General features: G+C 69.7%; 55 protein-coding genes and 3 pseudogenes (1 of these 58 cut by a window edge). 35 read left to right on the top strand and 23 right to left on the bottom strand.

All coding sequences use genetic code 11. From position 1 onward, the window contains the following. Positions 1-495: the 5' portion of an aminotransferase class I/II-fold pyridoxal phosphate-dependent enzyme gene (locus ACIOGZ_RS38975; protein WP_400845224.1), read on the bottom strand. 279 nt of this gene lie to the left of the window's left edge; only the first 495 of its 774 coding nucleotides appear in the window; the start codon lies at positions 493-495; the stop codon falls past the left edge of the window. A gap of 217 nt (positions 496-712) precedes the next feature. After that, positions 713-964 (bottom strand): annotated as a pseudogene (locus ACIOGZ_RS38970) (HAD family hydrolase); the annotation flags it as partial. Positions 965-996: 32 nt separating this feature from the next. Between ACIOGZ_RS38970 and ACIOGZ_RS38965 the strand changes: the two are divergent. The 4 genes from ACIOGZ_RS38965 to ACIOGZ_RS38950 all read left to right on the top strand — a co-directional run bounded on the left by ACIOGZ_RS38965 (position 997) and on the right by ACIOGZ_RS38950 (position 4,436). After that, positions 997-1,659, top strand: a complete 663-nt coding sequence (locus ACIOGZ_RS38965; RefSeq protein WP_400989443.1) for a response regulator — start codon at positions 997-999, stop codon at positions 1,657-1,659. 120 nt (positions 1,660-1,779) lie between these two features. Further along, positions 1,780-2,757 carry an acyltransferase family protein gene (locus ACIOGZ_RS38960; protein ID WP_400989416.1) on the top strand — a complete coding sequence of 326 codons (978 nt, stop codon included), beginning with the start codon at positions 1,780-1,782 and terminating at the stop codon, positions 2,755-2,757. Next, entirely contained in the window at positions 2,750-3,931 is a 1,182-nt protein-coding gene (locus tag ACIOGZ_RS38955; protein WP_400989415.1) for a sensor histidine kinase, read from the top strand. The genes ACIOGZ_RS38960 and ACIOGZ_RS38955 overlap by 8 nt, the downstream gene beginning before the upstream one ends. Before the next feature lie 124 nt (positions 3,932-4,055). Next, on the top strand, positions 4,056-4,436 hold the full coding sequence (locus ACIOGZ_RS38950; protein ID WP_363586142.1) for a hypothetical protein: 381 nt from the start codon (positions 4,056-4,058) through the stop codon (positions 4,434-4,436). A 342-nt stretch (positions 4,437-4,778) separates the two neighbouring features. Here ACIOGZ_RS38950 and ACIOGZ_RS38945 read toward each other — a convergent pair whose 3' ends face one another. Together ACIOGZ_RS38945 and ACIOGZ_RS38940 are read right to left on the bottom strand one after the other, a co-directional pair. Further along, complete coding sequence (locus tag ACIOGZ_RS38945; protein ID WP_400989413.1) at positions 4,779-5,192, bottom strand: hypothetical protein; 414 nt, start codon at positions 5,190-5,192, stop codon at positions 4,779-4,781. Positions 5,193-5,231: 39 nt separating this feature from the next. Beyond that, complete coding sequence (locus ACIOGZ_RS38940) at positions 5,232-5,534, bottom strand: hypothetical protein (RefSeq protein ID WP_400812458.1); 303 nt, start codon at positions 5,532-5,534, stop codon at positions 5,232-5,234. A gap of 101 nt (positions 5,535-5,635) precedes the next feature. Between ACIOGZ_RS38940 and ACIOGZ_RS38935 the strand changes: the two genes are divergently transcribed. Continuing rightward, positions 5,636-6,016: a hypothetical protein gene (locus ACIOGZ_RS38935; RefSeq protein ID WP_400812440.1), complete on the top strand. Its 381-nt coding sequence runs from the start codon at positions 5,636-5,638 to the stop codon at positions 6,014-6,016. 19 nt (positions 6,017-6,035) lie between these two features. Here the strand turns inward: ACIOGZ_RS38935 and ACIOGZ_RS38930 are convergent, their stop codons facing one another. Next, complete coding sequence (locus ACIOGZ_RS38930) at positions 6,036-6,941, bottom strand: hypothetical protein (protein ID WP_400989411.1); 906 nt, start codon at positions 6,939-6,941, stop codon at positions 6,036-6,038. Here ACIOGZ_RS38930 and ACIOGZ_RS38925 point away from each other — a divergent pair. Beyond that, a pseudogene (locus ACIOGZ_RS38925) lies at positions 6,928-7,101 on the top strand (IS630 family transposase); the annotation flags it as partial. The gene ACIOGZ_RS38930 and the pseudogene ACIOGZ_RS38925 sit on opposite strands and share 14 nt — an antisense overlap. 34 nt (positions 7,102-7,135) lie before the next feature. On the opposite strand, the gene ACIOGZ_RS38920 reads toward ACIOGZ_RS38925, so the two are convergent. From ACIOGZ_RS38920 to ACIOGZ_RS38905, 4 genes are all read right to left on the bottom strand, one after another. Then, the gene (locus tag ACIOGZ_RS38920) at positions 7,136-7,549 is read right to left on the bottom strand and encodes a hypothetical protein (RefSeq protein WP_363633622.1); all 414 of its coding nucleotides are present in this window, start codon (positions 7,547-7,549) and stop codon (positions 7,136-7,138) included. Positions 7,550-7,621: 72 nt separating this feature from the next. Then, on the bottom strand, positions 7,622-8,140 hold the full coding sequence (locus ACIOGZ_RS38915; protein WP_363633620.1) for a DUF4240 domain-containing protein: 519 nt from the start codon (positions 8,138-8,140) through the stop codon (positions 7,622-7,624). 153 nt (positions 8,141-8,293) lie between these two features. Then, positions 8,294-8,659 (bottom strand): hypothetical protein, encoded by a 366-nt coding sequence (locus ACIOGZ_RS38910; RefSeq protein WP_363633618.1) that lies wholly within the window; start codon positions 8,657-8,659, stop codon positions 8,294-8,296. A 311-nt stretch (positions 8,660-8,970) separates the two neighbouring features. Next, positions 8,971-9,237, bottom strand: coding sequence for a hypothetical protein (locus ACIOGZ_RS38905; protein WP_363633616.1), 267 nt, complete (start codon positions 9,235-9,237; stop codon positions 8,971-8,973). 934 nt (positions 9,238-10,171) lie between these two features. Here ACIOGZ_RS38905 and ACIOGZ_RS38900 point away from each other — a divergent pair. From ACIOGZ_RS38900 to ACIOGZ_RS38870, 7 genes are all read left to right on the top strand, one after another. Beyond that, entirely contained in the window at positions 10,172-10,624 is a 453-nt protein-coding gene (locus ACIOGZ_RS38900) for a hypothetical protein (RefSeq protein ID WP_363633615.1), read from the top strand. Positions 10,625-10,674: 50 nt separating this feature from the next. Next, positions 10,675-11,271: a hypothetical protein gene (locus ACIOGZ_RS38895; RefSeq protein WP_363633613.1), complete on the top strand. Its 597-nt coding sequence runs from the start codon at positions 10,675-10,677 to the stop codon at positions 11,269-11,271. Positions 11,272-11,523: 252 nt separating this feature from the next. Beyond that, positions 11,524-12,900 carry a transcription termination factor Rho gene (rho, locus tag ACIOGZ_RS38890; protein ID WP_400989409.1) on the top strand — a complete coding sequence of 459 codons (1,377 nt, stop codon included), beginning with the start codon at positions 11,524-11,526 and terminating at the stop codon, positions 12,898-12,900. Between the two features lie 102 nt (positions 12,901-13,002). Then, complete coding sequence (locus ACIOGZ_RS38885; RefSeq protein ID WP_400989444.1) at positions 13,003-13,440, top strand: hypothetical protein; 438 nt, start codon at positions 13,003-13,005, stop codon at positions 13,438-13,440. A gap of 124 nt (positions 13,441-13,564) precedes the next feature. Beyond that, a complete protein-coding gene (locus ACIOGZ_RS38880) occupies positions 13,565-13,873 on the top strand; it encodes a hypothetical protein (protein WP_363586104.1) in 309 nt (102 codons plus the stop codon). Positions 13,874-14,433: 560 nt separating this feature from the next. Beyond that, positions 14,434-14,769 carry a hypothetical protein gene (locus ACIOGZ_RS38875; RefSeq protein WP_400989408.1) on the top strand — a complete coding sequence of 112 codons (336 nt, stop codon included), beginning with the start codon at positions 14,434-14,436 and terminating at the stop codon, positions 14,767-14,769. 205 nt (positions 14,770-14,974) lie between these two features. After that, on the top strand, positions 14,975-15,427 hold the full coding sequence (locus tag ACIOGZ_RS38870; protein ID WP_363586106.1) for a hypothetical protein: 453 nt from the start codon (positions 14,975-14,977) through the stop codon (positions 15,425-15,427). A 523-nt stretch (positions 15,428-15,950) separates the two neighbouring features. On the opposite strand, the gene ACIOGZ_RS38865 is transcribed toward ACIOGZ_RS38870, so the two are convergent. After that, positions 15,951-16,490, bottom strand: a complete 540-nt coding sequence (locus ACIOGZ_RS38865; RefSeq protein WP_363607682.1) for a CGNR zinc finger domain-containing protein — start codon at positions 16,488-16,490, stop codon at positions 15,951-15,953. 124 nt (positions 16,491-16,614) lie between these two features. On the opposite strand from ACIOGZ_RS38865, the gene ACIOGZ_RS38860 reads away from it, so the two are divergent. The 6 genes from ACIOGZ_RS38860 to ACIOGZ_RS38835 all read left to right on the top strand — a co-directional run bounded on the left by ACIOGZ_RS38860 (position 16,615) and on the right by ACIOGZ_RS38835 (position 21,400). Next, positions 16,615-17,898, top strand: coding sequence for an MFS transporter (locus ACIOGZ_RS38860; RefSeq protein ID WP_400812578.1), 1,284 nt, complete (start codon positions 16,615-16,617; stop codon positions 17,896-17,898). 290 nt (positions 17,899-18,188) lie between these two features. After that, positions 18,189-18,779 carry a hypothetical protein gene (locus ACIOGZ_RS38855; protein WP_400989406.1) on the top strand — a complete coding sequence of 197 codons (591 nt, stop codon included), beginning with the start codon at positions 18,189-18,191 and terminating at the stop codon, positions 18,777-18,779. Continuing rightward, positions 18,776-19,027 (top strand): hypothetical protein, encoded by a 252-nt coding sequence (locus ACIOGZ_RS38850; RefSeq protein ID WP_400812574.1) that lies wholly within the window; start codon positions 18,776-18,778, stop codon positions 19,025-19,027. The genes ACIOGZ_RS38855 and ACIOGZ_RS38850 overlap by 4 nt, the downstream gene beginning before the upstream one ends. Further along, positions 19,017-19,646 carry a Fic family protein gene (locus ACIOGZ_RS38845; protein WP_400812572.1) on the top strand — a complete coding sequence of 210 codons (630 nt, stop codon included), beginning with the start codon at positions 19,017-19,019 and terminating at the stop codon, positions 19,644-19,646. The genes ACIOGZ_RS38850 and ACIOGZ_RS38845 overlap by 11 nt, the downstream gene beginning before the upstream one ends. A gap of 170 nt (positions 19,647-19,816) precedes the next feature. Next, positions 19,817-20,428 (top strand): hypothetical protein, encoded by a 612-nt coding sequence (locus ACIOGZ_RS38840; RefSeq protein ID WP_400989404.1) that lies wholly within the window; start codon positions 19,817-19,819, stop codon positions 20,426-20,428. 246 nt (positions 20,429-20,674) lie between these two features. Continuing rightward, entirely contained in the window at positions 20,675-21,400 is a 726-nt protein-coding gene (locus ACIOGZ_RS38835; RefSeq protein ID WP_400812568.1) for a TnsA-like heteromeric transposase endonuclease subunit, read from the top strand. Between the two features lie 171 nt (positions 21,401-21,571). Here the strand turns inward: ACIOGZ_RS38835 and ACIOGZ_RS38830 are convergent, their stop codons facing one another. The 3 genes from ACIOGZ_RS38830 to ACIOGZ_RS38820 form a co-directional block, all read right to left on the bottom strand. Further along, entirely contained in the window at positions 21,572-22,276 is a 705-nt protein-coding gene (locus ACIOGZ_RS38830) for a hypothetical protein (protein WP_400989403.1), read from the bottom strand. Then, positions 22,273-22,842 carry a SigE family RNA polymerase sigma factor gene (locus ACIOGZ_RS38825; protein ID WP_400812581.1) on the bottom strand — a complete coding sequence of 190 codons (570 nt, stop codon included), beginning with the start codon at positions 22,840-22,842 and terminating at the stop codon, positions 22,273-22,275. Before ACIOGZ_RS38825 ends, ACIOGZ_RS38830 begins: the two co-directional genes overlap by 4 nt. Before the next feature lie 785 nt (positions 22,843-23,627). Next, positions 23,628-24,512, bottom strand: coding sequence for an aminoglycoside phosphotransferase family protein (locus ACIOGZ_RS38820; RefSeq protein ID WP_400812548.1), 885 nt, complete (start codon positions 24,510-24,512; stop codon positions 23,628-23,630). Positions 24,513-24,706: 194 nt separating this feature from the next. Here ACIOGZ_RS38820 and ACIOGZ_RS38815 point away from each other — a divergent pair, with 194 nt between their 5' ends. Both ACIOGZ_RS38815 and ACIOGZ_RS38810 read left to right on the top strand, forming a co-directional pair. Next, positions 24,707-25,189, top strand: a complete 483-nt coding sequence (locus ACIOGZ_RS38815) for a hypothetical protein (protein ID WP_400989402.1) — start codon at positions 24,707-24,709, stop codon at positions 25,187-25,189. A gap of 607 nt (positions 25,190-25,796) precedes the next feature. After that, positions 25,797-25,994, top strand: coding sequence for a hypothetical protein (locus ACIOGZ_RS38810; RefSeq protein ID WP_400989400.1), 198 nt, complete (start codon positions 25,797-25,799; stop codon positions 25,992-25,994). A 37-nt stretch (positions 25,995-26,031) separates the two neighbouring features. On the opposite strand, the gene ACIOGZ_RS38805 is transcribed toward ACIOGZ_RS38810, so the two are convergent. After that, positions 26,032-26,280, bottom strand: a complete 249-nt coding sequence (locus ACIOGZ_RS38805; protein WP_400989399.1) for a hypothetical protein — start codon at positions 26,278-26,280, stop codon at positions 26,032-26,034. Between the two features lie 289 nt (positions 26,281-26,569). Between ACIOGZ_RS38805 and ACIOGZ_RS38800 the strand changes: the two genes are divergently transcribed. The 5 genes from ACIOGZ_RS38800 to ACIOGZ_RS38780 all read left to right on the top strand — a co-directional run bounded on the left by ACIOGZ_RS38800 (position 26,570) and on the right by ACIOGZ_RS38780 (position 32,370). After that, the gene (locus ACIOGZ_RS38800; RefSeq protein WP_400812540.1) at positions 26,570-26,806 is read left to right on the top strand and encodes a hypothetical protein; all 237 of its coding nucleotides are present in this window, start codon (positions 26,570-26,572) and stop codon (positions 26,804-26,806) included. A gap of 1,143 nt (positions 26,807-27,949) precedes the next feature. Beyond that, positions 27,950-28,273, top strand: a complete 324-nt coding sequence (locus tag ACIOGZ_RS38795; protein WP_363587081.1) for a hypothetical protein — start codon at positions 27,950-27,952, stop codon at positions 28,271-28,273. A 629-nt stretch (positions 28,274-28,902) separates the two neighbouring features. Then, positions 28,903-29,280, top strand: a complete 378-nt coding sequence (locus tag ACIOGZ_RS38790) for an ankyrin repeat domain-containing protein (protein ID WP_400989397.1) — start codon at positions 28,903-28,905, stop codon at positions 29,278-29,280. A 400-nt stretch (positions 29,281-29,680) separates the two neighbouring features. Next, positions 29,681-30,259, top strand: coding sequence for a TnsA-like heteromeric transposase endonuclease subunit (locus ACIOGZ_RS38785; RefSeq protein ID WP_400812537.1), 579 nt, complete (start codon positions 29,681-29,683; stop codon positions 30,257-30,259). Beyond that, complete coding sequence (locus ACIOGZ_RS38780; protein WP_400989395.1) at positions 30,259-32,370, top strand: Mu transposase C-terminal domain-containing protein; 2,112 nt, start codon at positions 30,259-30,261, stop codon at positions 32,368-32,370. Before ACIOGZ_RS38785 ends, ACIOGZ_RS38780 begins: the two co-directional genes overlap by 1 nt. A gap of 76 nt (positions 32,371-32,446) precedes the next feature. On the opposite strand, the gene ACIOGZ_RS38775 is transcribed toward ACIOGZ_RS38780, so the two are convergent. Both ACIOGZ_RS38775 and ACIOGZ_RS38770 read right to left on the bottom strand, forming a co-directional pair. Continuing rightward, a complete protein-coding gene (locus ACIOGZ_RS38775) occupies positions 32,447-32,746 on the bottom strand; it encodes a hypothetical protein (RefSeq protein WP_400989393.1) in 300 nt (99 codons plus the stop codon). After that, a pseudogene (locus ACIOGZ_RS38770) lies at positions 32,743-33,994 on the bottom strand (IS256 family transposase). Before ACIOGZ_RS38770 ends, ACIOGZ_RS38775 begins: the two are co-directional and overlap by 4 nt. A gap of 4 nt (positions 33,995-33,998) precedes the next feature. Between ACIOGZ_RS38770 and ACIOGZ_RS38765 the strand changes: the two are divergent. The 3 genes from ACIOGZ_RS38765 (at position 33,999) to ACIOGZ_RS38755 (ending at position 37,381) form a co-directional block, all read left to right on the top strand. After that, entirely contained in the window at positions 33,999-35,171 is a 1,173-nt protein-coding gene (locus ACIOGZ_RS38765) for a TniB family NTP-binding protein (protein WP_400812531.1), read from the top strand. Between the two features lie 197 nt (positions 35,172-35,368). After that, the gene (locus tag ACIOGZ_RS38760) at positions 35,369-36,310 is read left to right on the top strand and encodes a hypothetical protein (protein WP_400812529.1); all 942 of its coding nucleotides are present in this window, start codon (positions 35,369-35,371) and stop codon (positions 36,308-36,310) included. A 486-nt stretch (positions 36,311-36,796) separates the two neighbouring features. Then, complete coding sequence (locus ACIOGZ_RS38755) at positions 36,797-37,381, top strand: DinB family protein (protein WP_400812515.1); 585 nt, start codon at positions 36,797-36,799, stop codon at positions 37,379-37,381. 195 nt (positions 37,382-37,576) lie between these two features. Here ACIOGZ_RS38755 and ACIOGZ_RS38750 read toward each other — a convergent pair whose 3' ends face one another. Beyond that, positions 37,577-38,179: a hypothetical protein gene (locus ACIOGZ_RS38750; RefSeq protein ID WP_400812517.1), complete on the bottom strand. Its 603-nt coding sequence runs from the start codon at positions 38,177-38,179 to the stop codon at positions 37,577-37,579. 103 nt (positions 38,180-38,282) lie between these two features. On the opposite strand from ACIOGZ_RS38750, the gene ACIOGZ_RS38745 reads away from it, so the two are divergent. Next, positions 38,283-38,507 carry a hypothetical protein gene (locus ACIOGZ_RS38745; RefSeq protein ID WP_400812519.1) on the top strand — a complete coding sequence of 75 codons (225 nt, stop codon included), beginning with the start codon at positions 38,283-38,285 and terminating at the stop codon, positions 38,505-38,507. 102 nt (positions 38,508-38,609) lie between these two features. Then, positions 38,610-39,596: a hypothetical protein gene (locus ACIOGZ_RS38740; protein ID WP_400989392.1), complete on the top strand. Its 987-nt coding sequence runs from the start codon at positions 38,610-38,612 to the stop codon at positions 39,594-39,596. Between the two features lie 630 nt (positions 39,597-40,226). Here ACIOGZ_RS38740 and ACIOGZ_RS38735 read toward each other — a convergent pair. Genes ACIOGZ_RS38735 through ACIOGZ_RS38720 form a run of 4 tightly spaced genes read right to left on the bottom strand, consistent with a single transcriptional unit; the run spans position 40,227 to position 44,782 of the window. Continuing rightward, on the bottom strand, positions 40,227-41,012 hold the full coding sequence (locus ACIOGZ_RS38735; protein WP_400812521.1) for a helix-turn-helix domain-containing protein: 786 nt from the start codon (positions 41,010-41,012) through the stop codon (positions 40,227-40,229). A 50-nt stretch (positions 41,013-41,062) separates the two neighbouring features. Beyond that, entirely contained in the window at positions 41,063-42,466 is a 1,404-nt protein-coding gene (locus tag ACIOGZ_RS38730) for a hypothetical protein (RefSeq protein WP_400989390.1), read from the bottom strand. Further along, positions 42,459-43,226 carry an AAA family ATPase gene (locus ACIOGZ_RS38725; protein ID WP_400812523.1) on the bottom strand — a complete coding sequence of 256 codons (768 nt, stop codon included), beginning with the start codon at positions 43,224-43,226 and terminating at the stop codon, positions 42,459-42,461. The genes ACIOGZ_RS38730 and ACIOGZ_RS38725 overlap by 8 nt, the downstream gene beginning before the upstream one ends. Continuing rightward, positions 43,226-44,782 carry a Mu transposase C-terminal domain-containing protein gene (locus tag ACIOGZ_RS38720; protein WP_400812524.1) on the bottom strand — a complete coding sequence of 519 codons (1,557 nt, stop codon included), beginning with the start codon at positions 44,780-44,782 and terminating at the stop codon, positions 43,226-43,228. The genes ACIOGZ_RS38725 and ACIOGZ_RS38720 overlap by 1 nt, the downstream gene beginning before the upstream one ends. A gap of 362 nt (positions 44,783-45,144) precedes the next feature. Between ACIOGZ_RS38720 and ACIOGZ_RS38715 the strand changes: the two genes are divergently transcribed. Then, positions 45,145-46,569, top strand: a complete 1,425-nt coding sequence (locus ACIOGZ_RS38715) for a replication-relaxation family protein (RefSeq protein ID WP_400989388.1) — start codon at positions 45,145-45,147, stop codon at positions 46,567-46,569. A gap of 422 nt (positions 46,570-46,991) precedes the next feature. Here ACIOGZ_RS38715 and ACIOGZ_RS38710 read toward each other — a convergent pair whose 3' ends face one another. Further along, complete coding sequence (locus ACIOGZ_RS38710; RefSeq protein WP_400989386.1) at positions 46,992-49,457, bottom strand: Helicase associated domain protein; 2,466 nt, start codon at positions 49,455-49,457, stop codon at positions 46,992-46,994. Positions 49,458-49,528: 71 nt separating this feature from the next. Then, positions 49,529-49,969, bottom strand: a complete 441-nt coding sequence (locus tag ACIOGZ_RS38705; RefSeq protein WP_400989385.1) for a hypothetical protein — start codon at positions 49,967-49,969, stop codon at positions 49,529-49,531. 382 nt (positions 49,970-50,351) lie between these two features. Here ACIOGZ_RS38705 and ACIOGZ_RS38700 point away from each other — a divergent pair, with 382 nt between their 5' ends. Genes ACIOGZ_RS38700 through ACIOGZ_RS38690 form a run of 3 tightly spaced genes read left to right on the top strand, consistent with a single transcriptional unit; the run spans position 50,352 to position 53,967 of the window. Next, a complete protein-coding gene (locus ACIOGZ_RS38700) occupies positions 50,352-52,040 on the top strand; it encodes a Mu transposase C-terminal domain-containing protein (RefSeq protein WP_400989441.1) in 1,689 nt (562 codons plus the stop codon). Beyond that, positions 52,037-52,828 (top strand): AAA family ATPase, encoded by a 792-nt coding sequence (locus ACIOGZ_RS38695; RefSeq protein ID WP_400812120.1) that lies wholly within the window; start codon positions 52,037-52,039, stop codon positions 52,826-52,828. Before ACIOGZ_RS38700 ends, ACIOGZ_RS38695 begins: the two co-directional genes overlap by 4 nt. Then, on the top strand, positions 52,822-53,967 hold the full coding sequence (locus ACIOGZ_RS38690) for a hypothetical protein (RefSeq protein WP_400989384.1): 1,146 nt from the start codon (positions 52,822-52,824) through the stop codon (positions 53,965-53,967). Before ACIOGZ_RS38695 ends, ACIOGZ_RS38690 begins: the two co-directional genes overlap by 7 nt. The last annotated feature ends 2,308 nt before the right edge of the window (positions 53,968-56,275 follow it).

The raw sequence follows: 56,275 nt of genomic DNA, 5'->3' as shown, positions 1-56,275 counted from the left end.
CAGGACTTCGACGAGGGCACTCGGGCGGTCGGGCTGGGCGCCGTTGAGGTGGACGGCGCCGTCGTGGCGGTAGTAGGCCGCGACGGGTGTGCCCCAGTGGGCCGCGGACTGGTCGAAGCCGTAGTAGTTCGGGATCGGCAGGGTGAGGCTGTGGCCGGTGGCCGCGAGGTGACCGATGGTCAGGCTGACGGCTTCGGTGCCGCCCTGGACGAAGGTGATGTCCTGGCGGGTCAGAGGAATTCCGAGCCGGGCCGAGGTGAGTTCGGCGAAGGCCGCCTTGGCTCCTCCGTTGAAGGGATCGGAGTAGCGGGACAGGCTGCTGCGGGCGGCGAGGTTGTGCAGCAGCACGCCGAGGTGGCGTCCGAGATCGGGCGAGGGCGGGTAGAAGTTGCAGCCTTCGCCGATCTCGAACGCGTCCTGGGGGGATCCGGCGCGCAGGCGGGCGAACGCGGTGAGGCACTCGGCCTGGGCCGGTGCGGGGTTGGTCTGGTGCATGCCCGGCTTTCGCGCGCCTGGTCCGGGGCGCTGGCCGGGCGTCTGCGTTGCAGACGGTGGGAGACCAGCCGATCGGGCGGGTGACGCGGGGACGTTCGGCTGGGGCGGGCGGGATTTCCCAGCGCAGTCCCCGGTCTTCGCCATGGTGTTCGAGGACGAGGCGAGCCGCGGCGGGCAGGTCCGGTATGGCGCGGGGGCTGGGGCGCTGGACCCAGATGGCGTTGATGCCGGCGGCTTGGGCTCCGGCGATGTCCGCGTGGGGGTTGTCGCCGACCATCCACAGCGGGCCGGGGCCGGCCGCCAGCCGGGCGAGGCGGAATGTCTCCGGGTGGGGCTTCTCGTGGCCGGTGGCGGCCGAGTTGATGGTGGCCGTCAGCCTTGGGGTGACGCCGAGGGCGTGGAGGATGGCGGGCAGCTCGGGGACGTGGTTCGACACGACGATGTGCTGCCACCCGGCGGACCGGAGCACCCCGGTCCGACGCTATGACAGAATTCCTGGCTGTGACCATTCGATTACTGCTCGCAGACGACCAGGAGATGGTCCGCCGCGGAATGCGGCGGATCCTTGAGAACCAACCGGACATGGAGGTGGTCGGCGAAGCAGCGGACGGCGTCGCCGCGGTCGAAGCGGCGCGCCGGCTCCAGCCGGACGTGGCGCTGGTGGACATCCGGATGCCACGCATGGACGGCCTGGAGGTGGTCCGCCTGATCGCCGGCCCCTCGGCGACGCCTCCGATCAAGGTGGTCGTCGTCACCACCTTCGATCTGGACGAATACGTGTACCCGGCGCTGCGCCACGGCGCCTCCGGATTTCTGCTCAAGCGCTCGGGCCCGACCTTGCTGGTCGAGGCGGTCCGGGCCGCGGTGGCGGGCGATAGTCTGATCAGCCCTTCCATCACGGTCCGGCTGCTCAAGCACGTCACCGGCGTCCGTCCGGGCGGCCCGGCCATGGCCGAGTCGCTGACCGGGCGGGAGACAGAGATCGCGGGGAAGGTGGCCGAGGGGAAGACGAACTCCGACATCGCCGGGGAACTGTTCATCTCGGCGGGCACGGTGAAGACCCACGTGGCGAGCATTCAGCGCAAGCTGGGCGTCAAGAACAGGGTCGGAATCGCCGTGCGCGTCTTCGAGATGGGATACGCGACCGGTCGATTGGCCGAGTGAGGTGTTCCTTCGCTCGTCGAGTGCCGAAGTCATCGCGGATCAGGGTGGCCGGTCCGGTGCACATGCGGCACCGAAACGGCGAAAGGCACCCCCATGCACGATCGAACAAACCGAACCCGATTGGACTCACTGACCGGTCTGCGATTCCTCGCGATGATTCCGGTCTTCCTCTTCCACAGTTCGTTGGAGGGAATCTTCGACAACGCCCGGACGGACTGGGACTACCTGAACGCCCTCGGCACCTCCGGGCACGTCGCGGTGTCGTACTTCTTCGTCCTCAGCGGATTCGTGCTGACCTGGTCGTACCGCCCGGCCGACGGCGTCGGCAGATTCTGGCGCCGGCGGCTGTTCAGAATCTTCCCCAGCCACTGGGTCGCCCTGGTGGCGGTGATCCTGCTGATCGGCCACTACGGCGACCTGACCGACTGGTCAGGACTCGGCGCCCAGGCCCTGCTGCTCCAGGCGTGGGTGCCCGACCCCTCGTACTTCGACGTCGGCAACACCGTCACCTGGTCGCTCTCGGCGGACCTGGCCGTCTACGCGCTCTTCCCGCTGCTGTACCGGCTGATCGAGCGGATCCGGCCGGGTCTGCTCTGGCTCTGGGCCGGAGCCTGCGTGCTGGTCACCGTCCTGGTGCCGGTGGTGGCGCAGAACTTCGTCACGGACGACCGCCCCATGCCGCTCTTCGGGGTGTCGATCGACCAGTACTGGGTGGTGTACTTCTTCCCGCTCACCCGCCTGGCGGAGTGCCTGCTCGGGATGCTGCTGGCGCGGATCGTGCTGACGGGCCGCTGGATCGACTGGATGCGACCGCTCGTGGCGGTGCCGCTGCTCGTGGTCGGCTACGTGATCGGGCAGCAACTGCCGTACCTGTACCGGCTCAGCGTGGCCAGGGTGAGCCCGATGGGCCTGCTTGCTCACGGCCTCTCTCGCCGCCGGGGAGATGGCCGGGCGGCGCATCGTGCTCAACTATGCTGTCCGGTCGTGCCGAAAAGATCTGCCGAACGACAGATGCCTGACGATCGGTCATCTGTCGGGGGGCGCACCGTTCCCCTGCCGTGCGTAGGCTCGGCCCGTGCAGACCGAACTGATGCCTGATGCACATCGCCGCCGCACGGTGTGTGCGACGGCGACGGCACTGATCGCGGCTCCGGCGGTGATCGCCCCACCGAGTGCGTGGATCGTGGTCGTGGTCGCCGTCGCGGCGATGGCGACCGCGATCCTGCGCCGGCCGCTGGGTCCGGTCGCCCCGGTCCTGGCGGCCGGCCTGGTCGCGGGGCTCTCGCTCGTCACGGACGCCGTCTATCCCGGACCGCGGGGGTTGGTGCTGCCGTGGCTCCCGGTCGAATTCGCGGCCATGCTGGTGCTGACCTGGCGGGTGATCCGGCGGGCGCCGGTCCGCCAAGCTGCCCTGGTCGGTTCGGCGTTGGCACTCGCCCTGATGGCCCTCCCGCTGCGCTTCACCCTCCGGCTGCCGCAGACGGTCCTCGCGCCGTCGGTGGTCGCCGTCGCCATGGCGACGTTCCCGGTGGCCTGCGCCGTCGGCGTCGGGCTCTACCTGCGGGTCCAGGACGACCAGCGGGCCCGCGCCGTCCAGCGCGCCCGCCGGGAGCAGCGGCTCGACGTGGGCAGGGATCTCCACGACTTCGTCGCCCACGAGCTGACCGGGATCCTGCTGGAGGTCCAGGCCGCCCAGGTCAGCGCCTACGACGAAGAACAGAGCAGAGAGCTCCTGTCCCGCCTGGAGGCGGCCGGCCTGCGGGCACTGGACTCGATGGACCACACCCTGCAGACGCTGCGCGGCCCGGAGGCACCCACGCTCGCCGAACCTCCGCCGACCAAGGTCCACGGCCTCGCCGACCTCCCGGAGCTGGTGGAGCGCTTCCTGGCGTCCGGCACGACCGGCGGCTCCCTCGAACTGGAGCCGGGCCTGGAGGGAGCCGCTCCGCGCGAGATCCAGGACGCGGCCTACCGCGTCGTCCTGGAGGCGCTGACCAACGTCCGCCGGCACGCCCCGAGCGCGGCCCGGCTGGAGGTGGAGGTGGTTCGCGTCCCGGGCCCCGCCCTGCGGGTCACCGTCACCGACAGCGGACGGCAGGGCGGCCCCGGCGGTCTGCTGGCCCGCCGCCCCGGCGGCGGTGGCACCGGCCTGGCCGGCTTGTCCGAGCGGATCGGCGCCCTCGGCGGCGACCTGTCCGCCGGCCCGCACGCCCGCGGCTGGCGCGTCCGCGGGGAACTGCCGCTGCGACCCGACCGGACGGGCCGGGGCTGACCGGTCCCGACGGCTCGGAGACCGCCCGCGTCCGGCGCGAATATCTGCCGAACGGCAGATGGCAGGCGGCCGCGGATCGGCGAGGATCTCCACCGTGCCCGATCCCAGACTCCCGGAGGTACCGGTGATTTCTCGCCCGAAGGCGACACCCGCCCTGCTCGCTCTCGCCGTGGCCGCCCTCATCCCGTTGACGGGCTGCGCCAAGGCCTCGGACGCCGCGCCCGAGGACAAGGCCTTCGAGTTCAGCGGCAAGTCCCTGAACGTGAAGGCGCACGGCATCCCCACCGACCTCGTCCCGGCCGACCGCAAGGACGTCAAGGTCACCCGCTGGTTCGACAAGGCCAAGGTCGGTGACGCCAAGGAGATCTGGACGCTGGAGGACGGAACCCTCGAACTCCAGGCGCAGTGCACCGGACTGGCCAACTGCGACGCCAAGTTCCGGGTGGAGGTGCCCCGCGGCGTCGCCGTGACGCGCGACGGCAAGGAGACGGACCTCAAGGGCTGAGGCCGACCGGTCCGACGGGGAAGAGAGAGACGATGCTCGAACTACCGGTGGTTTGTTATACCGGGGAGTAGAGATCAAGTGGGCGGCCGGTGGCGACGGCGTCGATGAGGGCTTGGAGTTCGGGTGGTGGGGGTGCGTTGGTCCGGGCGCGCCAGCAGCGTTGGAGGGTGATCCAGGGGTCGAGCCAGGCCCGGACGGCGCGGATGGCTTTGGGCCAGCAGGCCGGGTGGGGCTGGTGGGGTCGGTGTGGGCCCCTGTAGGATCTCGCGGCTCGTGTCATAGAGCACAGCCCTGACCAGGGAGTTCCTGGGCTGTCTCAGCCCATGTCCGGGTGCTCGTATCTCAGTTCAGTGGCATTTCCTCAGGGTCTGGATCAGCAGCCATCCGTTCCACCCACTCGCGCTGGGTCACTGCTCGCTCGATGCGGCTGACGATGTCCTTCTTGGACGCCGTGTCCAAGGTCTCCGGAAGCTTGTCGAAGGTCTCGGGAAGGACGTCGAGCAGACCCCAGATCTGTTCGCCGGTCCTGACGGTCAGCAGTTGCTGACACCTCCACTGCAGCGGCACCTCGGGACGGTGCCTCAGCCGCTGTATGAGCGTAGGGAACAGGTAGTGCGCCGCCTCTGCGGCGAGGTGCTCTTGAAGCCAGTCGACCGGGAGCCGCTGGCTGAAGCCGTGCATGGCGGCCTCCTGGGCCAGGTCCAGGAGCTGAGCGGTGTCGACGGCTCGGACGGTGCGGGGAAGGGTCGGGGTCATGCCGAGATGATGCCAGGAAGCCTCCGCAGGGCCGAGAGGTCAGCAGGGCCGGGATGCAATCTGCCGACGGGCAGGACCCCAGACTTCCTCGAACTCCTCGGCGGTGAGTTGCTCGGGGTCGTGGCCTTCCCATTCTGAGACGGGCAGCTCGGCTGTGATCCCGAACCTGCCGTCGTACTCATCGAGGCGGCCTGCGTCGTGGGCCTGCTGCCATTCGTCGAGGGAGGCTGCTGCGATCGGGGTCAGCTCCGGCCCTTGGAGTTCGACCTGCCGGGTCACCCAGCCTTCGGCGTCCACCTCGAAGTAGAACCAGACATCTTCCTCGCCCCAGTAGCAGCGCATCCATGTGTTCACGAGCCCATAATGGCGGTGCTTTGCTCTCCAACTGCTGCGGCGTCGAATTCCTGTTGGATGGTCATCCGGAGTACTGGGATGCTCCTGCTGTGACCACAACGACGGGCAATCTGCAGGCCGAGGCCGGATGGGACGGCCCCTATTACCGTGCCCGGGCCGAAGGATTCGAGGCGCTGTTTCTCCCGAGCCCTGATGAGGTGCTCGACGAGGTCTGCAACGTCGATGCTGAGGTCCACCTCCCCGATGGCTCGCGCTGGAGCGCGACGATCTTCACGATGGCTGAGGTCGACCGGTTGATGAAGAGGTGGGAGGAGACGGGAGAAGCGGCAGGTGGTCGACGCTTCTGGAGCTCGGACGGACTGATCGTTAGAGATCCCGGCATCCGAGGCATGGTGAGTGTGATCGCCGAGTTGCTTGCGTCAGGAGAGTTCGAAGGGGCCTTTCATCGCCTGGACGACTCGAAGAGGTGACTTGCCAGCTCGACCGCAATCAGTCGATGGCCGATTCGGGTCGGCTTCCTCCGCGTGATCGGAGCGGGACGCCGAGGATCTTCGCCCAACGTCGCATGTTCGCGGGGCTCATGGCCTTCTCCTGCGCGAGGTCGGCGAGGCTGCGCTGGTGGTGGACGTACTGGTCGTAGAGCCAGGTGCGATCGATGACCGTGCGGGCTGTCCGGTGTCGGCGAAGGGGGATGGCGTACTCGTTCGCGAGCCGGGTCAGGGTGATGCGGTTGAGTCCGAAGCCCTCAGCGATCTCGCCGAGGCTTCGCCGTTCGTCGCAGTAGAGACGTGTCAACTCTTCTCGGGAGAGTGCGGCTTGGGCTGCGGCGATGGCTCGTCCGCGTGCTCGGAACTGGTGAGCGGTCAGCGGTGGAGGCGATGGTGGATGCCGCTGAAGAAGGTGCCGAAGGACTTCGACGGAGGTGGCGAGCTGCTCGGCGATGGTGCTGATGTTGCTCTGCGCCGCCATGACCAGTTCGTGCATCAGCTCGATGTCCACTGCGGCGGGATCAGGGCCGGGCAGGTCGAGGCCGTCCATGAGCGAGGTGGGTGGATGCCAGGTGACCGGCTCGTCCCGGATTCCTTGATCGTCAAGGAATGCCTGGGCGGCGTTGTCCAGTGCGTCGGCGAGGGCGGGGGTGAGGCTGGCCGTGAACTCGTTCAGATATGTGCGTCTTGGAGTGTCCGTGATGGTGTAGGCGGCCGGGGAGAGATGCGCTGGCATGCCGCTGATCCGTTGGAAGAGCAGGTTGCGGGCGACCTGGTGGCGGTGCTCACGGCCGAGTGGGGCCCCGGTGCGGCGGCAGATCTGTTTCCAGTCGGTGGCGATGAGGAGCTGGTCGTAGTCGATGCGGCGCCTGCGGGCGTAATCGATGGGCGATTCGGGCCACCCCAACCACACCGTGCTGGCCCGAAAACGCCAGGCCTACCTCCGTTGGCGCAACGCCAACAACCGCCACCCCGACGTCCTGGCCGCCCAACGCGCGGAGCGAGCCCGCGTGCGCAGTGAGAAGGGCATCCGCTGGGGCGGACGCTCCCTGGCCACAGCCGCATGACACGACCGAAACGGGCGCAACTGCAACGGCCCGGTCAAGCAGCAAACAGGTGCAGCTTGAACGGCGAACCGTTGGAGTTGGGCGTCCAGCCTTTCGACCGCGCGGCCCGAATGCCTGCGGCGACTTCCCGCGGCAGGACGACCTCAGCCGGCACCATGTCCGGGTTGAGGACGGCCGGCCGTCCGGTTTCCACGACGAGCGTCGTTCCGGGGCGGGTCGCGTCCTCCGCCACGTAGCCCAAGGTGCTGCCTTCGTAGTCGCAGCACAAGTGTTGCCTGCTCACCCGCCAGCGGTACTCGACGCCGTCGACGACGATGCGGCGGGAACCCTTCTTGGCCAATGCCACTGTGTTGCCTTTCAGTCTTTGCGGCTTCTCCCGCATCTGTACGGGCCGCTGTCGGTGGGGGCTGTCGTCGCGGCCTCGTCCGTTCGGGAAGGACGAGGCCACGGGGCGGTTCGTGCTGTCGGCCGGGGCCTGCTGATCTCGGGAACCTCTCGCTACAAGCCAAGGCGGCTGCCGTCAGTCCTCGTCGCCCTCCTCGTCATCGTCATCCTTTTCGAGGCAGAGCGCCGCGAGCCGGGGCAGCCGCCGCCGCATCTCGCCGTCGTCTTCGAAATCCCACTTCTCGCCCATGTCAGGCTCGATGTCCTCGCGCTTCGGCCGCGAGGCCGCCCGGGCCTCCTGCGCGTCGTAGTAGCTGTCCTTGACTCCGGTGACCCGGGCATAGGCTCCCAGCGCCGCGTAGTTGGCATCCTCCTGGAGGAGCGCCTCCTCCAGGTCGTCGACGGAGCCGGAGCTGTCGACCAGCGGGTGGTCGGCGAGGGAGTCCGGCGCGGCCGCCACTCGCTCGAACCACTCCCGGCCGAGGCTGATGAGGCCCGCGCGGAAGTCGATGAAGCCGTCGTCGGAGAACCAGCCGCCGATCAGGTAGGAGGCTGCCCACACGTCCCAGCGGTAGACGGATTCGTGGACCGCGTGGAAGCGCTCGTCATAGTCGAGGATGCGCTCCAACGGCAGTTCGGCCAGGACGTCGGTCAACGCCTCGTCGAAGGGCTTGTATCCGTCGCCGCGCGCGCCGTCTCGATGATGGTCCAGAACTCGTCGGTCTCCATGGCCGGGACTATGCCAGACCCCGCTGACAGGACACCAACGAGCGGGCGGCAGCGACTTGGTGGATGGTGATGGGGAGCTTCATCGGTTCTCCGGGATACGGCGGCTGACGTCGGCGGCGTAGGCGGCCCAGTCTCCGGCGGACGCTTTCTGCCACTGGACGGCGACTTGGATGTGGATGCCGAGCATGCGGGCCAGGATCGCGGCCGGGACCTCTTCGGCGAGGGCGAACAGGGCGGTGGACCGGGCCTGGCCTGGTTGGATTCCGACGGCGATCAGCCGTAGGCCGAGTCGGTCGGCGCTGATGTGTTGGCCTGGGCGTTGACCTGGAAACAGCCAAGGCGTCTGGTTGGCGTGTCCGATCACTGTGTAGGGGCGACGTGTTGCGATCAGGTCGAGGACGAGTGCGGCGAGTGGTTCGGGCAGGATGGTCGGGGAGGTTCCCATCTGGATCGAAACCCGGTCGTTCGCCTCTGTGACCTGATCGACGGTGAGGCTGCTGATCGTGCTGAGCCGTTGGGCGTAGAAGAGTAGGAGTAGTCCGGCGACCCGGTCGGCCGTGGTCAGCGTGGCGTCGTGGAGGAGCCTGCGGGCGTCGTCCCACCGGCCCTCGGAGTCGTGGGGGGCCGACCGGGCCCTGCCAGCGCTCGGCGCCGAAGGTCAGCCCCTTCGCCAGCCGGTTCTTGGTCGCCCAGCGGATGAAGTGGCCGGTCTGGTCGCGGTAGCTGAGGTCCTCGCCTGCTTTCCACTGGTCCAGGTCAGACTGGGTGCAGGTGGCGAGGGTCAGACCTCTGCCAGCCAGCCAGCCAGTCCAGGAAGTTGACTGCGGCGGTGATGTGGCTGCAGACGTTGGCTATCTGCAGGCGGGTGGCGTGGCCGGTGCCGAGGCGGCCCCGGAGGCGTCGTAGGTGGTGCCAGACCTCGTAGCGGTGCAGCATCGCCCGTTCCTCGTGACCGTCACGCGATGCGACGGTCCGGGATGCCCAGCGTTCGAGTTTCACGAGGCGCTCGGACCAGTAGTTCACCCGCGTCGAGCCCCTCGGCTCCGCCGGTACGAACCAGCGCCCTCGTTAGTGGGTATTGACGGCCGATAAACCGTACAGGAGGGCCAGGATGAGTTGGAAGGCTGCGGAGGCCGGGCGCCGCCACCAAAGGCACAGGCCGCCGGTGACCGATGTCGCCGCGAACGCGATGACCAGCCGATGGACAGCAGCACGGGTGCCGCATTGAGGCCCGCCGAGGGCCGCGCAGAATCCGTGCCCAAGCGCGGCCGAGACGACAGCGGCGAACAGGACGACATCCAGCGTCAGCAGATACGTTACGACGACCGGCGTGCTGTTCGAGCGATCCGACCGCTCTGGCCGCCGAAGCCTCGTGCACTCGGGCCGGCGAAGCCTCATGAGTCCCCCCGGGAAATGTGTGGCAGAGATGACCTTGCTGGCGCAGCACCGAAGACCGTACAGGCCGCGGCCGTTGGGCGCGATCGACCAGCCCCGGCGCCACATCACCCGAACCAGCCCATCCGCCACGAACTCCGCCCCGCAGCCGATCTCCCTCCGGAGCGAACGAGCGCTCCACGGCCCGGTCCCGCCCCTCGCGCCCTCACGGGCGCCCTCAACGATTGGTCAATCCCCATGCACTGCCCTGCCCTTCTTCCGGGAACCCACGCCCCCCGCCCCTTCCCGGGGGCACACCGGCCCGCAAACCCACGCGGAAACGCCTCCAGGAATCGCGAACACGCAGCGCAGACACGGACACGGGATGGGGCGCAGCACCGCGTACGGCGATCCGGCGACATGGAAGAGCTGGCCGCCACCCCACCGTGGGGCGGCCCTCGTCCGCAGAACACCGTGGACGGGCCACCGGACCGGCGGCTGCACTACGTGCGGTCGCGTTGGAGGCAGCTGCCGCTGTTCGAGATGGTCCGTGACCTGCGCGGAGTCCAGCCTGGCACCGCTCTTGGATCCGGAACTGTCCGCCGTCCTGGAAGCGCACGCCGCACGGATCGCGGAGCTGAGAGGCTGGCCTCCGCGCACGCTCGGCTCCGTCCGCAGGGGCATCCGCATCCTCTGCGTGGTTCACGAGATCGGTGAGCCGATCCGAGCGTCCACGATCGCCCAACTCACCCACAATGCGATCCCCTCCAACCACGTCCTGGAGGTCTTCGAGGACCTGGACGTGCTGCTGGACGACCGGCCCGACGCCGTGCAGACCTGGTGCGACGCGCGTCTGGACTTCCTTTCTGCCCGGGATACGGGCCGAGGTCGACGCCTGGGTCGCGGTTTCGCGCAACGGCACCCGGCGCTGGCTCCCTCGCTCCCAGCCCACGGTCGTTACCCAGATGAGGCTGGTCCGGCGGTTCCTGCGCGAGCGGACGTCGACCTACACGACACTGCGTCAGGTCACCCGTGACGACGTCGCCAATTGGCTGGCCGACCGCCCTAACCGACCGCCCTAACCGGGTGCACGAGGCCAGTGCCCTGCGGAGCCTGTTCAACGTGCTGAAGAAGGAACGGCTCGTCTTCGCCAACCCGATGCGAGGGGTGACAACCGGCAAGAACCACGCCGCGGTGCCGATTCCGTTCTCCGATCAGGAAGTCGACGCCGTCGCCCTCGCTGCCCGGCAGGATCCCGCCCTGCGCGTGGTCGTCGCCCTCGCGGGCGTCCACGCACTGCCCGCCCGGCGCATCCGTGCGCTCCAACTGGACGAGGTCGACCTGGCCGGCCGCCGCCTCGACCCGGACGGATTCGACCGGCCGCTGGACGACTACACCGCCGAGGCGATCGCCGACTACCCGGCCTACCGTCGTCGCCGCTGGCCCAACAGCACCAACCCTCACCTGCGGATCCGCCTGGACAGCCAACGGTGCCAACAGCACGCCGCCTGGCTGCCCAGGCCGCGAGGTGCTAAAATGCGCGACAGCGATACTGGACGCCCACCCTCAGGGTGCGGGAACCAGGCGCCACCGCACACCGGAGCACCCCACCGTGGCAGGCCCGGACACCGGAAAACCACCGCCCTCCTCCTGCTCCGTGCCTGGCACGACGGCAACACCTGAGAGCGCCCTGCCCGGCAGTGTCCCGGCGAACCCTCACCGGCAGGCAACCGACTCCCACCCGCCGCGGCCATGCAGGGCCGTGAGAACGCTGCCGCGCCCACGCCCATGCCGAGCGCTGCAGCTGAACCATGTTCCCGCTCCCCGCTCCCCGCTCCCCGCACCCGGCCGGCCGAGCCGCCCACCGCTGCGTGCCACTCACGCCGGGCCCGCCGGGCGCCGCCATACCCTTCGACACCACAGGAGTACCTCATCGTGACGACCACCACCGAACCGTCGACCACCAGGCCGCTGGACGGCCTGATGAAGACAGATCTCCACCAACTCGCCTGCGCCCTGGGCATTCCGCGCGCCGCCCGCCTACGTAAGGGCGAACTCGTTGAGGCGATCACCGCCAAGCGCTCCACCGGCCGGCCGCCGATGCCGACGGCCGGTCCCCGGCCCGCGGACGCCGAAAGCCGCGGCGGCCGGTCCGCACTGCCGTCGCCGCGAACGCGCAGCCGCTCCAACCGGCCGGCGCAGCCGGCCACCACCGTGGAAAGCGACCTCCTCCCAGTCGCCGGTGTGCTGGACATCCGCGAGGGGAGCGCCGTCCTGCGCGCCTCCGGCTACCTCCCCGGGTCCAGCGATGTTCACCTGCCCGCCGGCCAGGTGCGCGCACTGGGCCTGCGGCCCGGCGACGTCCTGACCGGCGCGACCCGCCCGCGTTCGGGCGGTGCCGCCCAGACGCCGCTGGCCCGCATCGACACGGTCAACGGCGACCCCATCGACAGGTCCCAATCCCGGCCCGCCTTCCATGAACTGACGCCGCTGTACCCGCAGGAGCAACTGTGTCTGGAGACCGACCAGCAGCAGCTGACCGGCCGCGTCATCGACCTGGTGGCCCCGATCGGGAAGGGCCGGCGCGGTCTGATCGTGGCGCCGCCGAAGGCCGGCAAGACGATCGTCCTCCAGACGGTCGCGGCGGCGATCGCCCGCAACCACCCCGAGGCGCACCTGATGGTCGTCCTGGTCGACGAGCGTCCGGAGGAGGTCACCGACATGCGGCGCGCGGTCAAGGGCGAGGTCATCGCTTCCACCTTCGACCGGCCCGCCCGTGAGCACATCGCCGTCGCCGAACTCGCAGTCGAACGCGCCAAGCGCCTCGTCGAACTCGGCCACGACGTCGTTGTGCTGCTCGACTCCATCACCCGCCTCGCCCGTGCCTACAACGCCACCGCACCCGCTCACGGACGGACCCTCTCGGGCGGCCTCGACGCCTCGGCACTCCAGCACCCGAAGAGGCTCTTCGGCGCGGCACGAAACATCGAGAACGGCGGCTCGCTGACCATCCTGGCCACCGCCCTCGTCGACACCGGCTCCCGCATGGACGACCTGATCTTCGAGGAGTTCAAGAGCACCGGCAACATGGAGCTCCGCCTCGACCGCCGCCTCGCCGACAAGCGCCTCTTCCCGGCAGTCGACGTCAAGGCCTCCGGCACCCGCCGCGAGGAACTCCTTCTCGGCCCCGCCCGCACGCCCGCGGCGTGGGCCTTGCGCCGGGCCCTGGGCGGCCTCAACGGCCAGCAGGCCACGGAACTGCTCCTGGACCGGCTGAAGCGGACCGCCAGCAACGCCGAGCTCCTTCGCTGACCAGGGACGATCTCAACCTGGTGGACACCGCCCCTCAATCCCCTGAAGCTGCCCACCATAATCAGGAGGAACAAGGAAGGCACGAGCTGCAACAATCAGCATATGACCAACCAGGAAATCCTCTTCGACTGCCGAGGCCACGCGTATCGCAGCGTGCTTGAAGTCGTCCCGTACATCGACGGAACACCGCTCACCGACTTGATCGACCAGTTCGAGACGGACGCTGAGATGCAACCATCGGGAGACGCCTATGGGGGCCTTATCCCGCAGTTCTTCCAGTTCGGCTCGATGGAAGACCACCAGCTCGCGCAACTGATCCGGGGCCACTGGAAGATTGAGGCCCTGCACCACGTCCGCGACACGACCTTCGCCGAGGACGCCTCCCAACTGCGAACCGGGAACGCTCCCCGCGCCATGGCGACCTGGCGCAACCTCGCTGTTGGAGCCCTGCGGCTGAGCGGCGTCAGGAACATTGCGGCCGGCCTCCGCCGCAACGCGCGCGACGCACGCCGGCCCCTCGCGCTCCTCGGCCTTGCGTGATCACAAAGCAGATGCCAAGCGACTGCGCCGAAGCTCTGGGCCAAACCCGGTGACACGCGTGTGCCGTACAGGGAGACTGGCGGCGACAGACATATACGAGCAGTCGAAGGCCGAAGGGCAAAGAGTGGCACTGGCGAAGAAGGGTTCCCGCCGGATTGTCGTCGACGGCGTCGAGTACCGCTGGCGAGTGAGCAGGAAACCGTGCTGCGACTACGACGGCATCACCTTGGGTTACATGGTGGAGGACGCGGCCTGTCCCGGAACGACGCTCGTCGTGGAGACCGGTCGGCCGGCCGTGCTCGAACCGAACATGGTGCCGGCTGAGGTCGTCCTACCGCGCGAAGTCGCCGCAGGTATTCGGGCCGCGCGGTCGAACGGCTGGACGCCCAGCTCCAACGGTTCGCCGTTCAAGCTGCACCTTTCCGCTGTCTGAACGGGCCGTACCGAAAGAGGCGCGGCAGCGCGGGCGGGCAACCGGTCTCCCACGGAATCCGAGCGTGGCGGGGCCTGGCCACGTGCTACGACGAGACCCACGACAGCTACATGGCGGGGCTCCAGCCGCGCGGATCGCGTGGGTCAGGTACCTGGGCCAGTCGCTCCAGCAGGCAGGGGACCTCCCCGGGAGCGGCGTCGGACTGCTCGCGTAGCTGGTCAAGGGCAGGCGGGATCGGGGATGCTGCGTCGGCAGGCACGGTCTTCCAGACAGGTCACGGGGCGTCGAGAACTCCATGATCTTGGAAGCCGTGCCTGTCCTGCCTTCAGGGCACCCACCAGCCAACAGATCACCACAAACCGGGCGTCCGTCAACTACGCCGAAGCCCTGGGCCGCTTGTCGTGTGCTGGGCGGGGAGGCTGGGTAGCGGTTTGGCCATGGGGAGTTGGATAGCGCCGGTGTTCGCGTTGGTGGGTGTGTGTCCGGGGGCCGTGGCGACGCATTTGGCGGAGCTGCGTCGGGCGCGGTGGGAGGAGCGTCGGTGGACGCGAGAGCTGAGGGTGCGTGTCTACGGCGAGTTCCTGACCGCGCTGGAGGAGACCGCGCAGGCGTTGCTGAAGGTGTTGCGGGCCTTGCCCCCGGGCGAGCGGGGTGAGGCTGTGCAGGAGGCGTTCACCGCCCATGGTCTGGGGGCGGTGCGGCAGCGGCTTCATGTTGTGGCGCCGGCGGACGTAGTGCTCGCCGCGGACGCGGTGTTTCGAGAGTTGAGCCGGAGCCGCGACATGGCGGACGGGTTCGACGCCCTTGGCATGGCCGCGTTGGACGAGGCGAAGGATCGTGCGGGTGACCTGAGGGACCGACTGCAGCAGTTGATGAGCGAGGACATTGGCAGGTAGAAGTCCAGGGTCGGCTGCTGGGTGGCTGTCAGGCCGCCTTGGTGGATGGCCTTCGTGGGGTTCAGCGGTCCGGCTGCCCTGTGTGTCAGTGGGGACGGGCAGGGTGTTGATCATGTTTAAGGGATGGTGGAATGTCCGGCCGGACGAGGAACGCGAGCAGTGGGTGCTGGAGCCGTTCACGGCTGTGGGACCGTTGCGTTTCGGTATGAGTGCTGACGAGGTGACGGACTCGATGAGTGGTGTCACCGCAGATGTCGAGCACCGCACGTGGACCGGCGGGCGGGGCGACAGCACTTGGAGGGTCAGTGAGGGTCTGTTCCGGGAGTTCGGGCCCCAGCTCTACTACCAGGACGAACGGCTGTCCGGTATCGTGGTCGACGCCCTGTGCGGCCCGCAGGTCACCGCGGAGGGGACCGCTCTCGTCGGGCGGGTGCCGTCCGTGCTGGAGCGGTGGATGCTGGAGCGCGCCGAGACGCGTCCGGACGACGAGCTCGCCTACATGAGCGCGGGTGTGCCCTGCTCGTACTCCCTCGGCTTGATGGTCAACGTCCAACGGGAGGGCGACCGTCTTCTTACCCGGCCGGTGTTCTTCCCCGCGGAGGCGCTCGACGACCTCCCCCACTGGTTCCCGCAGAGGGCTTGGGAGATCCACGACTGAGCGTCCCTGAACACAGCTGTACTGCACAGCTCTGACCGAGTGTGATGTGGCGGGGAGGGGCCTGGCTGCGCGTGTTGCGCCCGCTGCCCGGTCCGCCGGCCTCGGCTGCTCCCCGCCGTCCGCCGTCCGTGCCCGCTGCTGCGCCTGTGCCCTGCGTCCGTTGCCGGTGTGGCCTGCTGGCCCGTCGCCGGCGGGGCCGTGCCGGTGGGCTGGGTGGATCGATGGGCAGGGCATGGCCTGGGATGTGACGGAGTCGGGCTCGGGGCGGCATCGACGTCCGCAGGGTGAGAAGGCGTCGCGGATCTGGATCTGCGGTATCTGCGGCGAACGGTCGGTGTGCCCGCAGTTGGTCGGACCGCCTCGCCACGTGAAACCCGGTCCGGAGATCCATTACGGCCCGGTGCCTGCCGGACTCCCGGCCGACCAGGAGGCTGCTGTCGGCGTTCGCGTGAAAGTGCACAGCCCGGTACACACGAACGTGCACCACAATGCCCTACTCCCCAGGAACGCGGCCGACCGACGGCTAGATCGTCTGCCGTTGCCGGGACGCGTAGGACCGGCTCTTGTTGCGGTTCCCGCACACCTTCATCGAGCACCAGCGGCGGCTGCGGTTCTTCGACACATCCCAGAAAGCCCAACCGCAGGTGTGCTCTGCGCAGCGCTTGAGTCGGGCAGCATCCCCGGTCGTGACCAGCTCACTCCACGCGATCGCCAGCGTGGCCAGCGGCCCACACTCCGCCGGTAGCTCCGCCGCAGGGGTCAGTGAGCCGCGCACCGTGACCAGCACAGGGTGTTCGGCCAGCACCCGGTCCGCCGCGGCGAGCAGTTCCGCGTCGGGGGTGTCGCCGACATGGGCGCCCAACTCCTCGCGGATGCCTGCGCGAAGGGTCACATAGTTCTCGTGCACTTCAGTGGGGATCTCGCAGGGTGCGTCGAGCAGGCCGCGGTCCTTCAGCCAGTCGGCCAGTCCGGCCGGGGTGGCGATCTCATCATGTGCCTCTTCCACGTCGACCGTGTTGGCGAACGCCTCCACCAGGACGGCTGAGGCCGGTGGCTCCAGCATTGCGGGTCACCTCCTACAGGTTTCCACCACTCTACCGCCTAAACGTTTTACCGGTTGCGCGATGGCGGGGGTGTACGTCAAAGTGATCTCACCGGCTAAAGCGTTAGGTAGTTAGGGGATGGTCATGGTCACAGCGGTGCCTGAACGAACGCAGACCGACAAAAGCCTCGGCACGTCGACACTGGGGCCCTGCGCCCCACCAGACCCTGGTCGCCGCAACACCGCTGTCCTGGTCGGCTTCACCGCCGCGACCAACCTCGCCGACGGCGTGATGAAGATGGCCCTCCCCCTGCTCGCAGCCCAGCTCACCAGCTCTCCCGCCCAGGTCACCGCCGTCTCGTTGACCCTCACGCTGCCCTGGCTGCTTGTCGCCTTGCACATCGGCGTGATCGTCGACCGCTTCGACCGGAGGCGGCTGCTCTGGGGCGCAAATGGGATGCGGCTGGCTGCGATGGGCTGGCTCACCGTCTCAGCCGTTACCGGTGCCCTCACGCTCGGCCAGCTCTTCACCGCCGGGGTGATCCTCGGCGTCGCCGACGTACTGGCCTCGACCTCCGCCTCCGCTCTGGTACCGGCTGCGGTGCCGGCTGCGGGCCGGCAGCGCGCCAACGTCTGGATGGTGGGGGCCGAGACCGTGGGGCAGGAGTTCGCCGGGCCTTTCATCGGCGGGCTGCTGCTGGCCGCCGGGACGGGTCTCGCGCTGGGGCTGATAAGCGCCTCCTACGCGGTCGCTGCCCTGGCCCTGCTCCTGCTGGTGGGCCACTTCCGGGCCGACGGGCCCGCCCCGGACGCGGCTCCCGTCTCGGTCAACAGCCGGATCGCCGAGGGGCTGCGCTTCCTCTGGCGAGACGAGGTGCTGCGCACACTGTCGCTGGTCGTCGGCGTGCTCGCCGCCGTCTGGGGCGCCTGGCTGGCGCTCATGCCGCTCTACGCCCAGCAGGCCATGGAACTCGGACCGCAGCAGTACGGCATTGTGCTCAGCGCCCTCGGCATCGGCGGGCTGGCCGGCACGATGGCTGTGACCTGGGTGAACCGGCTGCTCGGTGTTCGCCGGGCGATGTTCGCCGACCTGATCGGCACCGCCGCGATGGTGGCGCTGCCCGCCCTGACCACCAACATCTGGGCAGTGGCGGGCGGTGCCTTCCTCGGCGGTATGGGCGGCACGCTCTGGACGGTCAACTCCCGGACCGTCGCCCAGCGCAAGGTCCCCGACGAGATGCTCGGCCGCTACGACGCGGCGGCTCGGCTCTTCAGCTTCGGCGCCATGCCGCTCGGTGCGGCTCTGGTGGGCCTGCTGGCCGAACTGGGCGGCATGCGGCTGGCCTTCGGGGTGTTCGCGGTAACCACAGCGGCGACGCCGGTGCTGTTCCTCAGGAACGTCACCCGGTCGGCCCTGGAATCCCGTTAGGAACGCACCTTCGGACCTTTCCGCGTTCCCCGCCCGATGCACCGGGCAGATGCGCCCCAAGGCGACACGGGACCCGGAAGGCCCGGAAGCATACCCCAGCCGCCTCCGGGAGAGGGCCCCGTTGACGGTGACGACTGTCCCGGATCCTGACCAGACGGGGGACCCTGGCGCCACAGCACTGGGCCAAAAAGCCGGGATGGCCGTGCACGTTCCGCTGTACCGGCCGGCGCACATTCGGGTGTACGCCGACAGCTGTCGGCGTACACGGGTAAGTGCTCAGGCAGGTACACGTGAATGTGCCCGGCTGGGTGAAGGCAGCCGGGCGGCGGGAGACGCAGGTCGGTGGTCAACAAATTGGGATGACAGGTCTCGATCTGGTCGGCATGATCGGTCAGTTGTTCCGTCATGTCTCACCTCGGAGGTACGCCACGTCCATCCACCGCGAACGAGCCTGGGACCTGCCGTGGTCCGCTGCTGCCCCCGGCCGGAACGCTTTCGACTGGGACGACGACGAGGCGGCGCGGCTGACGGCGCTGGTCGTTCCGATGGTGCCTCCCGTCGGTGCCGAGCGGATGGCGGGCTTTCGATTCATCGACGAGGTCACCGTGCTCCTGGTGTCCCGTTATGGCCGGTGGGCCTGCGGTTGGGACCATTCGAACCACCACGGCGGTCCCGTCGAGACCTGGTGCTGCGATTCGCACTCGGTCGGAGAGGCGTCGGAGACCGCCGAACGCGTCGTGACCTGCCTGCTGGAGTGGCGTGACTGGCTGGAGGACATGGCCGAGCGGTTCGAGCAGCTTGCACCCCTTCCCGGTACGGACTTGCACCCCTTCCCAGTACGGACGCCGAGGACCGCAGCTGGCACCTGGAACGCGCGGTGACCCGCCTGGTCACCGCGGTCGTCAACAGCACCCACGCCGAGTCGTCCTGGTACGGGATCTGCGAGACGACGCTGACCTGGTTCCTTACCTCCACCGGCCTGGGACTGGAAGAGGCGCAGAAGGCGGTGGAAGCCGCGATCGGCGGCCGGTTCAAGAGCCACAGTGCGCCCGCCCCGCCCCTGGTCGACACGGTGGGAGAGGACCTGGCGATTCGCCCGACCGGCCGCGGGTTCTACCGTGAGCGATGACGCGCTGGCCACGTGGTGCAAGGTCAGGGAGCAGGTCGACTGGTCCTCGGCCGCGAGCGTGCGCGCGGCACCGGTGTGCGCGGCCGTGGACGGACTCGCCGCCTGGTTCGACGGTCCGGTCCGCCTCCGCGACCCGGACCGCGCCGACCGGCTGCTCGCCGCGATGACCCTGTCCCGCGCCGATGCCTCACAGGGAGAGCCGCTCACCCCGACCCTTCTGGCCGGCTGGCAGAAGCTGGTCCTCGGTGTGAACGAGGTGCGCCTGCGTCAGAGCGACGCCTTCGCCAAGGACGGCCGGGAACGATACGGGCTCACGCCCCACACCTGGCAGGACTTCGCCGCTTGCCTACACCAGAGCGCCGCCCTGTCGGTCCCCCTGCCAGCCCGCGCGGCCAGGGCGTACCTCGGCATCGCCTTCTTCCACCCCTACCCGGACGGCAACGCCCGCCTGGCAGTACTGGTCCTCGCTCACGTCCTGGATACGGAGGGAGTACGCCTGGACGAAGTGGGGCCGCTGCAGACCACCCGCTACGCGGACGACCCGGACGGCGCCCTCGACCTGGCGGCCCTGGTCACCGTACTGATCCGCGCCACTCACCGCCGGGCAACCACACGGTGAGAGAAGGCTCCCGCCGAACCGGGCAGGTGAGCACGTTCAGCAGTACGCGGCTGAGCACTTACCCATGTACGCCGACAGGTGGGCCGCGCCTGATGCGTTGTCCCTGGTGGATGCGATGATCGCCGTTGCCAGCGTGAGCACGCTGGTTTCACGACTCGGGGGTGGCTCGTATGGACACGTGGCAAGAGCTTTCAGTGCTGGTGGAGGAGCGGCTGAAGGCGACATCGACCAGTGAACGTGGCGTGTTCGCTGCCGGTGTCGCGGAACGGCTCATGAACTGGCACGAGGCCCTGCCCGAGGACGAGCAGGCGCCGTTCACGGTGAGCCTTCGCCCCCTGTTGAACTCTGTGTGGGAGGGCGTTCTCGGCGACACGACGGCGTTCTCGGCAGTGAACCGCGGTGTCGCCGAGTACATGCTCAGCGAGTACTGCCACAACGACGGTCAGGACGGGCCCGATGATGCGGACGAGTCGGCCGCAACCGCGACGTTGTATGCCGCTCACGCCTATCTGTTCGGCTGCTACGACTTCGCCCATTGGACCAGCCGCCGGGCGGTGGAAGCCGTTGATCAACAGCTGGAGTACCTCGCCGAGCAGGAAGATGACGAGCTCGTCCCTGATTCGGACGAAGCTCTGGCCTCTGAGTTGCAGCGGCAGTTGCGGGATCTCGATCTCATCGCGAACTACTCGAAAGAGCTTCGCTACTCCAGCACGGGACTGCCCGTCGACACCTCGATCCGACTCCGCGTGGAGCTTCGAGCGCCCCTCTCCAACCGGGCGTGAGTGTCCCAGCGGTCGGACCTCCCATCCTCCACGCTGGGCCAAACTCCTACTGGCCTGCATCGACCTGATTGTTTGAGATGGATTGTCACCTTTTCGAGTGACGGCATCCGCCTCTCTGTCGTGGCCACCTACGAGGTGCTTCACCCTCGCAGGGAAGACGGGTTCTCGGTGCGACGGAGGCGTCGGTGGACCGGTCCGCAGCCATGGCCTCTGCCTGGGAGTACGCCTCGGGGGTCGACGTCGGGTTTGTCGACGTCGACGGTGTCGACTGTTTCGGACCGTTGGCGCGCTGGTGGGGACCCCTTCGAACTGGCTTCGCCTGTCCGGTCGTTCGCCGCCTTCAAGGGGCAGAAGAACTTCACTGGTGAGTACTGGGCGGCGACGTCCGGATCCCAGGTGGGCTACGAGTCATGGGTGGAGCGGGACGCCGCGATGGCGTTGGACCTCGATCCTACGGTGGTCGCTCTGGCGTCACAGCCCTTCCGCATCGTTTGGACGGCGGGGGAACGCCGGCGGGAGCACACGCCGGACTACTTCGCACGGCTGGTGGACGGCACGGGTGTCGTCGTGGACGTGCGTCCGAGGGACCTGATCGACGAGGACACCGCCAAGGTCTTCGCGTTCATCGCGCGGGTCTGCGAAGCGGTGGGCTGGCAGTTCCGCCATGTCGGCGACTTGGATCAGCCTTACCGGGTGAACCTGCGCTGGCTGGCCCGCTACCGTCGCCGCCGTTGCCACCGCGAGCCGGTGGCGGACAGGTTTCGGGACGTATTCGTCGAGCCGCTGCCCGTGCTCGTCGGGGCGGAACAGGCCGCCGACCGTCTGTCGGACCGTCCGGCGCCAGGCCTCGCCTGGCCCGGACAAGGGGCCCGGCACCGCCTCCGCGGACACCTCCGCCGGCACCAGGCCCGCGGCCCCGGGCAAGGGGGCACGGGCGTGGATCGGCAACGAGCGCGTGCGGGTGGAGGCTGATCGTGCCCAACGAGCCTCTGATGGCTCCTGCCAGTAGTACGCCAACCAGCAGTCCCGGCTGAAGGAGAGCCCGAAGGCCAGTCTTTCTGCTCGGGTGGCGTCACCAGGTGAATCACGCCGCCCGGTGCCCGGTGCGTGGGACCGCCTGCACGGCGGTCCCACGCACCGGGTTCAGGACGACACCGTCTTGCTCGTCAGGAGCTTCCCCTGGGCGTCGTACGCGGCGAGCTTGACGCCTTCGAGCGGGAATGCCGTCGAACCGTTGAGGGTCTTGTTGCTGGGCCCCCAGAGGTAGCCGGTGGTGTAGCCCGGGGTGCCGGGCAGTGAGACGACGGTGGCCCAGTATGCGTGGCCGTCCACCTCGATGCTCATCCGGGCCACCTGCTCGGGCCCGTGGTAGATGAGGTTGTACAGACCCTCCTGGTACTGCGGGGCGTTCCCGTAGTACCCCATGTTGATCCCGGTCGTGCCACCCGCCCAGGAGGACCCGCCGCATCCCGGATCGCTGCGGTAGGCGGGGGCGTCGTGGATGCAGACCTCCTGGTCCTTCAGCTGCATCCACCAGTCCGGGCGGCCCAGCGGCAGCTGCTGGCCGGGCTCCACCACCACGGGCTCTGGAGCCGGACCCTCCGGTACGGCCGGAGCCTGGGAGGCCGGTCCGACGGCCTGGGCCCCGTGCTGCGCGGACAACACCGCGCCTGTGCCGGCCACCACCGCGAGCGCGGCCGCCACGGCCGATGCGCCCATCGCCACGCGGCGCCCCCGCCGCTGCCGGCGCACGTGGCCCCGTGCGGGCGTGGCGGACCAGTCCGCCACCGCGACCCGGGCCGCCTCGTCCCGCAGGGCGCCGCGCACCATGTCCTCGGTGTCCGTCACCTGTTGTCTCCGTTCGTGCCGTCGGTCGTCGAACCGGTGTCCGCCGCGTACGGGGCCAGCGCCGGGTGCCGGCGCAGTTTCGCCAGGCCCCGGTTGGCCTGACTCTTCACATTGCCCAGCGAACAGCCCAGGATCTCGGCGACCTGGTGCTCGCTCATGTCCTCCCAGTAGCGCAGGACGACCACGGCCCGCTGGCGCTGCGGCAGTTCCGCCAGCGCCTGGAGCAGCACCGAGCGCTCCTCGACGTCGCGGTGGCCGCCACCGGCGGTGTGCGCCCGGTCGGGCAGCACGGGGACGAGCAGCTGCCTGACCCGGCGCCGCCGGTGGCGGCTCAGGTTGTTGTTCACCAGGGCTCGGTGGACATAGGCGTCCGGCTCCTCCAGACGGCTGATCCGGGACCAGTTCCTGAAGACCTTCGCGAACGTCGCCTGCACCACGTCCTCGGCCTCGTGGTAGTCGCCCGTGAGCAGGTAGGCGGTGCGCACCAGCCGTCGCCAGCGCGTGGCGGCGAACCCCTCGAAGTCCAGCTCCCGCAGGCCGGGGCCGCCAGCGGAAGCCGGTGCCATGACGGACGGGGGAGGGTCCTCCACCGGGACGGGCAATATGGTCGCGGTCATCCAGTTCCTCTTCGCATCCGCGCGACGACCCGACCGGGCCACCGCTCTGCCCTACTCACCGCCGCGCCGCCGCAAAGGTTGCACGCTGGCACCGACGCGCTGGCCAACCCGGACGGCGACGAACTGCTGCGCGCGCGGAGCAGACCGCCGCCGAGGCTGCGGCCGCCACGGCGAAGCTCGCCGGTTCGTGGTGGCGCTGCTCCTGACCCGGCCTTGCCCCCGGTGCGGGCCGCTGACCTGCACCGGGGAGTTTGGGAACCCCCGCTGACCTGCGGTGGGGAGCTTCGCCTCGCGGAGGTGAGTCTCGCCCCGGGACCGTTGGTGAGTTTCGGGCGTCGGCACAGGTCAGCGGCCGGTGAGAACCAATCGAACCGGAACCGGCGCCGAGGGCGGCGGCGATGTGGACCTGGAGGTTCGGCACACGTTCGGACTGTCAGGACCGTCGTGGTCTCGGTAGCCTGGCGTGGGGGTGACATCGAGTGAGCGTCTGAGGTGTATCGCCTACATGGAGGCCGTTCTCCTGGAGGATGCCGCAGGCCGGGAGGCACTGCGCGTCGACGGGTCGGGCGAGCGGCCGCTGGCCGTGGGCAACAGCTGGCGGTCCTGACCCCGGGAAGCCGACGTCCGGCAGGCGGGTTCGCAGCTGGAGTTGCGGGAGAAGGCGGGCCCGGACCGGTTGGAGTGCTCCAAGTGCGTGCAGGCCCGCGCCGCGGTCCACGCGCCCCTACGACCCCTCAGCCTCGATCAGCGAGGATCTCCGAGAGCACGCGTCGCGCGTCACGGGCGTCAGCGCCGTCCTCGCCCAGGCTGTTGGCGTACGAGACGAGCGTCTTCCACAGCGCCCAGCCGCGTCCGCGCGCCCACGTCGCATCGTCGACGCCCAGCCGCTTCCGGAACAAGTCGCGGCCGTCAGCCGAGAGCAAGGTCCACGCGATCGCGAGGTCGCAAGCGGGGTCCCCCACGCCACACGTACCGAAGTCGATGACGGCGGCGAGCTGTCCGTCCTCAAGGAGCAGATTTCCCTGGGCAAGGTCGCCGTGGAACCAGACGTCGGCCCCGTCCCACTGCGCCTCGAGCGCCTGAGTCCACAACTCATGTGCCGGCGCGACGTCGATGCGGCCGCGCAGCTCGTCCAGCGCACCGAGCGCCTGCGCCTCATAGGTCCGCAGCGTTGCTCCGCGGAACCAGTTGTGCTTGCCAGGCTGTGGTCCTTCCGAGGCGTCGATGCTCTGCAACGTGGCGACGAAGTTGGCCAGGCCCTCGGCGAAGCGGATCGGATCGACGACTGACTCGAACGTCGCGGGTGTGCCGTCGATCCACCCGTAGACCGACCACGCGAACGGGTAGGTCACACCAGGACTCCCCTTCGCCAGCGGCACCGGGATCGGCAGCGGGAGAGCGGGTGCCAGCTCGGGTAGCCAACGGTGCTCCTTCTCCACGGCCAAGGCGTACTCCTCCGCGCTGGGCAGGCGGAGCAACATGTTGTCACCCAAGTGGAAGGTCCGGTTGTCCCAGCCGCCGTTCTCCACAGCCGTCACAGGTAGTGCGGCCCATTGTGGGAACTGCTCGGCCACGAGCCGCCCGGCCTGTTCGGCACTCACGGTGACCCGCTGGGGCATGGGCCCAAGATCTGGAACATCGTTCAACAGGTACCCCCTTGTCTAGGCTCTAGTGTGAGCAGACAGACATTGCTCCACGCGGGTAAAACCCACCCGATATCTGACCGACCGCGCAGGCCCCCCGGGGGTGCCTCTATGGTGTTCGTCAAGGAAATCGGGCTGCGTTCGGGCGGGTGGCCAGGCAGCATGGCGGGATGCCAGATCTGCTGTGGGACGACGTCAGGAACTTCTTCGACCCCGGCCTGATGGGGTCGCTGCCGGACGGGCGGGTCGCAGATACCTCGGTCGAGGACTGGCAGGCGGTGCTTGATCTGGTGCGGTCGCAGGGGTGGTCCTGCGAGTACTCCGAGGACGGTGTCGCGGTTCGGCTGCCGCGAGCTGCGGACATGCTGGCCCGCAGCGAGGACACCGACGCGTTGTTGAGGGTCTGGCCCGCCACTGGATTCCTGGCGATCTTTCGGGCGTATGAGGCCAGCTCGATCGACTTCGATGTTGATCTGCGAGAGCTGTGGGGCCAGGACGGCGTCAATCTGCTGTGCCTCCTGCTGCGGGCGATCGGGCGCAGGCTCGGCAAGGCGGTGACGTTGACTCCGGAGTCTGATCTGCTCCATCCCGTTCTCGGGTTCGATGTCGAGGCCGACCGCGTGGTGCTGCTGGCGGAACCACGGCTCAGCTGATCGAGGGTTCTCACCGGCCCGACTTACCTCTCTGTGCCCCGGCCTGTGGTTGCTGTGGTTGGTTGGTTGGCTGGTTGGGTCGGTGCCGGTCGGGCGCTGCGCCTGCGGCGGGCCTTTCTTCTCTCGCGTCCGGCTGGTGCCGGCCGCTCGTGGTGGGGCGCGGCAGCCCCGGAAGGGCCGTCAGGCTGCCTCGTCGGGCCTGGCCGCCCGTTCCTCGGACACGGCGGGCGCAGGCGGGCAGAGACGGTCCGGGGGCGCTTCTCGGCGGGCAGCGGGTGGCACAACGGCGGGCATGACGACTTCCTTCACCAGACGCCGTCGGCACCGGACAGGCAAGCCCGCCGCCGCGCCGGTGCTCGCCCGCCAGGCTGCCGGTCACCCGGCCACGGCCGGGCCGTGCCGGCCGGCGGCAGGGTACTGCCGGACCTGGAGCAGCGAGCACCTGTCGCCCGGCGGGCTGGTGGTCCGCACCACCTGGCACGAACCTGTATGCCCGTCCTGGTCCACCCGGTGACTCCACAGCAGGTCGGCCGGGCGTGCAGGCCTTTCGCCCGACCACGAGGGGATCTATGGTGATCGCCCGGTCACCTGGAAGAAGGGGCTCCCCATGGCGCGCACGATCACCGACGCGTGCCTGTTCGAATCCGCCTGGGGCGCGGACGAACCGGAGGAGCCGTACTTCGGGACCCCGCTACGCCCCAGGCATCCCTTCGACGGGAAGCAGCTGGCCAAGATCCTCCAAGAGAGCCTCGGCGGCGAGCTGACCGTCATCGTTGACGCGAAGGGCAACATCCGACTGCGGTAGCGCCCCGCGCCCGGTTGCCGGGCGGCGGGGGCCGTCGCTACGCCGCCGTTGCCGGCTGGTCGTCGATGTGCTGGAGTCGGCTGCGAGCGGCGACCCGGTCTTCGCCGGCCAGCGTGGCCCAGTACCCGTCGGCCCACACCGCGTGGCAGGCCCGCCGCCCGGCTTCCTCCAGACGTGCGGACTCGGCCAGCTGCTCTTCTCCCAGCCCCTGCTGGGCGGCCACCAGATCGCCGCTCCACGATGGCAGCGTCGCCAGGAACGCGCGGCGCTCGGCCTGCACGGCCACCAGCGCCCGCTGCGCGTCCTTCAGGTCGTCGGTGTACTCGAAGGTCTTCTGCTCTCCTCGGAGGGGACCAGGGGCATGCCCATGGGTGCGGCTTCGACGTGGTGATCGTGGACGGGTCGCGGGAGGCCCCCACCTCGACCGGTCACCCAAGGGCGGCCGCTAGAGAACCCGGGTGCGGCGAAGCTGCCCGATCGAGGAGGGAGCCACCCGCTCAGCCCGAGGACTGGCCGTAGGCTGACGCCGGGCGCCCACGGGATAGCGTCCAGCTCCAGAGCCATTAGGGGGTGTGGTGGTCACGCTCGCAGGGATTCTGTTTCAGGTTGTGCACTTCACCGACATCGTTGACGACTGCTGGAGCGTCGAGTATCAGAGCGGGGGGCGGGAAGGTCTGTTCATCTCCGTGTCGCGCCCCTTCGACGGTCCAGCCGACCAGCTCGAAGTCTTCTCGACCGGTGAGCTTTCACCAAACCTGCGGGCCGTCGCCCTTGCGCACGCTCGGGTGCGGCTGTCGGATGGCGACGAGTGACCGTGCCCAACTCGTGCCCGATCGAGCGGGGAGCCACGGGGAAGAGCGGCCCACCACGGTCGAACCAGACAGCACCGGCCCAGCAGCCATAAGGCCAGGTCACAGCCGGTCACCACCTCCCGCCCCCCGGAGGCGGGGTTGCCCGAGCTACCGAGCTACCGAGCTACCGTGCTGCCATGGAGCCGAACCCGGGGCCCGACGGTCCGCTGTCCGACAGTGAGATCACACAGTTCGTCAGTCTGCTTCGCCGATACTGCTCTCACGAGCTTGATCAGTGGGCGAACGTCAAGACCGAGACTCCTTACGGACCGGTCTACGTGATGTTCACCAGGGCGCTTCCGCCCGAGTGGCCCCCAGAGGCTTTTCGCGACTTCTAGGCGTGCCACAGCCGTGCCATGTTGGGCGGGGAGTCACGGGGAATCGCAGTGCTGGACGGGAGGCTTCCGAGTGGTAGCCAGCTCACGAAGGCCGCAGGTCAGACCGGTTGGCCGACACCCTTTCTCCCGAAGCCGCCGCGGTCCCGGCGCCCGCGTTGATTCCTTGATGACCGCCCCGGGCTGGGCGCTCGATACCTTGATGCTCGGCCACGACTCGATAACGTCGCAGTTCAAAGCGCTGGTGAGGGCGGGTCGGAGCACCTTGATGCTGAGGCCGGAATCGATAGTTGGCCGCACCGACCCTACGGCTACGGTGGGTGACCGAATCGGTCACTCGGGTGGGTGAAGCTTCCCGAGTAGAGGTCTCGTTTGGGGAACCCGCCCGCGCGTACGCGTACCGGGTGGTGTCGTTCTGGCATGTCGACGAGGGAGGGGCCCGGGGCGTGGTCGGATGTGTGTGATCTGGCGGCGCTGATCGGCCAGTTCACGGGTGGCGCCGCTTTTCGGTCGCGGCTGGTGCTCGACGGGTCCCGGTTGCGATGGTGGGCGACGGCCTGGCTTCCGACTTTCCCATGATCTCGCGAATCGGCCCCGCGCAAGGCGGGGCCCGTGGCCATGACTTTTCGTCAACGTAGGCAAGGTCGAGACACGTTCGATGGAGCTGACGGTGTGTCCCGGGATGGCTACCGCGCTGCCTTCAGCGTGACTGCCTGCCTTCAACAAGGCACCGATTAGCCCGGATACCTTGTGGAGTGAGGAGAACGTCGTGGCAGAAGGCAACAAAGTCACCATCGGGAGCTGGAGCATTTCCGAGGGCGCTGACGGTGAGTTGGTTTTCACCAGGGACGGCGGCACCCAGGCACGACTTACACCCGGCGGCAAACTCATCGGAGCGAACGGCGGTGCGCCGGTCTGCTACGGCGACGATGTCGAGGTGACGTCGTATCGAACCGGGGCCTCTCTCAGCGCAACGACGGCTCACGGCGACCATGACCACCCGGGCCATTGGAATGGATGGGCGTACTGGAGCAGCGATCAGCCGAGGCAGGACGCTGACGTCCACCTCAAGATCCACCCCTACGGAGACTGACCGGCGACGACGGTAGCCGCGCTGTCATGCTGACGGCCCCCAAGGCGGTGTTGTCTCGGGGGCCGTTCTCGTTATGGGCGACGAAGATGTTGACCAGGTTCTGTGTGCTGAGCGCGCCGAGTCCCACCGGTGGAGTTCTTCCATGAGCCCGGAAGCTCGTGCGGATCATGCTTCGGAGGCGTCCCTCCGGCCAGTCCTCCTCGGGATTACATGGAGCGACTGCTCAGCCAAGCAGGCGGACGTGACGGCAGGGAACCCCGCCGCCGATCGCCAACCAGGCGGCTACTCCTCGTGACATCGCGCGACATTCTCGGGCCAACTGCCGCTTCTGATCCGGGCCAACTATCGATTCCCACGAGCGCCTCCACCAGCACCGATCAGCAGGTCGGGTGTCCCGTCTCAGTCGATCTGGTCCCTGTCTCAGGTGATCTGGTCCGATTCGCTCGTCGTCTCAGATGATCTGGTCCGGCGGGGTCTACTGTCCCGTCTTACGCGATGTTGTCGCTGTCGCTGTCTCAGGTGGCCCTAGCGGGATTCGCGATCGGTCTCGGGTGATGTTGTCGCTTCAGCCCAGGGTTGGATGTGTTGGAAACGGGGGCTACCGCTCCGCGGAAGAAGGAGGGCCCGTAGTGGTCGAGGAGACGATGAGCGCGGCGCACGCGGCGGTGGAGACAGGCGATGTCGAGGCCCTGCGTGCGCTGCTGGACGCCGGAGCCGATATCCACCAGGAGTTCGGTGGGATGACACTGCTGCACCATGCGGTGGACTCGGAGATAGACGCACACGGCCAGACCGGCGATCCGCTCAGTGTGAGCCTGACCGCATATCTGGTGGCCCGAGGTGCCGACCCGCGCCGCAAGTCGCACGGCGGGACCGGGCTTTCTGTGGAACACGTCGCCTTCGTCAGCGGGCACTGGATGGCTACCGCGATCTTCGAAGCCTGGGAACTGGCAGCTCCAGCGTCCCGAAGTCCGCGCGGCCATGAGGGAACACGATCAGCTCCGTAGCCACCCGACTCGCACCTGCAGCCAGGAGTCGATATTTCGGGATGTGGGCGCATCGAGAGGCTACGAGCCCTCTGGCCTGCGTCGACCATATTGTTTGAGACGGGTTGTCACTCTTTCGGGTGGCGTCGCCGGGCTCTGCCCACGGGCCCGGACAACGTGTCCCACGCTCGCATTGAGAGGGGTCACGACAGTGCGGAGGGCTGAGTGGATGGTTCCGCGGAGGCGGTCTCCGCCTGCAACTGCATCGCAGACCTTGAGGTCGGGGATATTGAGGTCGGGTTCGTCGACGCCGATGGTGTCGAGCGCTCCGGTCCGCTGACGCGCTGCTGGGCCGAGCCCTTCGAGTTCGCCTCGCCGGCACGGTCGTTCAACTCGTTCAAGGGACAGAAGAACTTCACCGGTGAGTACTGGGCGGCGATATCGGGATCCCTGGTGGGCTACGAGTCGTGGGTCGAGCGGGACGCGGCGATGGCACTGGACTTCGACCCGGCCGTGGTCGCCCTGGCGTCCCAGCCCTTCCGGCTCCTCTGGTCCGGACGGGGAACGCGGGCGCGGGCACACCCCGGACTACTTCGCACGGCTGGCGGACGGCACCGGCGTCGTTGTCGACGTCCGACCCGAGGGCCTGGTGGACGAGGCCACCGCCGAGGTCTTCGCGTTCACCGCGCGGGTCTGCGAGGCGGTGGGCTGGCAGTTCCGGCAGGTCGGCGACCTGGACCAGCCCTACCGGGTGAACCTGCGCTGGCTGTCCCGCTACCGCCACGGTCGCTGCTATCGCGCGCCGGTGGCAGGCCGGCTGCGGGAAGTCTTCGCCGACCCCCTGCCCCTGCTCGCCGGGGCCGAGCAGGTCGGCGACCGGCTGGCCGTGCTGCCGGTGCTCTATCACCTGCTCTGGCAGCATGAACTGACGGCGGATCTTGTGACGGCCCCGCTGGGCATCGACACGCTGGTGCGCTTGGCGTCCCGGGACCGGCCATGATGTCCGCGCGGCCGGGACGGCTGCGGCTCGGTGACCGGGTCAGGTTCCAGGAGCGCACCTATACCGTGGTCGGCCTGACCGGGATGCGGGTCCGGCTGGCCGACACGCACGGCACCGGGATGCTCGTCGACCAGGTCCACCTGCAGTCGGCCGAGGACTTCGCAGTCCTGGGGGCCGGCGACCGCACGGCGCTGGGCTCGGCCGCGCTGCTGGATCGCCTGCCCGGGCCAGTGGCCGCCCGCGCCCTGTGGTGGCAGCGGCATCTGGTCGAACTCCTCACCGGTCTGCCGCCCGACGCCCCGGCGGGGGTCCGGGTCAAGCCCGAGTACGACCCGGTTGGCCGTTCGCTGGCGCAACGCGAGCGGGCGAAGGCGGATGAACTGGTCGCGCTGGGCGAGGAGGTCACGGCGCGGACGGTGAAGCGCAAGCGCCAGCAGTACGAGGCCGGAGGGATCGCGGCGGTGGTGGACCACCGACTCGCCCCGCACGCCTCGCTGGTCGGCCGGGCCGACCGGCGGGTGGTGGCCGCGATCCGTCAGGCGATCGGCGAGAGCATCCCGGCTTCCACCCGCACGATCGAGCACGCGCGCTGGCGGACCGAGCGGATCCTGGAGGCCGAGCACGGCCAAGGCGTGGTGGAGATGCCGTCGCGCCCGACGTTCTACCGGCTCTTCGACAAGCTGTCGCACGGGGTCCACGTCACCGGCTCGGCCCGCACCCGCCGCTCGTTGGCCGACCAGCCCGAGGGGCCGTTCCGCTACGAGTCGGTCGCCGCCCCCGGTGAGCTGATGCAGATCGACTCCACCCCGCTGGACGTGCTGGTGCGGCTGGACCACGGGGTCCCCGGCCGGGTGGAACTCTGCGCCCTCATCGACCTGGCGACGCGCACCGTCGCCGCGGCGGTGGTGCGGCCCACCACCAAGTCGGTGGACGCCTCGCTGCTGCTGGCCCGCGCGCTGACCCCGGAGCCGATGCGGCCCGGCTGGGTCCAGGCCCTGTCGATGTCCCGCTCGGTGCTGCCGCACCGCCGACTGCTGACCCTGGACGAGCGCCTGGAGCACGCCGCGGCCCGGCCCGTGATCATCCCGGAGACCATCGTCTGTGACCGGGGCAAGGCGTTCATCTCGGACAACTTCCGCGCCGCCTGCCGCACCCTGGAGATCAACTTCCAGCCCTGCCACCCACGCTCCCCGGCGGAGAAACCCCACATCGAACGCACACTCGAATCAGTGGCCACGCTGTTCTGCCAGTTCCTCCCCGGCTACCTCGGCCGCACCGCCGAGCACCGCGGCCGAGACGTGGACGACGAGCCGTTGTGGTCGATGCTGGAGATCCAGGAATTCCTCGATGAATGGCTGGTCGCCAAGTGGCAATCGAGGCCCCATGACGGGCTCCGCGACCCGGGCGTCCCGGGCCGGACCTTCACCCCGAACCAAAAGTACGCCGCCCTGGTCGAGAGCGCCGGCTACGTCCCCCTCGCCCTTGGCGGCGACGACTACGTCGAACTGCTGCCCGCGACCTGGCGGGCCGTCAACTCCTACGGCATCAAAATCAACAACCGCATCTACGACTGCCCCGACCTGGCCCCGTTCCGGCGCCAGCCCTCCGGCGTCACACGCAAGCGGAACCTGTGGGAGATCCACCGCGACCCCTACGACGCCGCCTGGATCTGGATGCGCCACCACTGGGAGACCGGCTGGATCCCGGTTCCCTGGAAGCACCTCGGCAGCGTCCCGCAGCCCTTCGGCGACCTGGCCTGGGACCATGCGGCAGCCGACCTGCGAGGCAAGGGCAACCCGACACCCACCGAAGAGCAGACCGCCCAGGCTGTCGCCAAGCTCCTGGTCAGAGCCAACCAGGGACCGGCCGACCAGAGCGATGGACCGGCCTCGCGGCCGTCCAAGCGCGACCGGCGCGTCGCCGCCAGGACCCGAGCCGCCGCCGAGAGCCCCGGACCGCGTCCGCCCAGGCCAGAGCCGCCTGCAGTCGTCGAGGACGAGCCGCATCTCCACGCTGATGAGGCGGTGGACGGCACAGATGACGAGCCGATCGCGAAGGTCATTCCGCTCGGCGTCTTCGACCCCTTCAAGGAGGCGGACAAGCGATGGTGACCATGACCGGACGAGCAATAGTCAATACCTGTGGATGGCTTGGTTACGGCAGCGGATTGGTTCCCCGGATGGCCTGTCATCGGGAGCCCTGGAAGGCTGACGTGAGGTGTTGAACGCCTGTGCCTCGGAGGGTGACGAGCGCGGTGTGGACGGGGTCGAGCTCCTCAACGGAGTGGCGGTAGGCCAGGATCTGCGTCAGTTCCAGGTCGATAGCCTCTGCCGAGTCGCGGATCCGGTCGAAGCGGGCACCGCGGCGAACGGGTCCGAGCATGCACCGCACCGTTGCGGTGGCTTCGGCCGGAGTCACGATGGTGACCTGGTCGATCTGCAGTTCCACCTCGACCCTGTGGCCGACCGGGTTGGACGACTTGGTCATGCCGCCACCTCGGTGCGCTCGACCAGGACGCCGTTCTCGAAGCGAGCGCCGGAGCGGACCAGGGCGACGAGGTGGGCGCCGGTGATCGCGCGCCAGCGTTCCTGGGCGGACTCGACCAGTTTGAACACCATCGCGAGGGCCGCGGCCGGGCTGCCAGCACCGCGGGTGACCTTGGTCCGCAGCTTGACCGTGGAGAACGTCGACTCGATCGGATTCGTGGTCCGCAGGTGGATCCAGTGCTCGGCTGGGAAGTCGTAGAACGCCAGCAGCACGTCCCGGTCGTCGGTGATCTTCGCGACGGCCTTGGGCCACTTTGTGCCGTAGGTGCGGGCGAACTCCTCGACCGCCTTCTCCGCGTGGGTGCGGTCCTCGGCGTTGTAGATCTCCTGCATCGCCTTCGTGGCGCCCGGCTGTGCGGACTTCGGAAGTGCGTTCGTGACATTTCGGGCCTTGTGGACCCAGCAGCGCTGGTGGCGGGCGGTCGGGAAGACCTCCGCCAGGGCCTTCCACAAGCCCATCGCGCCGTCGCCGATGACCAGCTCGGGATCGCGCATGCCACGTCGACGGCAATCCCGTAGCAGGTCCGCCCAGGACTCGGTGGACTCCCGCAGCCCCTCGGCCAGCGCGATCAGCTCCTTGGTCCCGTCCGGGCGGACGCCGAGAAGGACCAGCACGCACGAGTGCGCCTGGCCGAGCCGCACCTTCGGGTGCACCCCGTCCGCCCAGACGTAGACGAAGTCGCGGTCCGACAGGTCCCGGGCCTGGAAGACGGCGTGGTCGTCGCCCCACTGCTTCGTCAACCGGGTCACCGTCGCCGGCGACAGGCCGGCCGTGCCACCGAGGAACTGCTCCAGTGCGGGCACGAAGTCCCCGGACGACAGGCCGTGCAGGTAGAGCAGCGGCAGCACCTCGCTGATCTTCGGCGACCTGCGACACCACGGAGCCAGGATCTTCGAGGAGAACCGCCTGCGCTCGCCGGTCGCTTCATCCACCCGCCGGTCGTTGATCCGCGGGGCCTTCACCTCGACCGGGCCGGCTGCGGTGACCCACGGTGCGGGGCCGGTGGTGACCGTTGCGGACCACCAGACGGCGGCCGCACTCGTCGATCTCGGCAGCCAACTCGGCTATGTACTGGTTGACTTCCGCCTCCAGCGCGGCGGCGAGCATGCGCCGGGCGCCCTCGCGGACGATCTCGTCGATCAGGGAGCCGGACTGAGTCGAACCGTCATCGGTGACTACGCTGAGCACGGGCGTGCCTTCCCGACCCGCGCTGCAACGCGGGCCTACTCGGAGACCTTCAAGGGATCATTCGGGAAGGCACGCCCTCCGCGTCCCTCCCCGCACCGATCCACAAGTCCTGAGCATTGCTCTGACCGGACCCACCCCCGGCCAGGACTCGGACCCGGGCCGCCAGCACGGATGGCGAAGTGCCCTGGAACGCGAGGACCTGCACCGCTACCTCACCACGCTGGAGGGCTGGCGGGAGTTCACCACCCAGGACCCGGTTCCGCCCGACCTGCTGCCCGCACCCGCGCTCGCGGACCTGGGCCCGGACGAGCGGCTGGACTACGACGACGACCGCCTCGACTACCACACCCGCCTGACCGTGGCCGCGACCTCCACCTTGCGCACCGTCGTCCATGCGGGCAGGCGGTTGACCCTGCTCAACCGGCACGCGATCAGCGCCCGCCGGGGCCTGATCCTGTCCGGCGCGGCCGGGACCGGAAAGACCACCGCACTCACCCAGTTCGGCAAGACCATCGAGGTCATCGACCGGCGCCAGCACCCGGGCGTCGACCGGATCCCGGTCGTCTACGTCACCGTCCCGCCCGCCGCGACCTCGCGCATGCTCGCTGTCGAGTTCGCCCGCTTCCTGGGCCTGCCCGTCACGACCCGCGCCAACATCACCGATGTCATCGAGGCCGTCTGCGGTGTCCTGATCGACGCGAGGGTGAGCGTCGTGTGTGTCGACGAACTCCACAATCTCTCGCTGGCAACCAGGAACGGCGCCGAGGTATCGGACACGCTGAAGTACTTCTCGGAACGGATCCCGGCCACTTTCGTCTATGCCGGGGTGGAGTTGGAGGCGGACGGGATGTTCAACGGCCCCCGGGGCCGGCAGATCGCCGGGCGCTTCGCGGTCATCGACACCGTCCCCTTCCCCCGCACCGCGGAATGGACCGGACTGGTCATCACCTTCGAAGAGGCCCTGCGGCTGCACCACCACAAGCCCAAGACATTGGAAGGGTTGGCCGGCTACCTCCACCAGCGCACCGGGGGCATGATCGGCAGCCTGTCCCACCTCATCCGCGGGGCCGCCATCGACGCCATCCTGGACGGCACCGAGAAGATCACCCGGAAGTCGCTGGAACGCGTCAAGCTCGACCGCGCCGCCCAGACCCGCAAGACCAAATCGGCTTCATGACCACCAGTGCTGACGACGGCGACCGGCCTCGCCCACTGCCTGCCCGCCCCCGCCCTCGGAGCGGGGAAAGCACTGACTCCTACGTCCGCCGACTGGCTCGCGCGAACCACCTCAAACCCAGCTACCTGCGTGGATACCTCGCCGGGCCACCCGACTACGGCTACGGAGGTCGCCCCCGAGGTGACCGGCTCGCTGCAGTGACCGGACGTCAGCAAGACGCGCTCGAACGGGCACTGCCAGACCTGGCCCCCAGGAAATCAGCTGAGCCCAGTGAACCAGAGAAGCCCAAAAGGTATGTCACCCTCAGTGCTGACAAGCCCGCTCTCTTCGCCGCGATCCGACGAGATGCTCAGAAGGAACGCCTGTCCGTCAAAGCGTTGTCGAAGCGGCACCACGTGCACAGCCGCACCGTCCGGCAAGCCCTTGCCTCGCCGACACCGCCGCCCCGAAAGCCACGCACGGTCAAGGAGAATCCGGTCCTTGACCGCATCCGGCCCGCCCTCGACGCCATCCTCGACGAATGCGCGGCAACGAACGGCGGCCAACTCCCTCCCACCCGTCTGATCTGGGAAAGACTGCTGGACGAGCATGACGCCGACGTCTCCTATGCCACCGTGCGCCGCTTCCTCGTCGGACATCCGCTCACGAATCCCAACGGCGTTGCCGGCACACCACGGCGCACCACGGGAGATTTCCTCGGCGCCACCCATCAGGCCCTGCAAGCCAACATCATCAGAAACCACCGCGGCCTGCTGGCCGCCATTCGCCAACAGCCCGCGATGCACGGCATCGACGGCTCCTTCGCAACCACCACCGCCTTCGTCCTGGGCTGCGACGCCGGGACCTCCTGGAGCATGCTCGCCGGCTTTCACGAGTGGCTGGTCGTCCGGCTCGGCAGGGGGCAAGACCTCACCTGGCCTGCCCTTGTTCGCCACCTTGCTCCAGCAGGATGGGTCCATCCGCTCACGCCCCACGCCGACATCGAAGCCGTCGCGACGCTCTTCCAGCTCCTGGGCGAGTTCTTGGACCAGCGAGAGCAACCCGACAGCCTCGCAAGGATCTTCAGGGACTACCAGTCCTGGCTGAACACCCAAAACTGGTATCACTTCGAAACAGCAGGGACGGACCAGATCAACTGAGACGGCACCGTGCATCCCAGCTTCCGGGACCAGATCACTTGAGATTTTCGGCACCTCGGCGTCTCAATTGATCTGGTCGCCGCAGGTCACAGCCCTACTCGCAGACCAGATCATTTGAGACGGGACACCGCAGTTCCAGCTACCGTGGCCCGGCACAGTCACGCTGAGTAGCGGTCATGTGCTGTCTCTGGCAGTTCTGAGGAGTGTGGCCGTGGTGCTGTGGAACAGGTGGATTCTTCGGCTGGGTCCAATGGGTGCGGTGTGGACGACCTGGTGGTGGCGTACGCGGGTGATGCCGCCGAGTGGGATCGTCTTCGGTTGGCGGATGGCTGGCTGCGTCGCTGGGTCGGTACGTGGTTGGTCTGCGATACGGAGGTTTCGTGGCCGTTGGGGGAACGGCCATGGCCAGGCCTCGGCTCTGCCAGTCGTTGCGGACCACGTACGGGATCTAGAGACCACGAGCAGCCCATGGCAGGCTCAGGCCGCATGATCGATGAATTCGCGAAGAACAACCTTCACGGGAGACTGCGGCGAGACCGCGAGGCGCTGCTCTGGAAGCTTGACGGCTTGTCCGAATACGACGCCCGCCAGCCTCTGACGGCGACCGGGACCAACCTCCTCGGCCTGGTCAAACACGTGGCCAGCGTCGAGGCCAGGTACTTCGGTGAGGTCTTCGACCGCCCTTCCCCGGAACCGCTGCCCCGGTGGCAGGACTCCGACGGCAGCGATCTGTGGGCGGCCGAGGACGAGACTCGCGCTCAGATCATCGGGTTCTACCAGCGCACGTGGGAACACTCGGACGCGACGATCAACGAGCTTCCCCTCGACGCCCCCGGCCACGTGCCGTGGTGGCCGGAGCCTTATGCCGACACGAACCTGTTCGCCGTCATGGTCCATGTCCTCGGCGAGTCCAACCGGCATGCAGGGCACGCCGATATCCTGCGCGAGGGCCTCGACGGCCGGACCGGGATGCGCCCCGAACACGAGAGGCAGATCGACGAGGAAGCCCGTGCAGCCTACTGCGCGAAGATCGAGCAGGCCGCCAGGTCGGCCGCATCAATCAAGGCTTAGTGACCCGTCGCCTACGGTCACCACCGTCGGACGGCACCTCGCAAAGTAGCCTTCGGAACGGCTCGCAAACTACAAGTCGAAACCCCAGGTCGCAGACGGCGGACTCGCAGACTATCCGTTGAAGTCACAGACGGGCCGGTGAGTTCCGCCCCGTAAGGCCGGTGAGTTTCGCCCCGCCAAACTCCCCACCGCAGTTCAGGACTGGTACGACGCCGGTCCCGCCACGTGCGGTGCCACGTCGGCGGCGCGGCCGGCGGCGACGGCCTGGTCGAGGTGGTGGGCGAGTTCGGGCAGATGCCCGACGGGGTCGCCGGCGGTGATGGTGCGGGGCATCGCGAGGGCGATCGCGCCCACCGCCGCCAAGGCGAGGCCCTCGCCGCCAGCGAGGCCGGGCTCGTCGAGCAGCACCATGCCGCTGAGCACGAAGGCGGTGTCGACGGGCACGCCGCCATGGTCGTCGTCCTCGGGGTCCAAGTCCCGGCCGCAGGCGAGCACCGCGGCCGCGAACTCAGCCAGGTACCGGCTACCGGTACGGGCGGCCAGCTCGGACACCCACACCGCCGCCCGCGACGCCGCGGCCGCCGCGATCCCCATCGCGGACGCCAACCGCGCCCGGTACTCGGCCTGCGCCCGATCGGCCTCGGCATCCTCGGCCAGATCATGCTGCGCCCGGGCAGCGCGGGCGGCCTCGAAGGCAGCCCGCTCCGCGGCGAAGACCGACACCGCGCCACCACCGCCACCGCCACCGTGTTCGTCGCGGTGGTGCCGGCCGCCGGGCAGGGGAATCACGTTCGTCATGACCGGTGAACCCGGCCGCCGCCGTTCGGGTTACGGCACGGAGCGCATCGTCCGGTCCGACGTCCCGGCCAGGATCGGCGCCCGGGGTGACAGACTGTCAGCCATGAGTGATCACATCGGCCGTCCGCCCCGGCGCCCGCTGGCCCAACCGTTCTCGCACACGAGCGGCGCCGCCGACGAACCGGCCGCCGAGCGGCTGCTCCCGGCCGAGCGTCTCGGCTCGCCGTTCTCCGTCCCCGCCGTGCCGGCCGCGCGCCCCGCGACCGGCGGGCGGCGCCCGTTGGGGAAGGGCGGCCTCTCCTACACCGCCGACGCGGTCGGCGACTGACACCCCACCGGGCCCGGCCGCACCGTGCGCAACGCGCAAGCGGCCGGGCGCGCGGCGGGAGAGGTCCGCGCGTTGTCCGTGGGCCGGTTACGCTCCTCGATCATGGAGACGGAAAACGACGCGCGAGGAATCAAGGCCAGCATTGGAATCGACGCGCGTCGAATTGATGCGGAGTCCGGGACGCCCCACTGCCCGGAGTGCGGCACTGAACTGCGTACCGCCGGACCGGGCCGCCGCCCCGTCTACTGCGGCCGGGCCTGCTCCTCGAAGGCCTACCGGCGCCGGCGGGCGGCCCACCAGCAGGACGCCGTCGCCAACGCCCTTGTTACCTCGCGCGTCGAATTGAGCGCCACCGCAGAACCCAGCGGCGACGCCGGCCACCACGAACTGCTGGAACTCGCCGCCGCCGTGCAGCGCAGCACCGCCCGCTTCCTGGAGAACCTGGAACGAGCCCGCCGCGGCGAGGGCGACGACCCCAGCTGCAACCAGGCCCTCGCCCTGCTGGAGACCAGCCTCACCGGCGCCACACAGCGCATCCTGCGCAAGGCCCACGTGCTGCGCTACGAGATGACCGCCGACCGGCTCCGCACCGAGCAGGACCACGCCGAGGCGCCCGCTCCCGAGCCGGCCGCCGCCCCGCTTGATTCCTCGCGCATCGAAACCGGCGACCCGGTCGTCAACGTCGATCCCACCCCGTCGCCGACCACCACCGCACCCAGAACCGACACCACCAAGGACTCCGCCGCCTCGCAGAACCCGGCCACCGTCCCCCAGCAACTGCGCCTGGCTCTTGCCGCCGAGCCCACCGCCCACTCACCGCTCGCCCGAGGCCTGGGCGCCCCGACCGACTCCTGGAGCATCGACGGGAGCGACCTGGTGGTGGAGGGCTGGGGCACTCCAGACCTGTTCGCCGTCCGCGACCCGAACCGCCGACTACTGGGCTGGGTCGAGGCGCTCGGCGACGGCTGGGGCACCTACATCAAAGGCTGCCTGATCATCGACGCCACCGGCGGCGACACCTGGCTCTCCACGGACGCGCCCCACGCCGTCGCCCTGCTCCGCGCCGCCCGGAACCAGCAGCTGACCTGACCCCACACCACCGGCAGCTCCGCACGTCCGGCGAAGCCACCGTCGAGCAGGCCGCCCTGCTCGCCCGCGACGCCCTGGCGGCGGGCCTGGTCGACGCCGACGCCGCTCCGGTGCTCGGCTGACCTGGGCTGCATCTTGTCGGACACCTTGTCAGGCGCCTTGTAGAGCGCCTACCCGGGCGTTTTGTGAGCACCTGATGATTCTCCCCGGCTCGGTATCGCAGCAGGTCAGAGCCCGTGCGGAGCAGGCCGGAAATGCCGACAACCCCTTCTTCTCCTTGGTCTTGTCGCGTCCGGCGGAGCCGTCCGCGGCCTGCGGGGCCGGCCGACGGCCCGGCGACCAGCCGCGCCGGGTGCCACGTAGACACCACCGCAGGTATCACCGAGGGCACCACCGTAGGCAGTACCGCAGCTACCACCGCAGGTACCCCGGACCTTCCCGCGTCGATCCGGCGTTTCCGCAGCTCAGAGCCGGTTTTTGGAGGGCCGGAAATTCAGACAACCCCTCTGTCTGTCCCTCTGCCCTGGTTGCTGGTGGTGTGGTGTGTGCGGTTTGGGTGACGGTCCGGACGGCGGGGCTTCTGCCCTTGTCGGACGACGTGGGTTTGTCTGTGGTCAGCGACAGGTTGTGTCAGTAGTCGGCGTCATGGGATGTGTCAGTGGCGGGGCGGGGTGGGGTGTCTGGTAGCTGGGTGGGGTTGAGGCTGTAGAGGACGTCGTCGGTGAGGGCGAGGGTGAGGCCGCCGGGTTGGGTGACGTATCCGGCGTTGATGAGGCCGTGGAGTGCGTGGTCCTGGAGTGGGTTGGTGTGGTCGGTGTCCGCGGTGTGCCAGATGGCAAGGAGGGTTTCGGCTTCGGTGGGGGTGAGGGGGTCGCGTTGGTAGCGGCCGGGTTGGTGGGTGTCGTCGTCGTGGGGTGCGATGAGTTCGGTCTGCTGGCTGGTGATGAGGAGGTCGAGGCGGGGTGAGGTGCTGAGGTAGCCGCCCGGTTCGCCGCGTAGGGCGACGGCGCCGCCGATAGCGGGGTGTGCGAGGGCATGGGCTGCGGCGTTGTCGACCCGTTTGACGGGCCAGGTAAGAGCGTGGGCGAGCTCTTCGGGGAGCATGGGCCGGTCGGCCAGGGCGAGGGCGTTGACGAGGCGTAGGGCGTCGTGGGCGATACCGGGGGGCTTCTTGACCGGTGGCTTTTTTCCGGGCGGGTGGGCGCGGGGGAGCGCGTAGAGGTCGTCGGTCTCGCGCAGGATGTCGGCGGGGTGGAGGTCGAGGCGGCGCGCGATCTCGTGCAGGACTCGTACGGGCAGGTCGGGGAGTTCGTCGAGGTCGATCTGGTGTTCGTGGACGCCGAGGAGGTCGGCGAGCTGCCACACGGTCATCCCGGCGGCGTGCAGGCGTTCTTGGAGTGCGTCGGCACGTCGCACCGAGAGGCTCTTGTACCGGTGGCGTTTGGGGCCGCGGCGTTGCGGCGGTGTCACTGGCGCTCCGTGGTGGGCGGGTCGAGGTGGTGGACGCTCAGGCCCCGCTGGGCCAGCCAGTCGCCGTTTCCCTGGCCGAGTTGGTCGCCGTGCCGGCAGTGGGAGCGGTGGAGCCAGGAGATGTCGAGGTGGAGCCGGTGGCAGGTGCGGATGATCGCTTCGCGTAGGCGCGGGACGGGGCTGAGGACGCCGGGTTCGTGGGGGTGGATGAAGTAGGGGTCACGGGGGCGGGCGCCCTGGGTACGGCGGTAGAAGTGGTGGGCGGCGAGGAAGGCGCGGGCGTGTGCGGGCATGACCACGGGATCCGGGGTGCGCAGGGGGTCGCTCTCGCCGGGACCGGTGAATTCCTCACGGTCGCGCTGCTTGCTCCAGTGCGGGCGGAGGTACTCGTGTTCCTCGGCGGGCAGGTGCGGCAGATGGAAGAGGGATCCGTCGGGTGCGATGTCGTGGCACCGGATCATGTCGAAGCCGGTCGGGCCGGTACCGAAGTACAGGGCCAGGGCGGTGGCGGCGCCGGATTCGGTGTCGGCCGACGTCCGCAGGGCGTGGGCGGTGTGCTCGGTGAATCGGGTCACCAGCCGGGTGGCCGGGTCCGGTCCCAGAGTGGAGGGCTGCCAGCGCAGCAGAGCGCCACGGGCGAACAGGGCGGCCTGGATCGCGCGTAGGCGGATCAGCGCGTCCTCGGGTGTGGGGGCCGGCCCCAGGCGTTGGTCACGCAGATAGGTGGTGAGGGTGTGGGCGGTGGTGTCGGCCAAGCGGGAGGCGGCGTGCATCTCGCTCCGGTAGAGGTCGGTGACGCGCCGTAGGACGGCTGTGGGCAAGGTACGGCGGCAGGTGGCGAGGAAGAGGGGGAAGTCCGCCATCGGCAGGCGCGGCCATGCCTGTGCGGGCCGAGGGAGAGCGGTTTGCGGCGTGTCCGGCTGCTCGCCGGCCGGCAGCGGCAGGCACCGGTAGAAGGCGGCGGGGTCGAGCAGTTCCGTGCGGGCCTCGAGCGGGGACTGGCGCAGGAGGGCGATCAGGGCGGCGGTGGGCTGGGGACCGGACCAGATAAGCCACAGGGCGGCTCCGGTCGTACCGGCGAGCTCCAGCAACGGTTCGACCGTGCGGGTGGCGAGCCGGTGGACCCGGTCGACGACGATGTCGGTGACGCCGGCGGCGGTGCTGAAGGCGGCGCAGGTGCGGAAGGCGTCGGCGATGGTGGAGGTCTTGTCGAGGACGACTTCGGGGCTCTTGCCGAGGGCGGCGAGGATGTCGCGGGCGAGGTCGCGCGCGCCGCCGCCCGGCGAAGGCCGTACCACCAGGCGGCGCCCTCCGGTGAGAGCGTCCAGACGCCGGGTGAGGGCGACGTCGTCGTCCGGGTTGAGGACCAGCGCGGCCCGCCGGCCCGGGCCGTCAGACACAGACCCCGCCGCCCAGCAGCGCGTAGGCGCTGGTGGTGATCTCCTCGTCCAGGACGGGCCGGCCGGCCGCCGCGCACAGCCCGGCCGCGGTGTGGGTGAACACCGCCCAGTCCCGCATGGTGCCGTGCCCGTAGGCGTTGTCGATCTCGAAGAGCAGATGGTCGTCAACACCTGAGTAGATCGGGTGGTAGCGGCGCATCAACACGGGGATCTCGGCCTGGGCGAGCGCCTCGAAACGCAGCCGGCGAAAGATCCGAGAACGGAGCATCGGCTCACGGGAGAGCACCTCCCAGCAGCCGTCGCCGCCGACGTACAACAACGCGAAGCGGGTGCGCCGATCGTCGTGCAGGTGCCGCAGCAACTCGATGCAGTCCCCGGTCAGGCGTTGGGCCTCGTCCACGACGATCAGGCGCATCGGCGAGGCCAGCAGACCGACCAGCTTGGTCGTCAGGTCGAACCGATTGCGGCTGGAAGGGCTCTCGGCACCGGTGAGCTCCTGCAACAGCTGGTCGGCGATCAGACGCATCGTCGGACGGGAAGGGAACTGCAGCGACACCACCGCCGGACGCTCCCCGGACGGGCGCCGCTCCAGCGCCTCCAGCGCCGCTTCCACCGCGAAGGTCTTGCCCGTGCCAGCGGGGCCGTGGACGACACCGGTGGCGGCGTTCGCCACCAGGTCGTCGAGGACCTTGGCCGCCAGCTGGAAGTAGCCGGTGGGCAAGGTGACCGAATCCTGAAGATCGACGAACTGACGGGGCATCACAGCTCCGGAAGAAGATCGGTGACAGGGACAATGCCGAGCAGGTCACTGCGGGCCCGAGCCTTCAGCAACGCCTCGCCGGCGTGCTGGACGGACTGCGCCGCCTCACCGGGCCGCACGAGCCGGGACGGCTCCGCCGCCCCCTGAGTCGCGGTCATCGGCGCCAACTCACGCCTCGCCCGGCGCGCCGCCCGCCGCCGCTCACGGCCGAGCCGCTCAGCCTCGGACCGGGCATGCTCACGAAACGCCTCCCGCTGCTCCGGTGTGAGCTGTGCGGACGGGTGAGCGGTGCACAGGTACTCGCCGCGCCGGTACACCTCGATCCACCGCTCGTCGTGCGGCATGTACCGCACCTCGAGAACCTCGCCTCCTCGCCCGTACAGCTCGGGTGCCAGGTAGGCGTGGCCGTTGAACCGGATGCCGTCCTTGCCGACCTTGCGCTCCACGCCGGCCAGCAGCAGGTATCGCAGCCGCGCCGGGTCGATCCGCCGCAGCGGCGCCTCGTCCTCCGACCACGCCTGGACCGGGGTCCGCCCACCGAGCGCCCTGTGCGGGCGCTCGGTGTTGTACCAGCGGGCCCAGGACGAGAACCGTCGTACGAGTTCCTCGATGCGCATCGGCCCGCCGGTCTGCTCAGCCGCCTTCTTCGCCTTGGCCGAGTCGTCGACGGGCCCGTAGAGGCGCCCGCTCGCATCCCGAGGACCACCGGTGAAGCCAGGCAACTGGGAGAGCAGGGTCTGCTCGATCGTCAGGTTCAGCCGCTCGACCTTGCCCTTGCGGTGCGGGGTGTAGGGCGGTAGCCGGTGCACCACGACGGCCAACGCGCCCAACGCCGCCTCGACGGCGTCGGCGGCGAACTCCAGACCACGATCGACACGCACCCGCTCGGGCACCGACCCGAACGGCGAGACCTCCGGCTCGTAGGCCATGGCCATCCGCATCGCGGTCAACACCGTGCCCGCGCTCGGATGCACCGACAACGCCCACCCGAGCAACCCCCGGCAGCCGTCGTCCACCACCGTGGTCAACCACGGCGACAAAGCACCGCCCCTCGGCGGCAGCACCAACAGCGGCAACTGCTTGTGGTCCATCTCCCACACCCGCCCGCGCGGTGCATCGGTCCGGCGAAGGTACACCTGGGCCGCGCGTTCGCCGCTCTCGCCGACCCGCCAGGCCGCCCGTTCCGCCGGGGTGAGCGCCGCGGCGAACGCACGCTGCAGGGTGCGAAGAGCCACCGGCCGGGCACCGCGCCAGCCCTCAGCCAGGAAGTCCGGCACATTGGCACCGGCTGTTTGACCGACACCGTCGACCACCGCCCGCCGAGCACGCGCAAGTGCTGCTACGTTGCCGCGGAAGAACGCGAACGCCTCCCGATCGATGTCGGTCAGGCGATACGACGAACGGGCTTGCTGCATTGTTCGCGGCGGGGTGGAGAGCCACCGCCACACGGTGCGCTCGGACACCCCCATGGAAGCGGCGACCACGCGCACGTGGCTGGAACTCAGCGCGCCGTCGTCGCGCAGCTGCCGAAGTCGCGCCACGACCGCCGCCTGCACCTGCGGTCCAGTCCTTGCCATAGCAACAGGGTCGCTTGCGTACTATCGCCCTGGCCCGAGCCCTGAAGTGCTGGACACCCGTAGGAGTGCAGTCTGGACGAAGTGCCTGCCGACCACCGCCAGCTCTGGTAATGACACCTCGGTGTCGCCAGCCGCTGTCAATCGCGTGTCGTCCCACCTGCGGTGGGCTTTCTCTTTCTGCGTCCGGCTGATGCCGTCCGTGCGGATTGGGGGAGAGCGGCGCGCGGCGCGGGCCCTTTCGGGCCGGGTGGTGGGATGGGGTGGAAAAGGGGCTGGCGGCTGTCGGAGCGGCGGGATATCCCTCGGAGCATCAGATCCACCGCCGACCCCGGGAGAAGCCCGTGAGCACCCCGCAGCGCCCCGCCCAGCCCGACGACAGCGCGCACGACATCGACGGCCAGGAGCACGCCGTCGAACCGGCCGAGCCGCACGCACTGGCCGAGCCGGACGCACTGGCCGACCCGGCCGACGTGGTCGGGCCGGACCGGCTGGGCTGGCGGCCTCCGCCGGGCCGCACCGCCTACCGGCGCGGCAGGCTCTGGCCCAACGGCTCCACCGCCCCGCTGCGCTCCGACATCCTCGGCGCGCTCGGCGTCCTCAAGGTCGCCACCGCCGACCAGCTCCAGCGCCTGCTGCGCCCCGGCGCGGCGTCGAACACGGTGATCCGCCAAGGCCTGCGCGATCTCGCGCTGCACGCCCTGGTCGCCTCCGACGGCAACACGAAGGCCGGGCACAAGACCTGGCGGCTGGAGGGCACGGCCGGGCTGGAGGCGGCCGGGCAGGTGCTCGGCCTGTTCCGCTCCGAGATGGGCTCCACCGCCCGGGGCGCCGGGCGCACGGGTGCGCAGCACGCGATGGCGGTCAACGAGACGATCGCCGCGTTCGTCCTGGGCGGCACCGACAAGGACGCTCCGGGCGGGGTCGGCACGCTGGCGGACTGGGCCACCGAGGTCGAGTACGTGCTCCCGGGCGGCCGGCGCAAGGTCCGCCCCGACGCGGTCTGGCAGGCCCCGGAGATCGGGGTGCCGGTGCTGATGGTCGAGGTCGACCGCTCGACCATGTCGACCGAGCGGCTGGCCGCCAAGTTCTTCGCCTACCGCGAGCTGTTCCGCACCAAGGTGAAGAGCAACGACCTGGCCCTGGCCGACGAGGAACTGGAGGACCGGATGGTGCACTGGTGGCGCCGGGACTGGCCCGCCCACACCCGCCCCGGCTACCCGCCCGTCGCCCTGGTCGTCACCGACGCCTCCCCCACCGTCCTGGCCAACCGCCAGGAGAAGGTCGCCGACCTCTCGGTCGAGGCATGGGGCGGCCGGTGGCGCACCGTGCACCACGACGACAACGACGGGGACGGCTGGCGCAACTACGACGACTCCGTACCCGTCGTCACCACCACCCTTCAACTGCTGACCGAGCACGGCCCGCTCGGCCCCATCTGGTGGCGCTACGGCCGCGCCGGACGGCACTCCCTCACCGACGCACTCGACAACCCGAACAACAAGGACGCCTACCAGCAGCGCCAGAAAGCCCGGGAGAAGAAGGCCCGCCAGGAGCACGCCGAGTGGATGCGCACCCTCGCCTGCGCCGACTGCGGCAAGATCCCGAAGGAGGAGACCGCCTACGAGTACGGCCTCGGCGGCAACTGGACCCGCCGCCCCGGAGGCCGCTGCTACCCCTGCCACAGGAAGCACAAGGAGGACCAGGCCGCCGCCGCACTCCAGCAACTGGAGACGGCCCGCGCGGCCAACGCCGCGCTGCGCCCGTGATGGACCTGCCGGGAGTCGATCGGCGGGAAGGAGGACTCCCCGCTGGAGCTGACGGAGGAGGCCGGCCCCAACCGGCTGGAGTGCCCACACTGCGAGCAGACCCGCAAGGACAAGAAGCGGGGCCCGCTGGTGCTGCCGCTGCCGACCATGCGGGAGACGCTGGCCGCCCGGGTCGCCACCCCGGCCGACCAGTGGTGGGACCTCCGGGTGCAGCACGCCACCCTCTACCCTGCGAGGGACCGCCGCTGAGCGGCCCTGCCGGCCCCTGTCGCGGGGGCTGTCGCGCCCCCTGTCGCGTCGGGCGCTGTCGCGCCCTGTGACCTGCACAGATACCCGCCAACCCCCGTGTGAGACCCGGACGCGACAAGGCCCGGAGCGACAGGACAACCGCCTGCCGCCCCGGGCCCGCCCCGCTGACCGCCCTACTCCCAGCGCATCCCGAGCTCGGTCAGCCGGGCGGCCCGCTCGGCCGGGATGGTGGCCCGCCGCAGACGGCTGTTGGCGATGAACAGGCCCAGGCTCACCTCGACCACGGTCCCGTCGTCCAGCACCAGCCGTTCGGGGTGCTTGCGGCTGACGTTCAAGTGGCCCTCCCGCTCCCGGTACTGCGCCGCCGCCGCGAGGTTGCGCCGCTCCTTCTCCGCGTGCGACACCTTCACCGGCGGCAGCTCGGCGGCGGCCAGCGGCTCCAGCCCGAGCACGTGCTCCACCAGCCACTGCTGCGCCGGACCGAGCTTCGCCCACCCGATGCGCTGCGCCCGCGCCCACCCGGTCAGGTCCTCGCCCTGGACGACGACCGCGCCCGGGTCACCGGCCAGCGTCCCGCCGGCCTTCACGTGCCGCCAGGCGAGGGCGAAGCAGCGTTGCCACTCGATCGACCAGGCCGGGCACCATCCTGGGTCGATCTCGTCGAGCGCGGCCTTCCGCTCCGCCGACAGGGCCCCGGTCCAGTCCAGTCCGGTCTCCCCGGCCTCGGCCCGCTTCTCCAGCGCCTCCGTCCGACGCTGCGCCGTCCTCAGATTCTTGAGGATCACGCCGACCGGACGGCCCTGCCACACGGCCTCGTTCGGGGGGCAGGCGTGGCCGTGCTCGGCCGCGTACCCGGCGACCGCGGTGACGTTGTCGGTGAAGGCGGTGTCGAACGCGGACCAGATCATGCCGAGGTCGTCCAGCTCCGCGACGCGCTCGGCGTCGAGGACGCCGGCTGCCTTGTAGCGGCGTTGGTCGGCGACCCAGCCGCCGAGCCGGTGTCCGGACGGGGCGGTGTAGGCGTAGGCGACCTTCACGTCGCCGAACGCCTTCTTGTAGGCGAGCAGCTCCTGAAGGCCGCGCCGGAACTCCTCCCGCTCCGGCTCCAAGACCCGGGTGCGGACGAACGCGGCGATCACCGCCGGGTCGCGCTGGGTGGAGAACTGGAGCAGCTGCTCCCCGGCCGGGCCGGAGCGGCGCTCGTCGGGGTCTCCGGCGTGCCGGGGTTCGCGGGCCGGCCGGGTCTCGGACTGGGGGAGCGCCAGGCGCTCGACGGCCGCCGCGTCGTGCGAGCGCAACGCCATCAACAGCTTGGCCAGCCCGTCGAACGCACGGGAGGAGAGCAGCTCGGTGCCGGTCTCGCCGGGCCCCAGGATGACCGGCACCACGATGGTGGCCACCTTCCCGCTGCCGGGCTTCATCCGCAGCGCCCGGCCGACGGCCTGGACCAGGTCGACCATCGAGCCGCGCACGTCGGCGAAGAACACCGAGTCGCAGTCGAAGGTGTCGACGCCTTCCGAGAGCACCTTGACGGAGGCGAGGACGTACCGGAGCAGCCGGAGCCCGTCGGCCGCGATCAGCGAGGAGAAGTCGGCCAGCGTCTGGCGGCGCTCGGCCGCCGTGTGCTCGGACTCCAGCCAGCTGGTGCCGATCAGCTGCGGGTCGGGGTGTAGTGCGGAGTCCTGCTCGCACAGGACCTTGGCGACGTCGCGCAGGCCGGTGCTGAGCGCCCGGGCCTCCGCCACGAAGTGGTGGAAGGAGAGCACCCGGGCGAGGTCCCATTCGGCGGCGGCGGTCAGCACGGCGGTCTGCAGGGCTGCCAGCCGCGCTCCCCGGTACTCCACCGACCGCTCGTCCGCGCCGCGCTGCACCAGCCCCTGGAGGACCGGGTCGGCGACGTCCACACACACGATGCGGTAGGGCGCGATCACGCCGTCCGATACCGCCTGCCCGAGCGCATAGCTGTGCGAAATCGGGCCGAAGGCCGCCAGGCTCTCGTCATCCATGCTCGCGATCAGCTCGGCCGTCTCGATGCCGGCCGACGCGGCCCGCTCCCGGTCCCGCTCCTTCACTGCCCACACGCGGGCGGTGGCCGTCATGAACAAGCGCCTGTCGCAGGGGATCCGGGTGTTGTCCAGGATCGCCGCCCACGGCTTCCCAGCCTGGCCACTGACCCGGTGGGCCTCGTCCACGATGGCGAGCGAGAAGGGCGGCAGGCCCTCCTGGTGGGCCTTCTCCAGGTGGCCCAGACCGAGGCTGGAGTAGGTGGCGAAGACGGTCACCCGGCCTGGCCCGGCCGTCCAGCGGATCAGCTCCGCCGCGTCCGTGGTGCACGGGATGCCCGGCTGCTCCGAGCCCTTGAGCGAGCACAAGCCGACCATCCGCCCGCCGTAGCCCTCGCCCTTCCACACCGCGACCGTCTGCTCCAGCAGCGGCAGCGACGGTACCAGCACCAGCGTCCGATTCGAGTGGAGCCGCTCGGCCACGTGCACGGCCGTCAGGCTCTTGCCCGAGCCCGTAGCGGCCCGCACCTGACCGCGGAGCCCCTCCGGCGGCAGCAGACCCGACGCCGGAGGCGTCAGAAGTCGTACGGAAGCGTCACACGCCTCTTCCTGATGAGGACGGAGCTTCTTCGGCATGGCAGGCAATTCCTTTCCAGTAAATCAGAGGAGGGTTTGACCGGGTAATTCAAGAGCGGCCGGACTCGCTATCAGCGGGGGTATTTCTCCGCGTCGACCGCCACGGCGGGCACCTGCACCAGGCCCTCGCCCGCGCTCTCGACGTGCTCCGCCAGCGCCTCCAGCACCTGCTCCATCCCGACGCCCAACCCGGCCGCCAGCGCCACCAGCCGCCGCTCGGCCTCAGCCGACAACCCCACCCGCAACTGCCGCCGACCCAACCGCATCTGCCGCGCCCGCTGCTGCTCCTCATCCTGCGCCGCACGCCGCTCCTGGTGCTCCGTCAGCCACAGCTGCGCCTGCTCGTCCTGGTCGACGTCGTACGCCGCCAGGTGCAGGGCGCGGACCAGCTCCACGATCCGCGCCCACTCCTCGGCTTCCTCGGTGGCCACCGAGGCGGAGTCCTCCACCCGGCCGGCCTGCCGCTCCCACCAGAGAGCGTGCTCCGCCTTCTCGGCCATGTGAAGCTGCATGTATTTGTCGTCGGATGCGGTGGTTGTCTGTCGTGGAGTGTGGGGGTGTTTTTGCTGGTGGGTTGGGGTGTCGGTTGTCGGTGCGTCAGTTTGGTGCGGTTTTCGGCGTCATCGGGATGACGTTTGGCCTGGTCAGGTCCGTGCGGCTTCCTCTGCGCTGACGGCATGTCCGGGTTGTACCAGATAGTCCTGCTGGGTGTCATCGGAATGCGGTTTCGGGCGTCATCGTGGTGCGGTCGCTGTCTTCATAGAGGGGCCGGGGACGGGCCTGGTCGTTGCCGGGGCTGTCGGACGGGCCGGGAGGGCGTGGATGGCGGACGGCGGTGGCGGGAGCGACGCGGTACGGTCCGGCGATTCGGCGCCAGTGGTGCGTGAGCAGGTGGTGTTCCGGCTCCTGGCCTTGGAGGAACGCGGTGTTCTTACGCCCGAGCATGTGCGTCTTGCGGCTTTCTCGGCGGGCAGGTCGGTGCGGACGGTGCAGCGCTGGCTGCAGACGGCCCGTGAGGAGGGCCGGACGGTGCGCAAGCCCCGGCCGCGGTTCACGGTCACGGGCGAGGTTCATGCGCGGTTGGCGTTGTGGTGCGGGAACGCGGCGGCGGTTCACCGGGAGCTTCTCGCGCAGGCCCGCGTGTCGGCGGACGACTCCGTGGACGGGGCAGCCGGTGGGGAGCCGGCTTCGAGCGCCAGGAGCGGCGGGGGAGTGGGCGTGCCGTCGTTGGCGACGTTTCAGCGGGCGGTGCGCCGGGACCTGAACGCGGGTCAGCGTGCCGCGCTCAAGGGCGGGGAGAGGGCCCGGCGGGCGCACGATGTGTATCTGGCTCGTCCGCCGCAGTGGCGCAACGCGTGCTGGGAGGGCGATCACAAGCATCTGCCTGTCGAGGTCGAACTGGACGGGGAGCTGGTGCGGCCGTGGGTGACGTGGTTCATCGACTGCGCGAGGAACGCGATCACCGGCGCGGCCGTCACCCCGCACCAGCCCTCCCGGGACGCGGTGCTGGCCGCGTTGCGGATCGCCTTGTCGCGGGACGAGCCCGGTGGCCCGTACGGGCCGATCGGCGGACTGCCGGAACTGGTGCGGGTCGACCGCGGCAAGGAGTTCCTGTGCGCCACGGTGACCCGGGCATTGGGCGCGCTCGCGGTCCCGGTACAGGACCTCCCCGCCCGCCGGCCGGAGTTGAAAGGCACGGTGGAGAATCTCAACCACTGCGTCACAGCCATGTTCCTGGTCGCGCAGCCCGGATACCTCCACGCCCCTACCGCCACCACCCGCCCGCCGTCCCGCAGAAGCGACCCGGCCGATGTGCTCTCGTTCACCGAGTTCACCGCACGGCTTCTGGGATGGGTGCGGTGGTGGAACACCGACCACCGCCCGCAGCCGCTCGGCGGCCGCACACCCCTCGAAGCCTGGCAGGACGACCCCACCCCGATCGAGGACGTCCCGCCCGACCTGCTGCGCTCCTTCACCCTCGAGGACGCGGGAGGCGACAAGGTCCTGTCCACGAAGGGCGTGTACTGGCGGGGGCGTTACTACGTCGGCCCGTGGATGCACGGCATGGACGGCACCCGGGTGCGGGTGCGGTTCATCCCTCACCACGACCACGAGATCGAGGTGTTCGACGCCGTCACCGGCACCCACCTCGGGCCGGCGCACCTCGCGGACGCCGCCACTGCGGCCCAGCGGGCCGCGCTGCGCCGGGCCAAGGACGCCCAGCGGCGCACGATGGTACGGGCACTGGCCTCCGCGGACCGCCAGCGCCGCCAGCTGGGCCGCTACGGCGCGGTCACCGAGCCGATGAGGCCCGAGCCGCTGGCGGCGCTGACCGCAGCCGAGGCCGAGGAGCAACTCGCCACGGCCGCCGGGAGTGCCTTGGCGAAGCGAGCGCTGCCGGACCTGATCCCGCCGCGGGAGGCACCCGCGTCATGGGCCCGCCCGATCCGCCGCCCCCGCCCGGCAGCACCCGGTACCGATGCCGACCCGCCGGCGCCTGACGCGGCACACACCCCGGGCAGCGGCGGTGGTGCCGTGAACGGGACGGACGAAGAAGAAGCAGAAGAGGGAGGAAGCCCGTGACGACCGCGGACCGACTGGGCCGGCTGCCCGCTGAACGAGAGGACCACTACATGCGCCTGCGCGGCGCCCAAGTGGTCGGCACCCGGGCCCTGTTGGCGGTGCGGGAGAACATCCGCGCCGCGATCGAGGCCAGGGCGATGATCTGCATCTACGGCAGGACCGGGCACGGGAAGTCGTTCGCGGTGAACGCCTCGCTGCGCGACCTCGCCCCGCAGATCACTCACCGCATCCAGTTCCGGGCCCGCCCCTCGACCCGGGACCTGCGCCACGAACTGTTCTACGCCCTCGGCCTGCCCGGTCGTCCGCCCTCCCATGCGATCGAGTTCGACCGGATGCTGCGCGGGGCGCTCGAGGAGACTCGGGTGCTGGTGTGCGACGAGGCACAGTGGCTGTCGAAGCTGTGCTTCGAGTACCTGCGCTACCTGTGGGACGACACCGGCACCGACCTGACGATCGTCTTCACCGGCGGCAACGGCTGCTTCGAGATGCTGCAGAGCGAGCCGATGCTCGAGTCGAGGGTCTACTGCTGGCAGGAGATCGACCCCCTGCCGCTGGAGGAGGTCCTGGACACCATCCCGGCCTTCCACCCGATCTGGGCCGACGCCGACCCCGAGCTGATCGCCCTGTGCGACCGCGAGGCCGCCCACGGCAACTTCCGGGCCTGGGCGAAGATCACCCACCACCTGGCCGCCGGAATGAAGGAGTCCGGGCGCGCCAAGGTGGACGAGGACCTGGTGCGCTGGGCCTACAGCAAACTCGGCCGACGACAGGCCGGTGCACCGTGCTGACCTGCCCCGACCCACCGCCGGTCACCGTCGTCCTCGACCCCCACGACGACCTGCCCCACACCCGCGCCGCCCAGGCCGCCCACAGCCCCACCACAGGCCGGGCCACCGTCCACCCCACCGTCGGCACCAACTCCACGATCTGCCTCGCCTACGACATCCTCGCCGCTCTCGGCAAACCCGTGCCCGTCACCGGCTACCCCAGGCTCGACCCCGACCCGCCCTGGGCGATGGCCGCCGCCTGGACCCTCGCCACCCCCATCACCCACCTCACCGTGCTGCGCGCCCACCTGCTCGGCCGCCGCCGCATCCAAGACCTGATCACCCTGCGCGAGCGCACCGGCGTCCACCTGCTCCTGGTCTGCCACCGCCGTCGTCCCACCCCCGCCCTCGAACAGGCCTTGCGCCAGGTGGAGCACCGCCTCGCCGACGCGGCCGCCCGCCTCCCCGGCACCGACGACACCGACCTCCCGCGCAGCCGCCCGCCTCGCCCCGTCCCGGTGCACGATCGCTGGCTCAACCTGCCCGCCCTGACCACCTACTGGTCCGGCGACGGTGCCCAGCGCCGCTGCCGCTGCACTCCGCCGCTCGCCCACGACCGCGGCTTCCACCCGCCCCAGATGCCCCCCGCCACCGCCACCGAAGTCGCCCGCCGCCTCCACACCGCGACCGCCCACCCCCACCTCGCGGCCCAGCTCGCCGTCGCGGTCTTCACCGCCGCATCCGACGCCCAGCTCCACACCGCCCGCCCCACCGACCTCACCGACGGCGCGGCCACCATCGCCCTCCACGACGCGGACGGCCTGCGCTTCGGCTGCCTCACCCACCCCGTGCCGCCCTGGGCCCGCCCCCTGCTCCTCGCCGCCGCCTACCAGCACGCCATCGCCGAAGCCGGCGACACCCCGCTGTTCACCGTCCCCTTCACCAACAACGACCTGCCCGGCCTGTTCGACCTCGCCGACACCTGCAAACTGCGCCCACCCCAGCCACCCAAGCCCCGCTCCCGTTCGGGCCACCCCGCCCCCAAACCGCAGGACCAGCGCACGATCTGGCCCTTCAGCAACGCCCACTACCGCTACCCCTGGGCCGCGGGCCCCGAGTACATGCGGGGCTGCCCGCCTCCACCCACCCGGCGCGGGTAGCGTTGGGGGCGTCACCCGCGGGTGACGCCCCCGCTCCCCCCGGCAGCCCACCGCCGGCCCTACGTCCACTTGACGCTGTGCTCGGCGAGCTGCCCCGCACTTACCTTGGCCCCGCCTTGCCACCGTGTTGTGCAGGAACGCGCCCAGCCCCACGGAGACGACCTCAACGTCCTCCTCCCCACCGGGTCCGGTAACCACGATCTCCAGCGGATCCTTGTGCGGGAGGGCCACCTTCGCGTGGCCCTCCCGCTCGACAAAGCCGCCAGGTGCAGCACGGACCGCTCCGCCCGGAGGCATCCGGCTTCCTACAGGCGCGTTCGCACCCACAGCGCCCCGCATGACACCAGGGCGCCGCCCAGGGCGGTGGCTGCGCCGCGGACCAGGTAGACGGCGGCATCCCGGCGGGCGCGCCGGCCCCACACCCGCCACTGCCTCCGTCCCGTCAAGCGCACCTGCCTCGCGAAGGCTTCCGGTTCGGCAGGGTTGCTCGTAGGCTCCGAAGTGGACATGTGCTGCTCCTCAGTGGCTTTGTCCTCTACTGACGGCTCCCTGCGCACCAGGGGGCCGTCGCCATTTGTGCGACGGCCGCGCCGTGTCCACCTGCTGAGACAACGGACTGCCTCAACAGGTGACCGGAGGCAACGAAACCACCCCGAAATGGCCTCTGACCAGCGAAAACAGGTAGTTGTCAAAACGAGTTTCAGTGAGTTGGAATGCGCTGTACTTGGGAGAAAAGGAGCTGACATGAGTTCAAATGCACTTCTACTGGGTCTATCTGTGTCTACCCAGGCCTTCCTAGGGCGTCATCGCAGGGCAATCATGGGTGCATCGGGGGCAAGCGGGTCATCGGGGAGTGGAGCAGACGGATGCCAAGGATGCTGAAAATGCCCACCGTGGAGCAACTGCCCCCGAGCACGAGGCGCTCGCTGGTGTCCGAGCTGCACGTCCACTTCCGCGCGGCGGGCCGGCCCACCCTTGGACAAATCGCCGCAGCGACCCAACGCCTGGACAACCCGGTTCGGGTCAGCCGGGAGACGGTCCGTAGGCTGCTCACAGGAGAGGGGACCAGCACCTGGTCCAGGGTCGACTCGGTACTGCGGGCCCTGTGCCACCTGGCTGATCAGAGCCCCGACCGCAGGCGCTGGCCGGAGTCGAACAACTACGACGACGAAGACAACACCACGTGCCGCGAATACCTGCGCCAGCTGTGGAACGACGACATCGACGGCGTCAGATCAGACGAGCCGCCCGTGCCCAGAACGGAACCGACCAGCGGGTGGGGGACACCCGCCTCACAGCCGCAGGGCGGCGGGTGGGGAGCGCCCGCGCAGCCGCAGCGTGGGGGATGGGGAGTCCCACCCCCCACAACACCAGCGGACGACCCACGGGCATCAACGAAGAGTGCCGTGCCATCAGGTACAGGCTTCTCGGAGGAACCGCCCTTCTAATCGCCGGGTCGAGCGCGCAGCATGAGCCCCGGCCGCGCCGGGCGCAGGTCTACCAAACCACTCTCAGCGCCTCCAGCCTCCCGGGCACGGCCCTCGCGCTCGACGAACGCGGCCAGCGCCTCCACGCCGGCGCTGGAACCGGTGTGAAGCTGCACTTCGCTGTCGCAGATGGCGGTAGCAGGATGGCGCTGTTGCGGGCCGGAAAGGGCAGGTCACAGCGACTGCGCCCGGAATCACGTCATCCTGCTGCGGTTTTTCCGACATCGTGGTGACGTATGGGATGGCCAACGAACTGAAACCTATTACCAGGCCGACAGAACGACACTCAACCGCATTACTAACCTGCCTTTCTGATGCTATCCACGGGGCCCCAGTTTCCCCGACCAACTCCCAATCCCAGACTCTAGCGGGCCACTACCTTTGATTCACAGACCGAGGGAAGCCCGTCCTTGTACCACCCCAACGAGTGACTCCATCACCTGATTACCCCTCACCATCCCACCAGTCAAGGCGCGAAGCGCCCCCACCCTCCACCCCAGTCAGCCCGGGCGAAGCCCGCGAACCCACCCCACTCGCCCAGGGCCGAAGGCCCCATCCTGACACCCACCCAACTCCGAAGCGAAGCGCGGAGTTGACCCACCACCACCCAAGGGCGCGAAGCGGCCCGCCACCCCACCCGATCGGGCGCAGCCCGATCCGGCCGGCGCAGCGGCCCGCCCGCGCGCAGCGCGGGCCAGCCACGGGCGAAGCCCGAGGCCCCCGGCCGAAGGCCGGAGCAGTACCGGCGGCGAAGCCGCCGCGCAGCGCCGAAGGCGCAAGCAACCCGGGCCGAAGGCCCGTGGTTACCCGGCGTAGCCGGG

The organism is Kitasatospora sp. NPDC088160 (genome assembly GCF_044741445.1).
In the GTDB taxonomy this organism is placed as follows: domain Bacteria; phylum Actinomycetota; class Actinomycetes; order Streptomycetales; family Streptomycetaceae; genus Kitasatospora.
This window is presented reverse-complemented; position numbering and strand designations above follow the sequence as displayed.

Bases quoted from the DNA above. Each gene is read 5' to 3' on its own strand.
- ACIOGZ_RS38910 (WP_363633618.1), bottom strand. From the start codon at position 8,659: ATGGGAACCTCCCCGACCATCCTGCCCGAACCACTCGCCGCACTCGTC.
- ACIOGZ_RS38705 (WP_400989385.1), bottom strand. From the start codon at position 49,969: ATGCAGCTTCACATGGCCGAGAAGGCGGAGCACGCTCTCTGGTGGGAG.
- ACIOGZ_RS38710 (WP_400989386.1), bottom strand. From the start codon at position 49,457: ATGCCGAAGAAGCTCCGTCCTCATCAGGAAGAGGCGTGTGACGCTTCC.
- ACIOGZ_RS38840 (WP_400989404.1), top strand. From the start codon at position 19,817: ATGGACACGTGGCAAGAGCTTTCAGTGCTGGTGGAGGAGCGGCTGAAG.
- ACIOGZ_RS38945 (WP_400989413.1), bottom strand. From the start codon at position 5,192: ATGACCCCGACCCTTCCCCGCACCGTCCGAGCCGTCGACACCGCTCAG.
- ACIOGZ_RS38870 (WP_363586106.1), top strand. From the start codon at position 14,975: ATGAGTGCTGACGAGGTGACGGACTCGATGAGTGGTGTCACCGCAGAT.
- ACIOGZ_RS38775 (WP_400989393.1), bottom strand. From the start codon at position 32,746: ATGACCAAGTCGTCCAACCCGGTCGGCCACAGGGTCGAGGTGGAACTG.
- ACIOGZ_RS38755 (WP_400812515.1), top strand. From the start codon at position 36,797: ATGATCGATGAATTCGCGAAGAACAACCTTCACGGGAGACTGCGGCGA.
- ACIOGZ_RS38725 (WP_400812523.1), bottom strand. From the start codon at position 43,226: ATGCCCCGTCAGTTCGTCGATCTTCAGGATTCGGTCACCTTGCCCACC.
- ACIOGZ_RS38820 (WP_400812548.1), bottom strand. From the start codon at position 24,512: ATGCCCCAGCGGGTCACCGTGAGTGCCGAACAGGCCGGGCGGCTCGTG.
- ACIOGZ_RS38740 (WP_400989392.1), top strand. From the start codon at position 38,610: ATGGAGACGGAAAACGACGCGCGAGGAATCAAGGCCAGCATTGGAATC.
- ACIOGZ_RS38885 (WP_400989444.1), top strand. From the start codon at position 13,003: ATGACCAACCAGGAAATCCTCTTCGACTGCCGAGGCCACGCGTATCGC.
- ACIOGZ_RS38780 (WP_400989395.1), top strand. From the start codon at position 30,259: ATGTCCGCGCGGCCGGGACGGCTGCGGCTCGGTGACCGGGTCAGGTTC.
- ACIOGZ_RS38815 (WP_400989402.1), top strand. From the start codon at position 24,707: ATGCCAGATCTGCTGTGGGACGACGTCAGGAACTTCTTCGACCCCGGC.
- ACIOGZ_RS38825 (WP_400812581.1), bottom strand. From the start codon at position 22,842: ATGGCACCGGCTTCCGCTGGCGGCCCCGGCCTGCGGGAGCTGGACTTC.
- ACIOGZ_RS38940 (WP_400812458.1), bottom strand. From the start codon at position 5,534: ATGCGCTGCTACTGGGGCGAGGAAGATGTCTGGTTCTACTTCGAGGTG.
- ACIOGZ_RS38865 (WP_363607682.1), bottom strand. From the start codon at position 16,490: ATGCTGGAGCCACCGGCCTCAGCCGTCCTGGTGGAGGCGTTCGCCAAC.
- ACIOGZ_RS38810 (WP_400989400.1), top strand. From the start codon at position 25,797: ATGGCGCGCACGATCACCGACGCGTGCCTGTTCGAATCCGCCTGGGGC.
- ACIOGZ_RS38750 (WP_400812517.1), bottom strand. From the start codon at position 38,179: ATGACGAACGTGATTCCCCTGCCCGGCGGCCGGCACCACCGCGACGAA.
- ACIOGZ_RS38860 (WP_400812578.1), top strand. From the start codon at position 16,615: ATGGTCACAGCGGTGCCTGAACGAACGCAGACCGACAAAAGCCTCGGC.
- ACIOGZ_RS38955 (WP_400989415.1), top strand. From the start codon at position 2,750: ATGCCTGATGCACATCGCCGCCGCACGGTGTGTGCGACGGCGACGGCA.
- ACIOGZ_RS38745 (WP_400812519.1), top strand. From the start codon at position 38,283: ATGAGTGATCACATCGGCCGTCCGCCCCGGCGCCCGCTGGCCCAACCG.